This window comes from Photobacterium aquae (assembly GCF_001029445.1).
GTDB lineage: Bacteria > Pseudomonadota > Gammaproteobacteria > Enterobacterales > Vibrionaceae > Photobacterium > Photobacterium aquae.
Genome location: NZ_LDOT01000030.1, coordinates 1 through 57350, shown reverse-complemented (window position 1 = coordinate 57350; position 57350 = coordinate 1). Strand labels below are relative to the sequence as shown.

The 57350-nt window shown below is 46.7% G+C and carries 53 protein-coding genes and 1 pseudogene (1 of these 54 running past the window's edge); 28 read left to right on the top strand and 26 right to left on the bottom strand.

All coding sequences use genetic code 11. From position 1 onward, the window contains the following. Nucleotides 1–357 carry the 3' portion of a hypothetical protein gene (locus tag ABT56_RS18630; RefSeq protein ID WP_240478357.1) on the top strand. Its footprint begins 135 nt before the window's first position, so 357 of the gene's 492 nt are visible here — the last part of the coding sequence; its start codon lies beyond the left edge, outside the window; it ends in the stop codon at nt 355–357. 49 nt (nt 358–406) lie between these two features. Here the strand turns inward: ABT56_RS18630 and ABT56_RS18625 are convergent, their stop codons facing one another. Then, nucleotides 407–715 carry a hypothetical protein gene (locus tag ABT56_RS18625; protein ID WP_047880438.1) on the bottom strand — a complete coding sequence of 103 codons (309 nt, stop codon included), beginning with the start codon at nt 713–715 and terminating at the stop codon, nt 407–409. 513 nt (nt 716–1228) lie between these two features. Here ABT56_RS18625 and ABT56_RS18620 point away from each other — a divergent pair. Continuing rightward, nucleotides 1229–1723, top strand: coding sequence for a GNAT family N-acetyltransferase (locus ABT56_RS18620; protein WP_047880413.1), 495 nt, complete (start codon nt 1229–1231; stop codon nt 1721–1723). 76 nt (nt 1724–1799) lie between these two features. Here ABT56_RS18620 and ABT56_RS18615 read toward each other — a convergent pair whose 3' ends face one another. From ABT56_RS18615 to ABT56_RS24555, 3 genes are all read right to left on the bottom strand, one after another. Further along, a complete protein-coding gene (locus tag ABT56_RS18615; RefSeq protein ID WP_047880412.1) occupies nt 1800–2351 on the bottom strand; it encodes a GNAT family N-acetyltransferase in 552 nt (183 codons plus the stop codon). Between the two features lie 262 nt (nt 2352–2613). Beyond that, the gene (locus ABT56_RS24050; RefSeq protein ID WP_157037908.1) at nt 2614–2859 is read right to left on the bottom strand and encodes a hypothetical protein; all 246 of its coding nucleotides are present in this window, start codon (nt 2857–2859) and stop codon (nt 2614–2616) included. 303 nt (nt 2860–3162) lie between these two features. Then, nucleotides 3163–3780, bottom strand: a complete 618-nt coding sequence (locus ABT56_RS24555) for a hypothetical protein (RefSeq protein WP_053062559.1) — start codon at nt 3778–3780, stop codon at nt 3163–3165. 330 nt (nt 3781–4110) lie between these two features. On the opposite strand from ABT56_RS24555, the gene ABT56_RS18605 reads away from it, so the two are divergent. From ABT56_RS18605 to ABT56_RS18595, 3 genes are all read left to right on the top strand, one after another. Beyond that, entirely contained in the window at nt 4111–4731 is a 621-nt protein-coding gene (locus ABT56_RS18605; RefSeq protein ID WP_047880411.1) for an NAD(P)H-dependent oxidoreductase, read from the top strand. 2 nt (nt 4732–4733) lie between these two features. Continuing rightward, nucleotides 4734–6689 (top strand): monovalent cation:proton antiporter-2 (CPA2) family protein, encoded by a 1956-nt coding sequence (locus tag ABT56_RS18600; RefSeq protein ID WP_047880410.1) that lies wholly within the window; start codon nt 4734–4736, stop codon nt 6687–6689. Nucleotides 6690–7295: 606 nt separating this feature from the next. Further along, nucleotides 7296–8504 carry a NupC/NupG family nucleoside CNT transporter gene (locus ABT56_RS18595; protein WP_047880409.1) on the top strand — a complete coding sequence of 403 codons (1209 nt, stop codon included), beginning with the start codon at nt 7296–7298 and terminating at the stop codon, nt 8502–8504. Nucleotides 8505–9199: 695 nt separating this feature from the next. On the opposite strand, the gene ABT56_RS18590 is transcribed toward ABT56_RS18595, so the two are convergent. Beyond that, nucleotides 9200–10081 carry an NAD(P)-dependent oxidoreductase gene (locus ABT56_RS18590; protein ID WP_047880408.1) on the bottom strand — a complete coding sequence of 294 codons (882 nt, stop codon included), beginning with the start codon at nt 10079–10081 and terminating at the stop codon, nt 9200–9202. A gap of 148 nt (nt 10082–10229) precedes the next feature. Between ABT56_RS18590 and ABT56_RS23355 the strand changes: the two genes are divergently transcribed. The 4 genes from ABT56_RS23355 to ABT56_RS18570 all read left to right on the top strand — a co-directional run bounded on the left by ABT56_RS23355 (nt 10230) and on the right by ABT56_RS18570 (nt 15199). Then, nucleotides 10230–10874, top strand: coding sequence for a hypothetical protein (locus ABT56_RS23355; RefSeq protein WP_157037907.1), 645 nt, complete (start codon nt 10230–10232; stop codon nt 10872–10874). Nucleotides 10875–11033: 159 nt separating this feature from the next. Further along, entirely contained in the window at nt 11034–12854 is a 1821-nt protein-coding gene (gene secD, locus ABT56_RS18580; RefSeq protein ID WP_047880407.1) for a protein translocase subunit SecD, read from the top strand. Nucleotides 12855–12856: 2 nt separating this feature from the next. Then, nucleotides 12857–13753, top strand: coding sequence for a protein translocase subunit SecF (gene secF / locus ABT56_RS18575; RefSeq protein ID WP_084722402.1), 897 nt, complete (start codon nt 12857–12859; stop codon nt 13751–13753). A gap of 255 nt (nt 13754–14008) precedes the next feature. Then, on the top strand, nt 14009–15199 hold the full coding sequence (locus ABT56_RS18570) for a cystathionine beta-lyase (RefSeq protein WP_047880406.1): 1191 nt from the start codon (nt 14009–14011) through the stop codon (nt 15197–15199). 50 nt (nt 15200–15249) lie between these two features. Here the strand turns inward: ABT56_RS18570 and ABT56_RS18565 are convergent, their stop codons facing one another. Further along, nucleotides 15250–15903: an HD domain-containing protein gene (locus tag ABT56_RS18565; protein WP_047880405.1), complete on the bottom strand. Its 654-nt coding sequence runs from the start codon at nt 15901–15903 to the stop codon at nt 15250–15252. 46 nt (nt 15904–15949) lie between these two features. Between ABT56_RS18565 and ABT56_RS18560 the strand changes: the two genes are divergently transcribed. Continuing rightward, nucleotides 15950–16345: a hypothetical protein gene (locus ABT56_RS18560; RefSeq protein WP_205626105.1), complete on the top strand. Its 396-nt coding sequence runs from the start codon at nt 15950–15952 to the stop codon at nt 16343–16345. A gap of 151 nt (nt 16346–16496) precedes the next feature. On the opposite strand, the gene ABT56_RS18555 is transcribed toward ABT56_RS18560, so the two are convergent. Then, nucleotides 16497–16781, bottom strand: coding sequence for a hypothetical protein (locus ABT56_RS18555; protein ID WP_047880404.1), 285 nt, complete (start codon nt 16779–16781; stop codon nt 16497–16499). A 372-nt stretch (nt 16782–17153) separates the two neighbouring features. On the opposite strand from ABT56_RS18555, the gene ABT56_RS18550 reads away from it, so the two are divergent. The 4 genes from ABT56_RS18550 (at nt 17154) to ABT56_RS18535 (ending at nt 20711) form a co-directional block, all read left to right on the top strand. Beyond that, the gene (locus ABT56_RS18550; protein WP_047880403.1) at nt 17154–17714 is read left to right on the top strand and encodes a DNA-3-methyladenine glycosylase I; all 561 of its coding nucleotides are present in this window, start codon (nt 17154–17156) and stop codon (nt 17712–17714) included. A 158-nt stretch (nt 17715–17872) separates the two neighbouring features. After that, nucleotides 17873–18796: a cation diffusion facilitator family transporter gene (locus ABT56_RS18545; RefSeq protein ID WP_047880402.1), complete on the top strand. Its 924-nt coding sequence runs from the start codon at nt 17873–17875 to the stop codon at nt 18794–18796. 186 nt (nt 18797–18982) lie between these two features. Further along, nucleotides 18983–20140 (top strand): hypothetical protein, encoded by a 1158-nt coding sequence (locus tag ABT56_RS18540; RefSeq protein ID WP_047880401.1) that lies wholly within the window; start codon nt 18983–18985, stop codon nt 20138–20140. A 187-nt stretch (nt 20141–20327) separates the two neighbouring features. Then, a complete protein-coding gene (locus tag ABT56_RS18535) occupies nt 20328–20711 on the top strand; it encodes a hypothetical protein (RefSeq protein WP_047880400.1) in 384 nt (127 codons plus the stop codon). Nucleotides 20712–20804: 93 nt separating this feature from the next. Here ABT56_RS18535 and ABT56_RS18530 read toward each other — a convergent pair whose 3' ends face one another. After that, nucleotides 20805–21719: an alpha/beta hydrolase gene (locus tag ABT56_RS18530; RefSeq protein ID WP_047880399.1), complete on the bottom strand. Its 915-nt coding sequence runs from the start codon at nt 21717–21719 to the stop codon at nt 20805–20807. A gap of 878 nt (nt 21720–22597) precedes the next feature. Here ABT56_RS18530 and astB point away from each other — a divergent pair. Further along, nucleotides 22598–23935 carry an N-succinylarginine dihydrolase gene (gene astB / locus ABT56_RS18520; protein WP_047880397.1) on the top strand — a complete coding sequence of 446 codons (1338 nt, stop codon included), beginning with the start codon at nt 22598–22600 and terminating at the stop codon, nt 23933–23935. On the opposite strand, the gene ABT56_RS18515 is transcribed toward astB, so the two are convergent. Both ABT56_RS18515 and ABT56_RS18510 read right to left on the bottom strand, forming a co-directional pair. Next, nucleotides 23936–24886 carry an alpha/beta hydrolase gene (locus ABT56_RS18515; protein ID WP_047880396.1) on the bottom strand — a complete coding sequence of 317 codons (951 nt, stop codon included), beginning with the start codon at nt 24884–24886 and terminating at the stop codon, nt 23936–23938. It lies immediately after the preceding gene. Next, nucleotides 24840–25826 carry a LysR family transcriptional regulator gene (locus tag ABT56_RS18510; protein WP_047880395.1) on the bottom strand — a complete coding sequence of 329 codons (987 nt, stop codon included), beginning with the start codon at nt 25824–25826 and terminating at the stop codon, nt 24840–24842. The genes ABT56_RS18515 and ABT56_RS18510 overlap by 47 nt, the downstream gene beginning before the upstream one ends. 301 nt (nt 25827–26127) lie before the next feature. Here ABT56_RS18510 and ABT56_RS18505 point away from each other — a divergent pair, with 301 nt between their 5' ends. Then, nucleotides 26128–26862 (top strand): beta-ketoacyl-ACP reductase, encoded by a 735-nt coding sequence (locus ABT56_RS18505; RefSeq protein WP_047880433.1) that lies wholly within the window; start codon nt 26128–26130, stop codon nt 26860–26862. A 72-nt stretch (nt 26863–26934) separates the two neighbouring features. On the opposite strand, the gene ABT56_RS18500 is transcribed toward ABT56_RS18505, so the two are convergent. Beyond that, nucleotides 26935–27711 carry an alpha/beta fold hydrolase gene (locus ABT56_RS18500; protein ID WP_047880394.1) on the bottom strand — a complete coding sequence of 259 codons (777 nt, stop codon included), beginning with the start codon at nt 27709–27711 and terminating at the stop codon, nt 26935–26937. Between the two features lie 251 nt (nt 27712–27962). Then, on the bottom strand, nt 27963–29879 hold the full coding sequence (locus ABT56_RS18495) for a BCCT family transporter (RefSeq protein WP_047880393.1): 1917 nt from the start codon (nt 29877–29879) through the stop codon (nt 27963–27965). A 421-nt stretch (nt 29880–30300) separates the two neighbouring features. Between ABT56_RS18495 and ABT56_RS18490 the strand changes: the two genes are divergently transcribed. Continuing rightward, nucleotides 30301–30915: a GNAT family N-acetyltransferase gene (locus tag ABT56_RS18490; RefSeq protein WP_047880392.1), complete on the top strand. Its 615-nt coding sequence runs from the start codon at nt 30301–30303 to the stop codon at nt 30913–30915. 72 nt (nt 30916–30987) lie between these two features. On the opposite strand, the gene ABT56_RS18485 is transcribed toward ABT56_RS18490, so the two are convergent. Beyond that, nucleotides 30988–32076, bottom strand: coding sequence for a linear amide C-N hydrolase (locus ABT56_RS18485; protein ID WP_047880391.1), 1089 nt, complete (start codon nt 32074–32076; stop codon nt 30988–30990). 224 nt (nt 32077–32300) lie between these two features. On the opposite strand from ABT56_RS18485, the gene dmeF reads away from it, so the two are divergent. The 3 genes from dmeF to ABT56_RS23725 all read left to right on the top strand — a co-directional run bounded on the left by dmeF (nt 32301) and on the right by ABT56_RS23725 (nt 33968). Next, a complete protein-coding gene (gene dmeF / locus ABT56_RS18480; RefSeq protein WP_047880390.1) occupies nt 32301–33236 on the top strand; it encodes a CDF family Co(II)/Ni(II) efflux transporter DmeF in 936 nt (311 codons plus the stop codon). Beyond that, nucleotides 33224–33640, top strand: coding sequence for a MarR family winged helix-turn-helix transcriptional regulator (locus ABT56_RS18475; RefSeq protein WP_047880389.1), 417 nt, complete (start codon nt 33224–33226; stop codon nt 33638–33640). Before dmeF ends, ABT56_RS18475 begins: the two co-directional genes overlap by 13 nt. Nucleotides 33641–33818: 178 nt before the next feature. Further along, the gene (locus ABT56_RS23725; protein ID WP_240478356.1) at nt 33819–33968 is read left to right on the top strand and encodes an AAA family ATPase; all 150 of its coding nucleotides are present in this window, start codon (nt 33819–33821) and stop codon (nt 33966–33968) included. A 674-nt stretch (nt 33969–34642) separates the two neighbouring features. On the opposite strand, the gene ABT56_RS18465 is transcribed toward ABT56_RS23725, so the two are convergent. After that, nucleotides 34643–35074 carry a hypothetical protein gene (locus ABT56_RS18465; RefSeq protein WP_047880387.1) on the bottom strand — a complete coding sequence of 144 codons (432 nt, stop codon included), beginning with the start codon at nt 35072–35074 and terminating at the stop codon, nt 34643–34645. A gap of 987 nt (nt 35075–36061) precedes the next feature. Between ABT56_RS18465 and ABT56_RS18455 the strand changes: the two are divergent. Beyond that, nucleotides 36062–36469, top strand: a pseudogene (locus tag ABT56_RS18455) (DapH/DapD/GlmU-related protein); the annotation flags it as partial. 161 nt (nt 36470–36630) lie between these two features. On the opposite strand, the gene ABT56_RS18450 reads toward ABT56_RS18455, so the two are convergent. The 3 genes from ABT56_RS18450 to ABT56_RS18440 form a co-directional block, all read right to left on the bottom strand. Next, nucleotides 36631–37113: a GNAT family N-acetyltransferase gene (locus tag ABT56_RS18450; RefSeq protein WP_084722400.1), complete on the bottom strand. Its 483-nt coding sequence runs from the start codon at nt 37111–37113 to the stop codon at nt 36631–36633. Between the two features lie 140 nt (nt 37114–37253). Beyond that, nucleotides 37254–37484: a hypothetical protein gene (locus ABT56_RS18445; protein ID WP_047880385.1), complete on the bottom strand. Its 231-nt coding sequence runs from the start codon at nt 37482–37484 to the stop codon at nt 37254–37256. Between the two features lie 280 nt (nt 37485–37764). Next, a complete protein-coding gene (locus tag ABT56_RS18440; RefSeq protein WP_047880384.1) occupies nt 37765–38136 on the bottom strand; it encodes a zf-TFIIB domain-containing protein in 372 nt (123 codons plus the stop codon). A 316-nt stretch (nt 38137–38452) separates the two neighbouring features. Between ABT56_RS18440 and ABT56_RS18435 the strand changes: the two genes are divergently transcribed. Beyond that, a complete protein-coding gene (locus ABT56_RS18435) occupies nt 38453–39379 on the top strand; it encodes an aldo/keto reductase (protein ID WP_047880431.1) in 927 nt (308 codons plus the stop codon). A gap of 87 nt (nt 39380–39466) precedes the next feature. Here ABT56_RS18435 and ABT56_RS18430 read toward each other — a convergent pair whose 3' ends face one another. The 5 genes from ABT56_RS18430 to ABT56_RS18410 are packed head-to-tail and all read right to left on the bottom strand — an operon-like array spanning nt 39467 to nt 46794. Then, nucleotides 39467–40918: a tetratricopeptide repeat protein gene (locus ABT56_RS18430; RefSeq protein WP_047880383.1), complete on the bottom strand. Its 1452-nt coding sequence runs from the start codon at nt 40916–40918 to the stop codon at nt 39467–39469. After that, the gene (locus tag ABT56_RS18425; protein WP_047880382.1) at nt 40915–41940 is read right to left on the bottom strand and encodes a family 8 glycosyl hydrolase; all 1026 of its coding nucleotides are present in this window, start codon (nt 41938–41940) and stop codon (nt 40915–40917) included. Before ABT56_RS18425 ends, ABT56_RS18430 begins: the two co-directional genes overlap by 4 nt. After that, nucleotides 41937–44015 carry a hypothetical protein gene (locus ABT56_RS18420; RefSeq protein WP_157037906.1) on the bottom strand — a complete coding sequence of 693 codons (2079 nt, stop codon included), beginning with the start codon at nt 44013–44015 and terminating at the stop codon, nt 41937–41939. Before ABT56_RS18420 ends, ABT56_RS18425 begins: the two co-directional genes overlap by 4 nt. An 8-nt stretch (nt 44016–44023) precedes the next feature. Further along, nucleotides 44024–46270: a UDP-forming cellulose synthase catalytic subunit gene (bcsA, locus tag ABT56_RS18415; protein ID WP_084722398.1), complete on the bottom strand. Its 2247-nt coding sequence runs from the start codon at nt 46268–46270 to the stop codon at nt 44024–44026. A gap of 2 nt (nt 46271–46272) precedes the next feature. Continuing rightward, nucleotides 46273–46794, bottom strand: a complete 522-nt coding sequence (locus ABT56_RS18410) for a hypothetical protein (RefSeq protein ID WP_053062557.1) — start codon at nt 46792–46794, stop codon at nt 46273–46275. Between the two features lie 267 nt (nt 46795–47061). On the opposite strand from ABT56_RS18410, the gene ABT56_RS18405 reads away from it, so the two are divergent. The 4 genes from ABT56_RS18405 (at nt 47062) to ABT56_RS18390 (ending at nt 52731) form a co-directional block, all read left to right on the top strand. After that, on the top strand, nt 47062–47835 hold the full coding sequence (locus tag ABT56_RS18405; RefSeq protein WP_047880379.1) for a TetR/AcrR family transcriptional regulator: 774 nt from the start codon (nt 47062–47064) through the stop codon (nt 47833–47835). Between the two features lie 480 nt (nt 47836–48315). Continuing rightward, nucleotides 48316–50643: an efflux RND transporter permease subunit gene (locus ABT56_RS18400; protein ID WP_084722396.1), complete on the top strand. Its 2328-nt coding sequence runs from the start codon at nt 48316–48318 to the stop codon at nt 50641–50643. Nucleotides 50644–50757: 114 nt separating this feature from the next. Further along, the gene (locus ABT56_RS18395) at nt 50758–51513 is read left to right on the top strand and encodes an outer membrane lipoprotein-sorting protein (RefSeq protein WP_240478358.1); all 756 of its coding nucleotides are present in this window, start codon (nt 50758–50760) and stop codon (nt 51511–51513) included. 9 nt (nt 51514–51522) lie between these two features. Continuing rightward, nucleotides 51523–52731 (top strand): hypothetical protein, encoded by a 1209-nt coding sequence (locus ABT56_RS18390; protein ID WP_240478355.1) that lies wholly within the window; start codon nt 51523–51525, stop codon nt 52729–52731. Between the two features lie 64 nt (nt 52732–52795). Here ABT56_RS18390 and ABT56_RS18385 read toward each other — a convergent pair whose 3' ends face one another. Next, entirely contained in the window at nt 52796–53236 is a 441-nt protein-coding gene (locus ABT56_RS18385) for a VOC family protein (RefSeq protein ID WP_047880376.1), read from the bottom strand. A gap of 34 nt (nt 53237–53270) precedes the next feature. Beyond that, entirely contained in the window at nt 53271–53948 is a 678-nt protein-coding gene (locus ABT56_RS18380) for a type 1 glutamine amidotransferase domain-containing protein (RefSeq protein WP_047880375.1), read from the bottom strand. Between the two features lie 207 nt (nt 53949–54155). Between ABT56_RS18380 and ABT56_RS18375 the strand changes: the two genes are divergently transcribed. Continuing rightward, the gene (locus tag ABT56_RS18375; protein WP_047880374.1) at nt 54156–54614 is read left to right on the top strand and encodes a dCMP deaminase family protein; all 459 of its coding nucleotides are present in this window, start codon (nt 54156–54158) and stop codon (nt 54612–54614) included. A gap of 136 nt (nt 54615–54750) precedes the next feature. On the opposite strand, the gene ABT56_RS18370 is transcribed toward ABT56_RS18375, so the two are convergent. Both ABT56_RS18370 and ABT56_RS24595 read right to left on the bottom strand, forming a co-directional pair. Then, nucleotides 54751–55632 carry a patatin-like phospholipase family protein gene (locus ABT56_RS18370; protein ID WP_047880373.1) on the bottom strand — a complete coding sequence of 294 codons (882 nt, stop codon included), beginning with the start codon at nt 55630–55632 and terminating at the stop codon, nt 54751–54753. A gap of 175 nt (nt 55633–55807) precedes the next feature. Beyond that, nucleotides 55808–56374, bottom strand: coding sequence for a type II secretion system protein (locus tag ABT56_RS24595; RefSeq protein ID WP_047880372.1), 567 nt, complete (start codon nt 56372–56374; stop codon nt 55808–55810). Between the two features lie 367 nt (nt 56375–56741). On the opposite strand from ABT56_RS24595, the gene ABT56_RS18360 reads away from it, so the two are divergent. Continuing rightward, on the top strand, nt 56742–57281 hold the full coding sequence (locus ABT56_RS18360) for a hypothetical protein (RefSeq protein WP_047880371.1): 540 nt from the start codon (nt 56742–56744) through the stop codon (nt 57279–57281). Nucleotides 57282–57350 lie beyond the last annotated feature (69 nt).

The following is a 57350-nucleotide window of genomic DNA, read 5'->3' as shown; positions in this document are numbered from 1 at the left end:
GAGCGAAAGCGTGAGCATACCCTGGCTCTGTTAGCCGTCAGTGATATGGCAGGACAGGCATTGCCAGATCCGGTTCGCGAGGTGTTACAGCAGGATATTGCTAACGTATTGCCGGATTTAACCATCAAGCTAACGATGAGTGAGATCCCATACCTGATGCAGCAGTTTGATAGGCTACAGCAATCTCAACGTGAAAAGATCAATACGTTGTATTTTGATAATCAGGGACTTATTAAGCAGCATGCGGGAAAAATGGAGAGCATCTCAATATTGAGAAATCTGGCATTGTTTCTTCAGATCATGGGGTTGGCACTGATATTGGCGCGTGATTTGAATCGCCGGGATTATGCTCGCTAGATAAGGGAAAGACCCTGCGTAACAGGGTCTTTATGAAAGGGTTAGGTGATTATTTGTTGGTTGAATGGAATGCGAACCGTGACGATTCTTTACCATTCTCAGTACGGGCTTTGTATTTGATAGAGCGAGAGTTTTGCAGAGTTAAAGGAATAAATACGCGGCCGTTTTCATCTGTTTTGTAGCTTTTTCGTTGCTGAGGTACATTCGCGACAGATACCGATGCATTGGCTGCAGGTTGACCGTTTTCAGTAACGGTAACCCATGCCCCATTATGGGTATCGGCAACACGGATATCTGCGAATACAGATGTTGACATTACAATTGCAGCGGTAGCGGTTAGTACTTTCAAGCTAGACATAATCTTCACCTCATTGATCAGTGGCTGATGCCATATGTGTTTGCTTTTGTGATTATTATTGTGATGCGCATCACATTCAGAATAATAGACCTGAAAGGAGTCGTTATCTTTCAAAAAAGTGACTAGTATTCGATACTGCATAAAAATCAAAGTGTTATGTTATAAACTAAATTTTCACTGAGTATAAACTCGTAGGTTGGTGTTGAGAGTTGGCGGTTGAAGCCTAATTCCTCATTATCAAGCCCAATGTAATTATAGTTAATTACGGGTCAATTCATGGTTAAATATTCCATACGATTGACGTTAATGATTGATATTTAAGTTCTAGTATTGATTTTTTTCACTTTAATGAAATTATCCACTGCTAGTACGTTGTCTATACCTCTATGGATCATTGCTCTAATATGATGATTAATTTAACGTTATAAAATAAGAGTCAATTTGGTGTATTTTATAAAACGTACAATGGAAGTTGATTAAGAGCTGAATGTTACGCGCAAGGAGAGCGAGAAGATGGCGACAATAAGGCATGCAGAAAAAAGTGATGCGGTAGCAATTAGGGATATATATGCCTGTCCATCGGTGTATGCAGGGACATTGCAGCTGCCGTTTCCGTCGATTCAGACATGGGAGCAAAGGTTGGATTCTCAGCCGGCCCATCATTACAGTTTGGTTGCGGAGGTGAATGGGGTAATTGCTGGCCAGATTGGAATTTGGGGGAATAGTAACCCACGGCGGCGCCATGTAGTGGGTATCGGAATTGGTGTTCGGGAAAACTATCAAGGGCAGGGGATTGGCAATCAATTACTTGAAGCGGCCATCGATCTTGCTGAAAACTGGTTGGGGGTAACTCGTATAGAGTTGAGTGTTTACACGGATAATACGGCTGCCATTGCATTTTATGAAAAATGGGGGTTTGTTATTGAAGGAACAGCTTGTAATTACGCTTTTAGAGATGGTGAGTATGTGGATGTGTATAACATGGCACGGATAAAGAGTGCCAATTAACATCAAGATCGATGATGCAGAAGAAGGGCAGGGACATCTAAACCCTGCATAATGCTAGTCAGTATAGCTGTTGGTATCAGGCGGTAGCCGCAGCCGAGATAGGACTGCGCATTTCATAGTATTCGATGTTTTCTGAAATCATATTGACCCTAATTGCATCTTGTTTAGTCATTACGTGATTCATGCCTATTTTTTCCAAGACTTTTCCTGGATGAGGTTCTCGGCTGAAGTGCTGGCCATAGATCAAATCCAAATTGAGCTTGTTAAATCCAAATTCGGCGATTCGGGTTGCAGCTTCGGTACAGTAACCGTTGCCCCAAAAAGGCAGGCCGATCCAGTAACCGATTTGGGCACTTTGGGATTCGATGTTGTGGAGGCCAACACACCCGATGAGCTGTTCGTTACTTTTGAGAGTGATGGCATAAATGGCGGATTGGCCGCTGTTCCAGCCAGCCAACAGCCTACCGATCCATTGACCTGCTGCGCCATTAGGATAGGGGTGAGGGATGTTGATGGTGCCATTAGCGATTTCGATCTTGCCAGCAAGCTCTTGGACCTTGGTGGCATCGGCCAGTTGAAATGGTCGGAGGATTAGCCTGGGGGTTGTCAGTAATGGTTGGCGAGTCATTGTTATTCCTCTTTAGTCGTATCTAGTCGTAGTTAAGCCTTGTTGACATTTTTTGACCAGTACCTAGATCAAATTACAGCGTGAATATTGTGCAAAGCGTATGCAATTAATGCGATTGTGTGATGGGGCTGCGAATAAAGATAAGTTAGTTTGCCTATTTTATAAGGCGGATGTGTAAATGTGACTTGCTAGACAAAATGCTTTTTTTTCAATGTCTTGATGAGCAGTTAGTGCCTATTGGTGCTTAATAAGTAAATCTAGATCACAAAAAACTTGCAAAGTAGGGATTGCAAAAGTATCCTGTGCCTCTTATATTGAATTTGTTGGTAACAAAAAGAGGTGAAATCAGTAAAACAATTGACTCCGAAAAAGTCTGCGTTATATTCATTTCTAGCACCAACAGTTCTTTAAACTCCCCAACTTCATTGCAATAACCAAGCTTGAGAAAACAAAGCGCTTGAGATTGTTCTATTGTTGTTTGTAGCGAGTAGTGACGTTTTACTTTCATCTTAATGTCATAGGGATGTAATAGACGAAAGGGTAAAGTAAAACTGTTTAAATGAGTAAGAACGGTATTAAGTATTGAGAAATATCAACCTTACTCGTTTTGGATAAATGAGAGGTGAATGATGAAAAATAGAAGCCGCCGTCAGTGGTTCTATCACAAGTCACAGGTTAGCAGCCTGAAAATGAAATCAAAATAATTGTATCTAGGCTCAAAGCCAATATTTTGATTGACCATTAAATTTGCTAAAGAAGATGCCAGAAGCACCTAGTGATCCAGTGTTTCTGGCCTAATTTTCTATTGTGTTTATTGATATACGTAACCGCTAATTTGCGCCGTTTCTGGAATAGATGAAACTTTCGCACCGCCAAGATAAATATTCCCCCCCACGACAAGATAATTAGGTAACTCCGTAATAGCGGTATTAGCTAAATATAGATTTCCGCCTACGTATAGATAGGGTGGCAAATTTTTAATTTTTGTTCCCATGAGACTGAGATCCCCTTTTACATGTAGGCCATTATTTAAATAAGTGATCGCGGAGTGGGCGAGATTAATGTATCCACCAACAGCCAATTGCGAGGGTAATTGCGTGATATGGCTATAGGCTAAATCCAAATTTCCTTTCACTGTGAGCTTATTAGGTAAAGCCGTGAGGCGGGACATTTCTAAGTTTAGATTGCCTTTTACAATAAGTGGGTCTGGCAGTGAAATACGACCGGCGCCACGTAGTGAGATGTTGCCATAATTATCGGTGTAGTTAAGTAGTTTGATATTGGAAACAAACTCGTTCCCGTAGCTATGGTTAGGATAGCTGGCAATACCTGCTGTGCCGATTAGGCCGACAACACATGCAGCAGTACGAAAGAGGCGACGTAGAGCTTCTGATTTTCCTGATAAAACATGATGTTGTGTGCCGTTCATAGTTATCTCTGGTTATTTTTCGACAATAGTTCTGCGCGGAGTTTTCCATTTATTGGCAAAAATATCAATGATTTGGTTGTTGATGATTGCCGATGGTGAATGTTCCTTACTCCTTACTCCTTGCTTTGGCTATCTAGTTACCTTGTTTGTCTGTGGGATCAGCCTTGAGTATGGGCTTGCGTTACAAATATTCGTGCTCTGCAAGGTGATTTTTTATTCGGAGTGGTTCAGGAGTCATGTTTGATACCCATCGGGATGAATATTGGCCTGACATGGGAATAAAAATTTGTCACTATAGCTAAAAAGAATATCAGGCAGTTAAGGAGCATTATGTCAACTGTAAAGAAGAAGGTTCTTATCTTATTCGCCCATCCTTCGCCGAATCGTTCAGAGATCAATGTGCCTCTGTTTCATTCTTCAGGTGGTCATGATGGCGTGACATTGGTTGATCTTTATGCCGAGTATCCAACTTTTCGAATCAATATCGATCTAGAGCAACAGAGGTTGCGAGAGCATGATGTCATTGTCTTCATGTTCCCTATGTATTGGTACTCAACGCCTGCAATTTTGAAAGAGTGGCAAGATCTGGTATTGGAATACGGTTTTGCCTACGGGACAGACGGAACGGCACTGCATGGCAAGACGTTCCTATGTGCGCTAACTGCGGGCGGGGCAGAATCAGCTTATCGTGCCGATGGCTATAATCATTTTTCGGTTCGGGAGTTATTGCACCCCCTAGAGCAGACCGCAGCTTTGACGGGGATGCGCTATCTTGCTCCTTTTGCATTGTTCGGTGCCCGGACGGCTGCTGAAGAAAGGCGGATTGGGCAGCATTTGGATGATTGGCAAAATGTGTTGCTGGCCTTGCGTGATGATCGCTTGGACTTGATAGCGGCAGGGGCGGCATCGCGCTTGAATGATGATTTGTCCGCCGTGATTAGGGAGGCATAGTAATGACAGGTTATTTTATTCAGGCCTTTATCTATCTTTGCGCTGCGGTGATTGCTGTGCCGTTGGCAAAACGGTTTGGTCTCGGTTCGGTTTTGGGGTATCTCATTGCTGGTGTGGTGATCGGGCCGGTTGTCGGTTTGGTTGGCGACGAGACATTGGACATTCAGCATTTTGCCGAGTTTGGTGTGGTGATGATGCTGTTTTTGGTAGGGCTTGAGCTTGAACCGAGGATGCTGTGGGATATGCGTCACCGCTTGCTCGGGCTTGGCGGGCTGCAGGTGGCCCTCAGCACTGCCATCGTGATGGGCGTGGCGATGTTTTTCGGTACGGCTTGGACGGTGGCACTGGCGATTGGCTTGATTTTTTCCCTGTCGTCAACGGCAATTGTCTTGCAGACGTTTAACGAAAAGGGGTTATCGAGAACCGAAGGGGGCCGTAATGCCTTTTCGGTGTTGTTGTTTCAAGATATCGCAGTGATTCCGATGCTGGCATTGATCCCGTTGCTGGCATTACCGGAGTTGGTTTCTCAGTCTCAACAAGTGGTTGCAGAAGCCGCAGGCCATCATGAGGAGTTGAGCTTGGTGGCTGGTCTACCGGGATGGGCTTATGCGATGGTAATTATTGCCGCAATTGCTGCGGTGGTTGTTGGTGGTCATTTTCTTAGCCGGCCGCTATTTCGTTTTGTCGCCGAGTCAGGTGTGCGCGAGATCTTCACTGCAACGGCATTGATGTTGGTGATTGGTATTGCTGCTTTGATGAGTCTGGTGGGATTGTCACCGGCACTGGGGACATTCTTGGCCGGTGTTGTGCTGGCAAACAGTGAATTTCGTCATGAATTAGAATCCAATATCGAGCCATTCAAGGGTTTGCTGCTGGGGCTGTTCTTTATTACAGTTGGTGCCGGGATCGATTTTTCGGTACTTGTAGACAATATCGGCATGGTGCTTGGTATCACTTTGGCTGTGATGGTTGCCAAGGCATTGGTATTGTTCGTGCTTGCTCTTATTTTTAGAGTAAAGGGAAGCGATCGCTACTTGCTGACATTGAGTCTTGCTCAGGCTGGTGAATTTGGTTTTGTATTATTGAGCTATTCAGTGCAAAACCATGTTCTGCCGCAGGATATCGCACAGGTCCTGGCATTGGTGGTTGCTATTTCGATGTTCCTGACCCCAGGGCTTTTCATTTTATTTGATAAAGTGATCTTGCCGCGCTTTGAAGAGCAGGCCAATGAGCGGGAAGCAGATAAAATTGATGAAACGGGCTCGGTGATTATCGCGGGCATTGGTCGTTTCGGCCAAATTGTCAACCGTCTGTTAGTGGCCAATGGTGTCAAGACAGTCGTTCTTGACCATGAAGCCGGACAGATAGAGAACATGCGTTCTATTCGGATAAAAAGTTATTTTGGCGATGCCACTCGACCGGATTTGTTGCATACCGCGGGTATTGAAGAAGCCAAGCTGCTGGTTGTTGCCATTGATGAGCAAGAGCGTGCGGTGGAGCTGGTGGAATATGTTAAGCATACCTATCCCCATGTTCGTATTTTGGCTCGTGCTTATGACCGTGGTCACCATTATTCCCTTCGCTGCGCGGGGGCAGATTTCATTATCAGTGAGACTTACCATTCCGCATTGACGCTCGGTACTCAGGCCCTTAAGGATTTGGGGGTGCATCCATTTAGAGCCGAGCAATTACGCGAAACATTTATAGAAACGGAAACGCGCAGTAAAGAAGTGCTTTACAAGGCATGGAAAGAGAATACAGAGGACAGTAAGTTCAATGCGACCTATCGGGAATTGTTCATGCAGTTGGAAGACGCATTGAGTGACGTGATGAAGGCTGACAGGCATGACAAGCATGCTTCTTCTGAGCGAGGATGGACACCACCACCGAAAGGCTATCTTGATGCGGTTGCTGAAATGCAGCAAGAACTGGACGAGGCAAAGCCATCAAGTCAGTGATCCATTGAGTCGGTAAGTTCCCCCAAAAGTGCAGAGTGATCTGCACTTTTTTTATGCTCATTATCCGTGAACGGATTAAGTGAACCGATTGCTATTGGAAAGAGAGTTGTTTTCCCCTTCTCTTGGCTTATTTTGCGCAAACGCTTTCGCTTGCAAGATAAACGTTTGCTTTAGTGAAACTAATGTATTTTAAGGGGCGGTAGGCTATTGATTAGCGCGTGGACACAAATATTTACATTTGTTGGATATTTGTACAAGCGAATAGATATCACAAAAAAAATCGCGCAAGGGGGTTGTTAATGTGATCTGTATCTCTATATACTCCGACTCCGGTCAGAACCTTAGAGTTCAGCCACCTTAGTTACAAGCTGTCACCATGGAAAGTGAACGACCCACGGAGTTGGACCGGCATTAGTTTAGCTTGTTAATTTAGGTGACTTATATGTATTGCACTTGGGCGGACAATTTAACCTTGACTGGGCCTTATGGCTTAGCTCCCCTCTTTTCAGCTTTCTCCCCGAAGGCGATGTTCCCCGTTGTAGTACAGAAAGTGACACCTTCATTTTTCGCTTCTTCATCAAGAACCCAAAGCAACAGGACGAAATAATGCAGTTGTTAATTAGTATTGCCGGTATTCTGGTACTGGTATTGTGCGCCTACGCGCTATCTGAAAACCGAAAAGCCATTAATTGGCGTACGGTCGGTGGTGCGTTGTTGCTCCAGGCCGGATTCGCGGCATTGGTATTGTATATACCACTAGGGCAGAAGATGTTGGGTGCAATGAGTAGCGGTGTTGCCAGTCTTCTAAGTTTTGCCGATGAGGGTATCCGTTTCCTATTTGGTGATCTGGCCACTGGTAATTTCATTTTTGCAATTCGCGTTCTTCCTCTTGTTATTTTCATTAGTGCTCTTATTTCCCTTCTATACCATCTAGGTGTGATGCAGTGGGTCATTAAAGTGATCGGCGGCGGCATCCAAAAAGCATTGGGCACGAGCCGCGCTGAATCTCTTGTTGCAACTGGTAATATCTTCCTTTCTCAGGGTGAGTCCCCACTTCTAGTTAAACCATTCCTACCACAAATGACACGTTCTGAGCTATTTGCCGTGATGACAGGTGGTATGGCTTCTGTCGCGGGTAGTGTACTGGGTGGTTACGCTGGCCTTGGTGTGGATCTGAAGTATCTGATTGCTGCAAGCTTTATGGCTGCACCGGGTAGTTTGTTGATGGCCAAGCTTTTGGTGCCAGAGCAAAGTGTAGCGGTTGAGCAAACCGATATCGAAATGGCAAAGAGTGACCACAGCAATGCGATCGACGCGCTAGCTGCTGGTGCAATGAACGGCATGAAGGTTGCTGTTGCAATCGGTACAATGCTGATTGCTTTCGTGAGTGTTATTGCGATGGCGAACGCGGGTCTTGAGACTGTCGGCAGCTGGATTGGTATTCAAAACCTGACTTTCCAGATGCTTCTAGGCTACTTGTTCTCGCCATTGGCTTTCGTTATTGGTGTTCCGGCATCTGAAATGCTGCAGGCTGGTTCGTTCATTGGTCAGAAGATGATTCTGAACGAGTTCGTCGCTTTCCTAGATTTTGTTAGCGTTAAAGAGACCTTGTCTCAGCACAGCCAAGTTATTATCACTTTTGCACTGTGTGGTTTTGCTAACATCGGTTCTATTGCTATCCAGATTGGTTCAATTGGTGTAATGGCTCCTGAGCGCCGTAGTGATGTTGCTAGCCTTGGTTTCAAGGCGGTATTGGCAGCAACACTGGCAAACCTGATGAGTGCTGCTTTGGCTGGTATTTTTGTTAGCCTGTAAGCTGTAACAAACAGGAAAAGCCGCTTCTTATGAGGCGGCTTTTTTATATTTCGGACAATGATAAAATGTGTTCTTAATATTACTGAGTTAACCATCATTTAAAATTGAATAAAAAAAGATAGATGGTAATCATTAAAATTAAAGTAATGATATTAGGTATATTAGCCAAGGTAAACATTTCTTATCCTCTCAGTGGCTTATCTCGTGATCTGTCTTCTTGCTTACAAATCAACTTTTGTTTTTCTCCTTTTGTGACTTGGATGTAAGCGTTTGATTTCAATTGCATTTTTCTTTTGTTTTATTGTTCGGTGTGTGACTCATCTTTGTTTTGTACAGTATAGATTGGCTGTTTTCCTTGATAATTTGTCGGGCTAGTCGCTGATCTTTAGTCATACGTAATCATCTAATATCAGAAACAGGCAGATAATACTGATGATAAAAATAATTATTGGAAGTTGAGGTATTATATTCATATCGTATCCTTACATGGTTGAATAATGTTTATTGAACCCTATGCTTCATCAATGTAGAAATAGGCTCTTTGGTGATGAATCTATTGCAATAAACAGTACCACAGTAAGGATGTGCATATGGTATCATGTGGGTATCAAATGAAATGCGTATATATTTCAGTTAATTAGGCACTGTAGGTTATTGAAATGCCGACTATTGAAGTAGCCGGCATTGTGCAGAAGTTAGCGTTTATCAGTATCAAATTGCTTGATAAGGACAGAGGTATCGGCTCGCTGATAGCCCCGTTGCTGTAATTCTTCGTACTTGGCATCAACTTGCTTGGCGAGGGGAAGCTCGATATTGAGTTTGTCTGCAGCGTCAAAACAGATCCCCAGATCCTTGCGCATCCAGTCAATGGCAAAACCAAAATCAAACTCATCCTTTGCCATGGTTGCCGCGCGATTTTCCAGTTGCCATGAACCTGCTGCGCCATGTTTGAGCACCTCGGTCATTTGCTCAATATCCAGCCCGGCAGCCTTGGCTAGGGTTATTGCTTCAGAAAGTCCCTGTAAAATACCAGCAATACACAGCTGGTTGGCCATTTTGGTAATTTGACCAAAGCCTATTTCTCCCATGAGGGTGGTGGCTTTGGCAAAGCAATCGATTATCGGTTTGGCTTTATTGAAGGTGGTTTGATCGCCGCCAACCATTACGGTTAGGCAGCCATTGACGGCGCCAGCTTCACCGCCGGAAACCGGCGCATCGAGAAAGGCGAGAGATTTTTCGGCAGCATGGGCGGCAATTTCGCGAGAAACATCAGCAGAGGCGGTGGTGTTATCGATGAGGACAGTACCGGGCTTTGCTGTACTGAGGATACCGTGTTCACCACAGTAGACTTCTCGAAGATCATCGTCGTTACCGACACAGGTGAAGACAAAATCTGCGGAAGCTGCCGCTAGGGCAGGGGTCAGTGCATATGCCCCCGGATATGTGTCAGTCCATTGTTTTGCTTTGGCGGTGGTACGGTTATAGACAGTAACGTCGTGGCCAGCATTGGCAAGGTGGCCTGCCATAGGATACCCCATGGTACCAAGGCCAATGAAGGCGATTTTAAATTGTGTCATTGAAAGTATCCTTGTGACATTGTTGTAACCAAGATACACATAGGCACAAGCTTTACAAAAATAATTTTCATCATCGGCGTAATAATTGCTTGTGTCTTGCAATTAGCGCTCCTATTATGCCCACATCTAGTAGGTTTTTGTGTAATGTATGCTAACGATTTTCCTTCGTGTATTGCTGTTGATGATAAGTTTAGGATTGAGTGGAATTAGCCACGCTAATCCTGAACCGGCGGTGTATGCAGGAAATTTAGCAACGGTTGCTGTGCAAATGGCCATTGTCGACAATGGTTCTGGCATGTCGTTGGCTGATAGCACTTCTGCACAAATGTCACCAGCCTATACTCAGCATATTGGTGAATCCTCCCCGTTTGATGTTTTCTTTGCCGCAAGCCATGATTCACCGCAGTCTGAGCCTGATAGCAGCCAGTTTGTTAAGCTGTGGCATAGCGAGTGCAAACTGGAAGACCATTATTCGGGCTATGGTTACCCGCTTAACGAAACAACGGGCAATCAACATTCTTCTGATAGCCGGAGCCTTGACCCCGCTATCAGTGCCTCTTCGCGTATGGCAAATCTGTTGCGCCATGAACAAGAAGAGGGCGATCCGCTTTACCAGTTGGCGATAGAATTGCCAATTGAACCTGCACCGAGTATGACTATCGGTTACCGGGTTGATTTCCACCCTTCCCAAGATTGGGTTCTTCAGGCCAATACCTCTCGCGGGCGTATTGCTGGCTGGAAGGACAGCAATCGCTTGTATACCTTCAAACATCACCGTTCTCTGCACGTTTAATTTATTGCATTAGGGCATAGCCCTTAATTTAAAGCGATGTCTGCTGCGGGTACCCGTAAGCAGAATACGAGATATGTACGTTCTAGTGCCGATGGCAACTAGAATGCAACTGCAGCTTTTTATCTATCGGTGCAGTTGGATTAAACGGCGAATATTTAAATGAGAAAACAGAGCAATCACCGGTTAATGAACCATTATCCGGCATGGAAGTACGTGGTGCTTGTGGTGTCTATTTTGATTATGGCACTGAGCGCAATTCCTACCTGGTACGGCGAAAATGCGGCAGTCCAAATTTCCAACAAAGGTGCCCCCGTTCCGGATATGGTGACCATCAAGCAGGATCTTGAAGGGCACGGCATTGCGGTTAAGCGCATCGATCAAGAAACGAATAAAACGATTGTCGTGCTTGACGATGAGGCCATGCAGAACAAGGCGCGCATTGTTCTTGGTGATTTGATGGGCACTGGCAGTGACAAGCAACTGACTTTGGCGATGACTCCCGCCGCTCCGGCGTGGCTGCAAGACATGGGTTTCGAACCGATTAAGCTTGGCCTCGATCTTCGTGGTGGTGTTCAGTTTCTGCTTGATGTCGATGTGGATCAGGTCTTTCAGGCTCAAACCAATCAGTTAAGTGATGAACTACGCCAGCAGATGCGTAAAGATGGCATCCGCAACGGTCGGGTTGAGGTTGACGGCACAGACAAGCTGGTTATTCGTCTACCAAATGACGAGGCAAATGGCCAGTTGCGCCACTTTGTTCGCCAAAGCTACCCGCAGTGGCAGGCAACAAATGGTTCGGGCAGCAACCTAGAGTTGGTGATGAAAGAAGATGAGAAGCAACAACTTCGTAATCTTACCGTTCAGCAAAACCTGCAAACGATGCGCAGCCGTATCGAAGAGCTGGGTATTACCGAAGCCTTGGTTCAGCGTCAGGGTGAAAACCGTATCCGTATTGAATTGCCTGGTGTACAGGATCCAGCGGCGGCCAAAAACGTTATCGGTGCAACAGCAAGCTTGGCATTCTACCCAGTGCGTGAATTGGGCAGCGGCAGCACTATGGTTCTGCCGGACGAGCAGGGTCGAGATGTCCGTGTTGCGCGCAAGCCAATTTTGGGCGGTGACCACATTGTTGATGCCCGTGCGAGCTTTGGCGAAATGGGCATGCCAGAAGTAAATATTACCCTGGATAGCTCTGGCGGTAAGATCATGTCTGATTTCTCTGGCCATAACATCGGTAAGCCGATGGCGACTGCCTTTAGCGAATACAGCCGAGATTCACGCGGTAAAGCGGTTCAGACCAGCAAGATTATCAGTGTGGCTACCATTCAGAGCCAGCTTGGTAACCGCTTCCGTATTACCGGTGCGGGTTCGATTGAAGATGCTCAGGAGCTTGCATTGTTGCTTCGTGCGGGTTCATTGACTGCACCTGTAACTATTGTTGAAGAACGTACCATCGGCCCTACTTTGGGTGCTGAGAATATCCAAAATGGTTTCGCTGCATTGGCCTTGGGTATGGGTATGACGCTGTTGTTCATGGCGTTCTGGTACCGTCGCTTGGGTTGGGTAGCGAACGTCGCGTTGATTTGTAACATGATCATGCTGTTCGGCCTGTTGGCGATGATCCCTGGTGCGGTACTGACCCTGCCGGGCATCGCGGGCTTGGTACTAACGGTAGGTATGGCCGTTGATACCAACGTGCTTATTTTCGAACGTATCCGCGACAAACTCAGCGAAGGTCGCAGTTTTGCCCAAGCCATTGACCGTGGCTTTAGCAGTGCGATAAGTACTATTTTCGATGCAAACTTCACCACAATGATCACCGCTGTTGTGCTTTACGCCATCGGTAACGGTCCGATTCAGGGCTTCGCTCTGACATTGGGATTAGGTCTTCTGACCAGTATGTTTACCGGTATTTTTGCATCCCGCGCCATTATCAATTTGGTTTGGGGTCGTGATTCACGTCGTGAGGTGAGAATTTAATTATGTTGATTACAATGAAGAACGCGACCAAGTGGCGCTATTTTACCAGCGTGGTGTCTGTGACGCTGATGCTGCTTTCTATTGGTGCCTTGGCGGTAAAGGGACTGAACTGGGGATTGGATTTCACCGGCGGTATTGTTACAGAGGTACAACTGTCTCCTTCGGTAACTAGCCACCAGCTTGATACCCAACTTGATAAAGCGTTAGGCCAAGATGTCTCTGTTATTACTGCGGGTGAACCGGGTCGCTGGGTATTGCGCTACGCTATTCCGAATCAAGGTACAGCACCTGATATCGCTAATGCACTGGCTGATATCGGTAGTAAGGTTAATGTATTGAATACCAGCATTGTTGGTCCGCAGGTTGGTCAGGAATTGGCCGAGCAAGGCGGTTTGGCACTGTTGATTGCCGTTTTGTGTATTTTGGGCTACCTGAGCTACCGCTTTGAGTGGCGTTTGGCATCAGGCTCTGTGTTTGCATTGGCGCACGACGTAATTTTCGTATTGGGCTTCTTTGCGTTGACACAAATGGAGTTCAACCTAACTGTATTGGCGGCCGTATTGGCGATTCTGGGCTACTCGCTCAATGACTCAATCATTATTGCCGACCGTATACGGGAAATTTTGATTGCCAAGCCGAACAAGCCGATTCAGGAAGTGAACAACGAGGCGATTGCGGCTACGTTCTCTCGTACAATGGTGACATCCGGTACAACCCTGATCACTGTCGGTGCGCTATGGTTGCTTGGTGGTGGCCCGCTAGAAGGTTTTTCTATTGCGATGTTCATCGGTATCATGACCGGTACATGGTCATCCATTTCAGTGGGTACGGTATTGCCGGAGCTGTTCCATTTGAACGGCGAGCACTACATGCTGAAGCCGGTGACTGAAGAGCCATAATGGCCAAGTGCTAAAAGATTTGAGCATTTGAAAAGGGTGAGGATTTCCTCGCCCTTTTTATTTGGTTGGAAAAAGCTCTCGTGTGCCGCTGTTGTCCGTGCGGTATGTTGTATTTGTTGACCGCTATAGCAAATAGAGGGATTGTCCACCTGACGAGGTCATGGCTATCCATTGCCTGATTATCTGTGTTACTTTCTTGTTATGGAATGGCTCTGAGTATGGTATCAGGGCGAAGGACAAGGAAATGAGATAAGCATGGCCAAGAAAGCATTAGAAACTCAAATTATCACCGCGGGTCGCTCTGCGAAATGGACCCAGTCTTTGGTTAATCCACCTGTTAGCCGTGCTTCCACGGTTGTTTTCGATTCTGTTGAGTCGATGAAGAAAGCGACGGCTAACCGTGCCAATAAAACCCTCTTCTATGGCCGTCGTGGTACCAATACACATTTTGCATTTCAAGACGCAATGGTTGAGCTCGAAGGCGGGGTCGGCTGCGCGCTGTACCCCTGCGGCACGGCCGCAATCACGAATGCAATTCTGTCGTTTGTTAAAGCGGGTGATCACCTGTTGATGGTGGATGGGGCTTACGAGCCTACCCGTGATTTCTGTGACAAGGTATTGGCAAAAATGGGGGTGGAAACGACCTATTACGATCCCATGCTCGGAGAGGGGATCCGGGATTTGATTAAGCCCAATACGACAGTGATTTTTATGGAATCGCCTTGTTCTATTACGATGGAAGTGCAAGACGTGCCTACGCTATCGCGTATTGCGCACGAGCATGATCTGGTAGTGATGCTGGATAATACCTGGGCATCGCCGATCAACTTCCAGCCTTTTGATCATGGGGTGGATATCTCTATTCAGGCTGCGACCAAATATATTGTCGGTCATTCCGATGTAATGCTGGGGACGGCCGTTGCGAATGAACGCTGCTGGGATCAACTGCGAGAGCACAGTTACCTAATGGGGCAGTGCACCTCTCCTGATGACGTATATCTGGCGATGCGAGGGCTCAGGACATTAGGCGTGCGCCTGAAACAGCATGAGGAGAATACCCTGAAGGTTGCACGGTGGCTTGCTGAGCGTCCGGAAGTGGATCATGTGAGGCATCCGGCATTTCCTGATTGTGACGGACATGAGTTTTTCCTGCGCGACTTTAAGGGAAGTAGTGGGCTGTTTTCTGTTGTGCTTAACCGAGGTAATGCGGAGGCGCTTACGGCATTGCTTGATGGGATGGAGCATTTCAGCATGGGTTATTCGTGGGGGGGATTTGAAAGTCTGATATTAGCCAACGAAAATATTAATCGGCTCAGAACCGCCAAAAAACACGATTTTGCCGGCCCAATGTTGCGCTTGCACATTGGCTTGGAGAACGTGGATGATCTAATTGGTGATCTCGAGGCTGGCTTTGAGCGGCTGAATGTTGTTTTGGCCCAGCAATAATTGCGTATAGCCATCCTCGTTAGATCTGCGACTTCTGCTTGAAGGCCTTCCTATAAGAACGGTGTGCCGATTTCATGACCGAGCTGGCTTAAGAAAGCTTTCATGTAGTCGGTACGTTGGTTGGCCTCTTGCCGAGCGGCGTCGGTATTCATGGTATCGGCGAGAGTAAACAGCTTGGTAAAGAAGTGATCGATGCAATATTGCTTCTCATCTAGCTCACGCACGTTGGCAAAAGGCTCGTCCGCACAATATAGCTCAGCATTAAATTGCGTGCTGACTTGGATACAGCGTGCGATACCAATGGCTCCGAGGGCATCAATACGGTCTGCATCTTGAACGATCGCTGCCTCGAGGCTCTCGACAGGGAGCTCTGCGCTATAACTGTGTGCGCAGATAGCGTGGTGGATGGCTTTTAGATATTGCTCTGGGTAGTTAATGGATGTCAGAAATGTGATGGCATGATCCGCAGCAAGGGTTGAAGCGAGGTGGCGTTGGGGATGATTCTTGGCAACCGTAACGCAGTCATGTAGCCAGGCGGCTGGGATGACAATGCCAAGCTCGGCCTGTTCCTGACGTGCAAATTGCTTAGCGGCGGTTACAACCCTGCGAAGATGTTGGATGTCATGTGCTTTGTCTGCCTGTGGTTGTTGCTTGATAAATGCGGCACACTGAAGTTCTAGTTGTTGCAGGTTGATATTTGTCATTGGTTTATACTCATGATACATGCGTGCCAATCATAATGAGGGTGTAATGAAAAAGACAGCGTATCTCTGCATAGTGATCGGTTTTGGGATGCTTATGGCAGGTTGCAGCAGCAGCGAATGGGAGGATTACCAATTGTTTCCCGATCCCTATGAATACGATGTAAAGTACAACAGCATTTACCATTATGGTTACAATCAGGGTTGCGAAAGTGCGCTGTATGCCAAAGGCGTAGCTAACACGCAGTCACGTACCGATTCTGTTTTGGCCGGAAGTCAAACACGTTTTGATGAAGGTTGGCGAGAAGGCAACCAAGCGTGCAAGAATGGGTTGAGGGTCGTCATGCCTACATCGTTGATCAATGGCTCATCGCCCTATCCGAATAGCATTGCTACAGAGCTCACGGAGGGGGAATCATCCAGTTCCCAGTACTTGCCGCAGTGAGTTGTCTTGGATAAGTTATTGATGGCCTGATTGTTCAACAGTAATAAAAACAGACCCGATGGGGTCTGTTTTTAACTAAGTGCCTAGTTGCGATATTCAATTAACCTAGCCGGGTCATCTTGCTATCGTTCGCTGTTATGGCAAATGTCACTTAGTGGGTCGGTCTTGTCAATTGTTGGACCTGTCCGTTGGCAAACGAGACAGGCACGGCAGCATGTACTTCAGGAAGCAATAGGTAGGCTTCTTGCTCTGCATCGTTAACCACTTCTACAACAATTTGTAGGTGCTTACGTAATGCTTTTTGCAAGCCTGGAGTACGAATTTTTTTCCCTTGGGTGCCAAACTGACTATATTGACCTTTACTGGAATAAACCCAGATATTGAAGGGGTTCTCTCCATTTTCGAGCTGATCGATAAAATCGTCGATGTGTCTCATAAAAGTCCTTTTATTATATCAATACAAATCATATTGATTGTTCTATTATGGAACTAAGGCCATATATTTCAATTTAAGTAATGATGAACATATTCAAGATGTGAACTGTGTAACATTGTGTTGAAAATATAAGCGCCTTATTTCTCTAGCTTAATTAATTACCTATCAATCAATGAGCATTTTGATTGATGGGTGTACGGTAATTCCTTTTTGATATAATCTCAACATCCAAATTGTTAAAGTTTGAGTACGATCATTTGGTTTAATTTACAATGAGATAGGTTGTATATGGGCCTTATTGTGCGTCGCGAAGCGAATAATCGCTTTATCATGTGGAGGAATTTTTAGGTGGGAAATATTTGTGCTTGGGCGATGAAACATGACATAGAAAGAATTTATCATGATAATGAGTGGGGGCGTCCTAATTTTGACGATAAATATTTGTTTGAGTTCATAACATTAGAAGGGGCACAAGCAGGATTAAGCTGGTATACAATATTAAAACGTCGAGAATCTTATAAAAAAGCATTTAATGGCTATGATTTAGATATTTTATCGAGCTTTGGAATAGAAAGGGTAGATGAAATAGTTGATCAGTTTGATGTAATTAAACATCGGGGGAAAATCGAGTCAGTTTTTAGCAATGCCAAGGCTGCGAAAGCATTGGTTGAAGAATATGGCAGTCTGGCTAATGCATTATGGCAGTTTGTTGATCATCAGCCGGTCGTCAATCAACGGCAAGTGATGGCAGAGATCCCAACGTCTACCGAGCAGTCAAAAGCCATGAGCCGTTTTTTGAAAAAGAAAGGGTTCAAATTTGTTGGGGAAACCATCTGTTACGCATTTATGCAAGCTGTGGGGATGGTTAATGATCATCTCGTTGATTGCCCTTATTATCATATGGCAAATAAGGACAAGCGAGTGGATCGCTAATGCCAGTCAAGCAAACGTCATTCAAGATGTCTGTTGAGGGAGCGGTTGCTGGCTTAAACGCGCTATTGATAGCGTTTGGGTATAGTGAATAGTCATAAGCCTATGATATTCTGGAAGGCTGTATCTTCGTTAAATCTAAACGCTACTAAGAAAACGATATGTCTGATAATCCTATCAAAGTTATATACCGAGCGACGTGGGTAGGTTCTATTGCCAACGTGATTCTCGCTGTTTTGAAAATCACGGTTGGTAAGATTACCGGTAGCCAGGCTCTCGTTGCCGATGGTGTCCACAGTTTTTCGGATCTCATCACTGATACTGCTATCTTGATTGGCTCTCGTTATTGGACTGCCCCTGCAGATAAAGAGCATCCGTATGGGCATGGGCGTTTTGAAACGTTGACCAATATTTTTATCGGGGTGCTTTTGGCTTTGGTCGGTATAGGTCTTGGTTGGGATGCAGTGAGTGCCTTGGGGCATGAGGAGTCGACTCCGCCAAGTATGCTGGCATTCTGGGCTGCAATGGCATCCATCATAGTAAAAGAAGTGCTGTATCGTTGGACCATCGTTCAGGCGAAGCTCATCAAAAGCCGTTCTCTTCACGCTAATGCATGGCATCACCGTTCGGATGCCTTGAGCTCATTACCCGTTGCTGTTGCTGTGATTGCCAACATTTTTATTCCAGATCTAAATTATCTTGATCAGGTTGCTGCCCTGATCGTTACGGCGATGATTCTGAAAGCGGCGTTTGAGATTCTGTGGCCAGCGATCAATGAATTGACCGATGCCGAGGCTGATAGTGAACTGAATGATAAAATTCTGCACTATGCAGAGCAGGATCCGGATATCCGTGAAGTGCATGCGATACGCAATCGTCGTACGGGAAGCAGTATTTTGCTTGATTTTCATATGCTTGTTGATCCAACCCTAAACGTAGAGGCTGCGCATACAATTAGTGAGAATTTTAAATCTCATTTGTTGAAAGAGCTGGATGAGGTTGTTGATGTGATTATTCATATCGAGCCTTACACCTGTGCTGAGCGGGTGGTTAATCCTTGCTGCGAGAATAAGGACTGTCAGTAAGTCTCGGTTCAGTTATCTGTCATAGCATTAGGTGGTGCAGGACGTATTATCGTGCAGTAGACACCACAGTTCTTAATATAGCCGCTGCTGAGTGACTCAGTGGCGGTTTTGTGTTCTTTGAACCGCGGTTAATCACGGCGGTCACTTCATCATCTAATTCCTTCAGTTGTATTTTTAGGTTAATTCATGGCTATTTTTCGTTTTCGTTACTGGGTGACAGCTGTTTTGCTGTGCCTTGTCTCCGGCTGCTCTTTGCTTGAAGTTAAAATAGACAGCCAGACAGTGCCCTTGACCAAACAAGAGCTCAATATGCGAATAATGACACGCGAGTATGCGCAACAGTTTTTCGCTCAGGTCGAGCAGGCTGCTGATGTGCTGCATAGCCGTTATCCTGCGCGAGACAGTATCAATCAATCCTATGTGTTGTTGTGGAAAATCAATGCCGAGGAGGGACTGCAGTCGGCAGCGTATCAGGTATCCCCAATGGCCTCGTTAATTGATACTTGGGTTTTCGCAAAACAGATGGCGCAGTTTTACACCGATGGTGCAGGCAAGGCGTTGTTTGTGAGCTCTGAGGCTCAAGCGGTCTCGCAGCATTTAGCGAAAGAGGCGGAAAAATTAGCACAAACATTGTTGAAAAAATCGGTGTTTGAGCAGAGCAAACATTTTGTCGAGACTTTTGTTGCCCAATACCCATTTGCGGATCTCAGTATGATCCGTACACCAGCCTATCGGGCTTGGTTGACGGCCAACCAAATCAGTGCAGAAGAGGCTGTGACGACATTGGGTACCATGCCTGAGGCTATCGGCGATGTGTCGGATCGACTTAGTTTGGTGTCGGAGCAGACCCCAAAGATCATGACCTGGAAAGCCCAACTGTTGGCGCTTAATAGTACCGCTAGCATCGAACAGGTTAATGTCGCATTGAACAGCTTGAAAGCCTCTTCCGATGCGTTTAAAGACTTTATCGATAATAATCCAGAGTACATGCGTCAGCTTGCGGAACAAATGGCGGTGGAGCTACAGCCGTTGGTCAATGATATTGATAGCAAGGCCGAGCAGCGTCTCGTGCAGCTAAGTGTTGAACGCCAAGCACTGGAAGCAATGGTCGCACGGGAGCGTCAAGAAATCGCGTTGATTGTGAGTCAGGAGCGTGCGCAGTTTACGCAAGATATCAATAAGGCGTCACAGGAAGTGGTTGATCTTGCGATGACGAAGCTGATCGAGTTGATCAAAAGTACCATCTTGTACTTCGTGTTGTTTATCGTGGTGATTTTCTTCGCGCCGTTGGGGCTGGGGTATATGTTGGGCAAGCGCTCTGCTGTACGAGCCTCTGCCGGCTAACATTCGTGAGCTAATCCATATGGATTTGTTATAAAGAGCAAAGGGGCGTATGCCCCTTTTTTATGTGCGCATTAGTTGCGATAAAATGCGTTGGCTTGGATAAAAATGAATTGTCTCAGTAGTGAGATAGTCAATAAATGTACCTTATGGCTATGATTTTTATAACACTGCACGTGAGGAACTCGCCATGCCATTGTTGACGATAAAATCATTGCCTTTTGCCCAAGAGGTTAATATCCCGGTCACATTGGGTGAGTTGTCAAAGCAACTTGCCAACAAGTGCGATATTCCGCTCAATCATGTGATGGTGGCTTGGGAATACCTGCCTCCCAATCATTTTGCTCACAATGGTCGGGTGGCAAACTGCCAGCCGCAAAATTCCCATCCCATTGTCGTGCATTTAGTAGCACCGAATTTTAATACCGAAGAGCAAATTTCTGAGATGCTTGAGGTGATAGCATCCAGTTTGGCAGAGCAATTACCCATAGCTAAAAGCAATATTTTTATTACCTTCTCCCCAGCTTATAGCGATGGTGTGTATGACGAAGGGCACGTCGTTGAGTGGGAGTAATCGGTGCTTTTTCCATGTTCGAGTCCCTTCGCCAACAAGCAAAATAAAACCCACCTTAATATTCAGTGAGGTGGGTTTTTATTTCGTGGCGGCCTATTTCATAAGTTGTCGTGCAATTGACGAAATACAACGTTGCGCTGTAAGGCTCACGCCAGATAGTTGATAGAATCCGTGGATCACACCTAAGTACCGTTCACAGTAAGCATCAACGCCATGTGCAAGCAATGAACGGTAAAGTTGCTCACCTTCATCGCGGAGTGGATCAAATTCTGCTGTGATAATGGTGGTGGTTGGTAATTTGCTGAAATCAGCACTTAATATATCTAATTCTGGGTGGCGTTTGATGTCCATGCCATCAGGGATATACATCTCAAAGCCAGACAACAGCATGCCTGCGGTGATGATGTAGTCTGTGCCGTTTTGCTGGTAGCTTTCAGATGCCCCGTGAGGATCCAACATTGGATAAATTAAAACTTGCTGTTGTGGTAACCAGGATTGATGCTGTTTTAAGCGCAGTGTGGTCGCAAGCGCTAGCTGGCCACCCGCACTGTCACCCACAAAGGCTATTTGTTCGGTATTGCCGCCGTATTTTTGTCCTTGCGCTTTGATGCTCAATACCGCTTGATAAACATCATCATGAGCGGCAGGGTACACATGTTCCGGTGCTAGTCGATATTGGATGCACACCACCAGCGTGTTGGACTGGTGCGCGAGGCTGCGAAGCTGGGCATCGTGTGTTTCAAAGCCGCCACTGATAAAGCAGCCACCATGAAAATAGACCGTGATAGGTAAAAGAGTATCCGTGCTAGGCTTGTATACCTTAATGGTGATGCCATCTAGCTCATCGACAAATTCTTCTGCCATGCTTGGACTACTGCCTGCTAATACTGTACTGCCAATATATCCGGCACGTCGGTCAGCAATATTCTGCGTTGATGGACAAGGTTTGCCATTGGCAATGAAACCTTCGACTAAAGGGCGAATACCTGCTTCTAAGTGATTGATCATTTTGTTGCTCTAAGGAATATTTATACGCTGCGTAGGGTATAGCAACAGTAAACCTTGTATATAAACACAGTACAAAAATGTGATGTCTGTAATGATGAACACATCAATCCTCAAGCATTCTAAGGAAAGTGACTTTACAGGGTTATGCCGTGCTTAATCCTACCTAACGTACTATTCAATATTGTTCTGCAGAGTATTCAAAATAACCTGCGCCATCAAATTTGATGCTTTGATTTTCCAATGATGTATTGCATCCAAACGTGGCACTGTATGTGGAAGAGCACCAAGCCATAAACGCTAAGCAGTAAGGCAAGAAAGTGAAAGTCAGTGTAAAGCCGACACAGAACACTCCCTATCATCAGTGTCGTCATGGTACGGGTGAATTTTGGTTGTGGATCAAACCGCATTGTAGGCCAATACATCATAAATTTGGCGGTAAAAAGTATGTATACGATATCATTTACAACGTCCATGTTGCCTCCATAAAATCGAATATCTTTATCCTTTTACTATATATCGCAATGGGGTATTAGAGATGGGTATGCAGTTGAGGTTTGGTTGCTTTTTTGTACAGCTGCGATAGGGGTCATCTTGTGGTAAGCAACCATACTGAAGCGTTTACATTCATTGCTATAATTGGTCTCTACGTTTTCTTTATGGTCTTGCTACCGGCTGCGTTATACAAGTCAGTGCTTCATGCTTCATGCTTCATGCTTCATGGCTGGGTCAGTACCTGCGTTTTGTATGCTAAGGTTGAAATATGACGCTTTGGCGTAACTTATCTGGAACTCTTGCGGTATTTCTATGACAGTTTTATGCCATGCGTCTATTGACGAAGTGATGGGGTGTGGGCAGGTATAGCCGCGGGAGGTGCAATCATGGCAGCACGTGAAGTTAACTTCGATGGCTTGGTTGGCCCTACCCATAACTACAGCGGGTTGTCGCAGGGAAATGTGGCCTCGCTGAATAGTCAATTTACCCCATCAAACCCCAAGCAGGCTGCAAAGCAGGGACTGCATAAAATGATGGCGTTGGCTGAGTTGGGGATGGAGCAGGGTGTGTTGGCACCCCAGGAGCGGCCTGATATGGCTACTTTGCGCCAACTGGGGTTTAGTGGCTCAGATAGTTCTGTTTTAACCGCGGCCGCAAGACAAGCGCCGCATGTTCTGGCGGCATGTTGCTCGGCCTCAAGCATGTGGGCGGCCAATGCCGCTACGGTGTCACCTTCGGCGGACACGGCTGACGGGAAGGTGCATTTTACGCCAGCCAATTTGGTCAGCAAATTTCACCGTTCCCTGGAGCATATAGTGACGGGGCGGATTTTGCAGGCCACCTTTCCTGACCCGCGTTATTTTGTTCATCATCAAGCGTTGCCCCGCAGTGAGCATTTTGCTGATGAAGGCGCTGCCAATCATACGCGATTTTGCCGGGATTATGGTGAGAAAGGCGTCGAATTTTTTGTTTTTGGTCGAGATACGTTTGATTTGCAAGGCCGCCGACCTGATCGTTATCCCGCGAGGCAGACAAAGGCGGCGTGTGAAGCGCTGGTGCGGTTGCATCAGCTTGAGAATCATCATGTTGTGATTGCCCAGCAGAATCCGGCTGTGATTGATCGCGGGGTGTTTCATAACGATGTGATTGCGGTGGGCAATCGGGATCTTCTTTTTTGTCACCAAGAGGCGTTTGAGGAGCAGGGCACTGTGTACAAGGCACTCTCTGACAAGTTCGACGGTAAGCTCAATATTATTGAGGTCCCCAGCCACTTGGTGAGTGTTGATGATGCCGTATCAAGCTACGTGTTTAATTCGCAGTTATTAACCTTGCCTGATGGAGAGGTGATGCTGGTCATCCCGCAGGAATGCCGCGAGCATAAGAAGGTATGGGATTATATTGAGGGTTTGTGTGATAGCGGACAAGGGATTGATCAAGTTCGTGTTTTTGATTTGAAACAGAGTATGGCAAACGGCGGAGGCCCTGCCTGTCTGCGGTTGCGCGTTGTTCTGAACGACTTGGAATTGGCGGCAGTTAATCCAGCAACATTATTGACCCGAACGTTATATACCCAACTCAACAATTGGGTCGATCGCCATTACCGCGATAGACTGGCATGGGATGATTTGGCCGATCCCATGCTGTTGTTTGAGTCGAGAACCGCCTTGGATGAACTTACCCAAATTTTGCAGCTTGGCTCTGTCTATCCGTTTCAAATGGAGTAGCTAGGTATAAATCGGTACTGACACAAAATTTTCGATTGCTTGATACGCCTTGTAGCAGCATAGCGGGTTGAGATCTTCTAAGTTGAGAAAGGCATGGAGGGTATCGGGCAGGTGCAGTGAGCAGCAGGGGATTTGCCGGTCGCGTAGTTTATCGGCATACATCAACCCCTCGTCTTGAAGCGGGTCAAAACCGGCCGTGATAATCAGTGTCGGGGGATGGTTTTCGTCGATTGCCTGCCATAGTGGCGAGGCATTGTGCCGCACGTCGGGCGCATAAGTTTGAAAATATTGGTCGAAATACCAGCTCATCTTGTCTGCTTCCAGCAGGTAATTTTTGCCGAATATGGCGATGGATTGGCTGCGGAAGGTGTAGTCGAGGCTGGGGTAGATCATGATCAGTTTATTGATAGTGGGGAACAGACAGCGCTGAGTCAGTGTGGCTGCTAATGCACCTCCAGCTGAGTCCCCGACAAGGATCAGTTGTTTGAGATAGGGGATCTGGAGGTTATCCAGCAAGCTCCAGATATTGTCGAGGGCGTGTTGGCAGTCATCAAGGCCTGCAGGGTATGGATGCTCCGGGGCAAGGCGGTAATCAATGCTGACAAGGGTATGGCAGGTATGAAAAGCGATGCGCCGAGCAATCGGATCATATACATCGTTGCCGCCGCACATGTGTCCGCCGCCATGCAGAAATAGGATAACCGGACGGGGCTCGTCAGGGGCTGGTTGATAGATGCGGCAAGGAACGGCATTTTGGTTACCGTTGCCAGCAATGGCTGACGAGGTGACATGTGAGATCAGGTAGTGATTAGTGGTGAATTTGGCCGTGATCAGAGCTAAGCCTTCCCTTGCCTGTTCAGGGGTTGGATGAATGCCTTGGGCTCGGGAGAGGGCCAACGTAGAATTAAATTGGGCTAGCCATAGGTTTAGTGCGTTGGGAAGAGAGATCATGTGTGCTTCCTAATCTTTTTTGTTGTTTTTGTCTTTTTTGCTCTTCTAGTTCCGGCACGCGAAGGATCAGGTACTCTTTAAAATTGGCACAGCGAGCAGGCATATATTTGCGTGGCTTGAAATAGAGGTTCAGTTCAAATTCGCTGCTGATATAGTCTTCTAATACAGGGACTAATCGTTGGTGCTGAATATCAGTGGCAATGAGACTAAAAGGCAGATAAGCGATCCCACCCCCTGCTAGCGCGATTTTCTTGAGGATCTCACTGTCATCGGCCTCAACGGTCTGTGCGATTTCAATGGAGCTGTATTCGCCGTTAAATTCGAAAATCCACCGGTTGCCGCCTACTAAAGTTGTGGCATACAAACATTGATGTTGCAAAAGATCATCGGGCACATTGGGTATGCCGTGGTGTTCGATGTACTCGGGTGAACAACATGCCATCAGTGGCTCTTTGAGTAATGTCCGCTTGACCAGTAGGCTGTCTTTTTCCTGAAAACCCCGGTAGGTGGCGTTGGCACGAATGGCGAAGTCAACATCATGGACATGATCCACTTCGAAGGCGGTTTCTAAAACCACAAAGTTGATAGACGGGTGGATTTGGACATATTCACCGATAATCTGGCTGAGGTAATGTTTGGCAAACAAAGGGGTACAGGCGATTTTTATAGTGCCGCGATCTTCATTGCTCATATTTTGTATTTCATTGAATACATCATTGATTTGAGCATGAATAAGAGAAAAGCGCTCGTAGAGACGCAGCCCAGCTTGGGTTGGGGTTACTTTTCGGGTGGTACGTTTAAGAAGGTTAACCCCCATTTTTTCTTCAAGCTCGTTAAGCCAGCGGCTAGCAGCAGAGGCTGAGATATTATTGAGTTTAGCGGCTTCACTGATTGAACCTGTTTTTACAACATGTAAAAACAGAACGACTTTATCGAGCATTCCCTGTCCCTGATAGTGTCCTTATCATTTATCCTGTTATAGCAAAACCGCCGAGTTATGACTAAGGTAAACTCATCATTTTGCGGGATTTTATGCAAAAATAAAGTGAAGTTGATCGACGAATTGCATTGGAAATTGCGCTGAATCTGCAAAGGTGATTTTCGTAAATGGGGGTAATCGATTTAGTACGAATATTCTAAACTGGTATGGAAAATAAGGTTATTCATGCGCTTGAGTGGAGCTCAATCGCCATAGCTGATTATTGGAATGTTTTGGTTTAATTTAAGGGAATACTGCAATGATGTTGAATAATAAGGTTTGTATCGTGACTGGTGGGGCGCAAGGTATTGGTCGCTGTATTGTAGAAACCTTTGCAAATAATGATGCATTACAAGTTTATGCATGTGATATGAATGCCTCCGCAATGAATGAACTTTCTGCGAAATATCCGAATGTTGTTGCTGTGGAACTTAATGTGTGTGATCGCGCTGCTATCGCTCAGTTTGTTGAAACGGTAAAAGAAGCACACGGTCATATCGATGTGCTTGTAAATAATGCCGGTATTACCCGAGATAATTTGCTTGAAAGAATGAGCGAAGAAGACTGGGACTTCGTTAACGACGTCAACCTCAAGGGCGTGTTTAATATGACTCAGGCTATCGCGCCTTTCATGGTAGAAAAGGGTGCGGGCTCTATTATTACAATGTCTTCTGTTGTGGGCACCGACGGTAATATCGGTCAGTCGAACTATGCGGCGACAAAAGGTGGCGTAATTGCCATGACGAAGAGCTGGGCTAAAGAGCTTTCTCGCAAAGGCGCACAGGTACGTGCTAACTGCATCGCCCCAGGCTTCATTGAAACCCCAATGACCGTTGATTTACCTGAAAAAGTATTGGATGCAATGAAATCAAAAACTCCACTGGGTCGTATGGGTAAACCGGAAGATATTGCCAATGGTGCATTGTTCCTTGCCAGCGACCACTCATCGTTCATTACTGGCCAGACACTGAAAATTGACGGCGGTTTGGTCATTTAAACATATTGTTCGCTGCTGATTAGCGACCAAGCCCTGGCAGGTAGTTCTGCCGGGGCTTTTTGTTTGCATGCTCTAGGTTGTGAGGAACTGCTTGATGGCCATGCCACATAGCTTCGGTTGCTCTTTGTGGGCTTCGTGCTCCGCAAATGGAATATTCATAAAAGAAGCCTTGTCATTAAGTCGAGCTTGTAACGCGGTGGCCTCTTCTAGTGAAAATAGGAAATCTTTGTCTCCGCGTATGACCAGTGTCGGGCATTGTATTTTGCTAACGTAGTGATGTGGGTACCCATCGTTGCTTTGGTCTAACCAGAGTGTCTTAATTTTGGTAACGAGTTTCTCGAAATCAGGCATAGGATTGAGGTAAAAGTAGCGTTCTATACTGTCCGGAAACATGGCAATCCAGTCTTCGGTTGTGAGTCCAGCTAGAATTTCTGTTGAAGGGTCATTATTTTCAAGGCGCCACTGCGAGCCAATAGTGATGAGTTTTTTCACTCGGCTTGGGTTGGCTGCGGCTAGACGATAACCGACGATTCCTCCATCGCTAAAGCCTAGGATCGAGAAGGTATCGAGGTTCAAGGTTGCGATCACTTGTTCGATATCGCGCTGGTACTGTGCGTAGCTTAGGGGGACATCGCCTAACGTTGATTGGCCATGTCCACGAAGATCAATGCTGAAGACGGCATAGTGAGCCGGAATATAGGGGTGCAGGGGTAGTAGGTCATGCTGGCAGCCCAATCCCCCGTGAAGCAATATAAGCGGTTCTCCCTTTTCGTTACCGTGCTGGGTAACGGCTAGGCGGGCATCGTCGATGTCGATAAAAGTTGCTTGCCCGGAAGAAAGGCTAACCATGTTGATTCCTCTTTAAGTTGAAATATCCTGCATTGGATGTTCCTAACGGAAAGAGTATCGGTAAGGTTATGTCAGATACGTTGTTTCCGTAACGGTGTGGGGGAAAAGCAGGCGATAAGTGCAAAATAGGCGCACAAGTATACCGTGCTAACCCAATAGCCAGACTAGAACTAATGGCTAACTTTGTGGTATTGCTCAAGAAAAAAGGCCATCTAATTGATGGCCTTTGATTTACGTAATAATGAATGGCGTTAGCTAGCTGTTTGTTCTTCCTGCTCTTCTGCTTTTTCACGAATACATTCGTTAAACACCTTACGTGCTTCTTGGGCTTCTTCTGACGCAGCAATCTTGTTTTCTTTGGCTGTCATGGCCTCGTCGGTCAGTTGGCGTAGCTCCTCGATAAAGGCTTCAGGGGCATCGTTGGTATCGAAACTGGATTCGCCATTGGCAATGGCATGCTCGCGAATTTTCTTCTTCAGTTTCCATACCTTGTACAGTGCTTCTCGTTCAGCTTCAGCGGCTGCTTGGGCGATTTCTTTCAGTTCTTCAAATTTAGCGAACGCTTGGCCTTCTTGCGACCAAGGGTCTATTTCAGGCAGTTCCTCGATATTGATGACGGGATCGACATAGCCCTCTTGGAGGGTTAGATCGAGAGTCGCAGCCTTGACGGCAGACATCATCAGCATCACCGCGATTACCAGTAGCGGAAGGCCACCGACGATAGCGGCAGTTTGCAACGTGGCCAAGCCGCCCATAAATAGCAGGACAGATGGCATGAAAGAGAGCGCGAAAGCCCAGAACAGACGGTTCCAGCGCATTGGATCTTCGGTGACGTTGTTTTGTACAACCGAGGCAAGGATGAATGAGATAGAGTCGAAAGTCGTGGCTGTGAAGATAAGGCACAGCAGGGTAAAGACGGCGATCACTATGGTGCTGAATGGCAACTGCTCAAGAATCGAGAAGATTGCCTTGTTTGCTCCGTGCTCGTTAAGGATACCTACGACATCCAGCTGGCCTGATAGTTGCAGCGACAGCCCGAAATTGCCAAGGATGATGAAGAACAGGAAGCAGCCCATAGAACCAAAGAAGATAGAGCCGGTCACCATTTGCTTGATAGTACGGCCGCGAGAGATGCGGGCGACGAAAAGACCCATGCTAGGCGCAAAGACAAGCCACCATGCCCAGTAGAAAATGGTCCAGTCCTGAGGGAAGTGGGTATCCTTGAAGTTGCCGTAGCCACCGAAAGGTTCAGCCCAGGTCGCCATGACAAAGAAATTGGATAGCATACGGCCAAGTGCATCCAGACCTGTTTCCAGCATGAAAATAGTCGGGCCGCAGATCAGAACGAACGCCAATAGCCCCATCGCGCCCCAGAAGTTAATGTTACTGAGGAACTTGATGCCTTTTTCCATTCCGGCATAGGCGGAATAGGCAAAAATAGCGGTACAAAGCATCAAGACGACAATTTGGGTCGGGGTATTTTGAGGAACGCCGAATAGGTAGTTGGCACCTTCGGTGATCATGGGGGCTGCAAGACCAAGAGTGGTTGCGCCACCGCCAAGCAGACCGAAAATGAACAGTACGTCTATTAGTTTGCCTTGCCAGCCGAAGCTGCGTTTTTCACCGATAACTGGCATCAAGGCTGCCGATACTTTCAGTACGGGCTGTTTCCGCACATAGAAGAAGTAGGCAATGGGTAGAGCTGGAACCAAGTAGATAGACCATGCTATAGGCCCCCAGTGGAACAGGCCGTAGGTAGCCGCCCATTGGATAGCCTCATCGCTTCCCGGAGCAAGCTGGAATGGCGGTGATTGGTAATAGTAAGCCCATTCGATCGTCCCCCAGAACAAGATACTGGCACCGATACCACCGCAGAAGAGCATGGCTGCCCATGAGGCGGTTGCGAATTCAGGCTTCTCGTCGGGGTCGCCAAGTTTGATCTGACCAATATCAGAGAAGATTATGTAGATCATAAAGAAGAAAGCCGCCACGCCTAATGCTAGGTAAAGAAAACCCAGCTTATCGGTCATAAAGGTTTTCGCGATAGCAATCCATTTCGCACCTTGTTCGGGAAAGAGAAGAAGCGGTACGACGACGGATATGAGTAGACCAACCGCGCCAAAAAACGTTGGCTTGTCGATTAGCTCAAAATGTTTTTTCGCAAACATATTAGCTCCTGCAAATATAAATCCTTGTTTGTGAATTAAATGATCTTGCTAATACGAGCTGATAACAAGTTGCATGATTCATGGTCACAATTAAAATCTGGAATGAAACATTTGTTTATTCTTTCTTTGCCGATATTTTCTGGTTGTAAATTACTTCTGGTACTAAGTAGAGTAGGGAATGGCTTGTGTTGAGTGATAATTGAACTAAATATGATTGATATATGCTCAGTGGTGTTTGGTTTGGATGGCGATAATTTTGTCAAAGTGTGAACTACGGACTGTGGACTACGGCTAGGTATAGTTCGTCTATATCATTGAACTTGATTGTGGGCGTATGTTTGGACCTTGTTGTCGCATTTGTTCAATACATTCATGGTATAAGGTTTTATGATAGCCTGAGGTTTGTTTTTAGAGTTATACCATGAATTATGTTGCGTTAAAGCGTGGCGAAGCCGTGCCACTTCAAAGCATTTGTGATACCGAAAAGGGGGCGAAATCTAGCCTGAGTGTCACACTGATTTCCGATCGCGATATGGTCGATCTTGTGAAGATGCTCGATGATCCCAAGGTTATCGAGTATCTGTTCTTTGCACCGGCTCCGGTTGAAGTCTATGAGGCCTTTTTTATGCCGATTATTACCGAGACCCAAGATGCCATTCGCTCGGGGGAATGGCCGCGTCATCCTACTGTGGTTGTTCGAGATGACAATGACCGGTTTATGGGGATGGCCGGATTGTCGCAGATGATGTTCTTGCCGGGTAACTACGATATGGGCTATCAGCTTCCTGCGCATGCTTGGCAGCAGGGCATTGCCACTGCATTGTGTCAGTTGATGACGGATATCGCGTTTAATGAGATGGCCGCTTATAAAGTGACAGGCAGCTGCTATGGTCAGAATATTGCCTCAGCGAAGGTTTTGGAGAAATGTGGTTATGTCCATGAAGGGCGTTCAGTGGGTTATTATCCGCTCCGGGATGGGTTTGACGACCGCCTGTATCTAGGGATGACGGCGGAACAATATGCCAGCGCTAGTTAGAGATATTCAAGCTAGTACAGACAAATGGCCCGCTATAGCGAGATAGCGGGCTTTTTGATGGCAGAGCCAAAATTAGAGCGTTGGTGTCACATCCTGAACATGAAAGCTGCCTTTGTCGAGAGGGCGGGTAACTTCCTTGCTGGTATTGAAATTGATCTTGCCAAGATCAACCTGCTTGATGGTACTGTCTCGCATTGTTTTGTAGTACAGCTTGCCGTTGGTTTGGTCGATAACCGATGTCCATTGGGTCGCACTTGGCAGATCCGGAATGTATTTCTTCTCGTTGAATTCAATACCAATTGGCAGATCGAAATTGTTCAGGATATGGAATGCCTGTGATACGGCTTCATCACTGGAATGAAGGTCTGGTGCTGTGTTGACAAAAAATGCCGCGCGGACAAAGCGTGACGGTGGGGTGATATCGCCAGGTAGGCCAAGTGCGCCCGAACCGACCCCAAACGAGAAAGCGTTAACCCCATTGATTTGTTGGCCTTTGCTGACACCCGGATGCATATTGATATAGTTGTTCAGGTTAGTGAGGTGCCACTGGTAATCCGGCGCATTGGTCAGAACTTGAGCGATGTTTTTGTGGATGTGGATCTGGCCGTGATCCATGATTTCAATCACGATATTGTTACCTTGTTTATCGGCAACCCGCCAGTGGGCAGTCGGGGACGGATTGCCTTTGTCGTCCATGTAAACCGGTACAATCTTGATTTGGGCAAGGGCCTTTTCGACCTCATCGATGCTGCTGAATTGGGAGAGCATCCAGCGTACAAAGTCCATGTCGGTAATGTTATTGGCCACGTTACTTGGATCATATTTGGCCAGCGAGCCGTAGTTTTTGAAGTAGAACAGCCCCGCTGATAGCCCCGCCTCGTTTACCCCTTCTGCAATGAAGCGATCATCACTGACTGAAATACCGGTAAAGCCATATTTTGACTCCCAAGTAAGACCTTTTTTCTGATCCGGCAGAACCGATGTATAGCTATGCTTGCGTGGCGAGATCACCAGTTTGCTGTTGAGATCGTTCTCGCCCCATTCGATTGTCCGGGCTTGAATATAATCATCGTTGGTCGTGGTCAGAGATATACCGGTGCAGGCACTGGCGGTATAGGCAAGGCAAGATGCGACAAGCGCCGCGGCTAACTTCAGTTTCATTGTTTCATCCTTTTTGCGAATACTGCATATATACGCTTTATTGAACATTTAAGGTAGCTGTTTGTTGTATTGTTTATTGTCACTCTCTGGCAATAAAAACAGACAGTATCTATCTGTAACCCTTGCTTAGGCATGACTCGGTTATAAAGTGCATCGTTGACATTGTTTGATTATCAAACTAACCTTCTATCAAATAATTTGATAATCAAACAAATGGAGTCGCCGTGTATTTCCCAACTGAACATCAACATTACTTCTCTGAGCACAACAAGAAAGGGGAAAGGCGAACACTTTACGTTTTGTTGCTAACCGTTACGGCAATGGTTGCTGAAATAGTGGCCGGAACCGTCTTTGGTTCGATGGCGCTTTTGGCTGACGGTTGGCACATGGGGACTCATGCGGCGGCATTCTGTATTACGTTATTTGCGTATCGTTATGCGAAGAAACACGCTGGTACTGATAGATATTCGTTTGGTACTGGAAAAGTGAGTGTGTTAGGCGGCTATACCAGTGCTATTGCCTTGGGGATTGTGGCTCTACTTATGCTGGTTGAGTCGGCTCATCGATTGGTGAATCCGCAGCCCATTCAATTTAACGAAGCAATCGGTGTCGCGTTTATCGGTTTGTTGGTCAATGTGCTGAGTATGTACCTTCTTCATGGTAATGATCATCATCATGATGGGCATTCGCATGGGCATTCGCATGGGCATTCGCATGGGCATTCACACCATCATGATCATAATTTGAGAGCGGCGTATCTGCATGTTCTGGCAGATACGCTGACATCGGTATTGGCTATTGTTGCCTTGGTGATGGGGAAGATTTACGGCTGGAACTGGCTTGATGCCGTAATGGGGATGGTTGGAGCGGTGGTCATTGGCAAATGGACACTAGCTCTGATTTGGCAGACATCACCCATTCTTTTGGATGAAAGCATTGCTCAGGATTACAAGGCATCAATAGTGGCGGCATTATCACCTGATGCTAACGTAAAAGATATTCATGTGTGGCGTATTAGTGCTCATCACTATTCAGCGGCGATTATCATTGAGTCCAATAGCAATAAAACAATTGATGACTATAAACAATTGTTGGCGGAGTTTGATAAGATTCATCATCTTACTCTTGAAATGCACTCATCGACCCTATGTACAAGTTAGAACCGCTGAATCAATTGTTAACGGAGTTTTATGACAAGATGTCTTCTTGGGAGATGTCGGTTGTAAAAGAAACCGGTTATTCGCTAGCACAAATCCACACTATTGAGGTGCTGGGTATACATGGTGCGATGCGGATGAAAGAGCTGGCGCAAAAATTAGGTATCACGACGGGGACCTTGACGGTACAAATTGAGAAGCTGGTGAATGCCAACTTGATTGAGCGTGATGCCCATCCTGATGACCGCCGTTCGATTGTCGTGCGTTTAACTGGCGACGGGGAGAAAATTCACCGACTCCATAATCAATTACACTTGGATTTGGTGAAAGATCTTACTCGAAATATTGAGCCTGAACATGCCGCTATTTTGGTTGAGTGTCTTGAAAAAATGAATCAAGAATTCTAATTCTGCTTTTATTACCCAGCGATATGCCTCGTCGTGATGAAGTGCAACCTTGTCTACGTTTTTGGCTTTCGCTGGTGGTGCTTATTGCCAAAGGTTTTGCATCAATGTTGAACTGATGCGTTTTGGTGTAACCACTGTGTATGCTACGATCTCTCTGTATAAATAAACAGGGAATATTATGCTCACGGCCTTGGCGATTAATAACTACCGCTCCATTCCTAATTTGGTGATCCCACTGGGACCGCTAAATGTGATCACAGGTGCCAACGGTAGCGGCAAGTCCAATCTCTATAAGGCGTTCGCGCCACTAAAAATGGGATTATTATAGTAACATAGCGGCCTCCGAACGTTTCTTACTCAGGCTTACCAAGTGTGGCAGAGTCTAATGGAAGGGAGTCCATGTTATTCGTTATGGCTTCAAGAAATTTGTCGAAATAACAACACTAATATTTTTGGGCGTTGTTGACTAAAAGCATAACTATACATTTTTATTTTTGTTATTTAGAACTTGTGACTATCTATAATTTTATAATCGATGAAATTAGTGCCCTCATGCAGCAAATTATTATCTTAATTTCGATAGTACTAGTGGATAGTTCTTTTTGTCAACAACGCCGTCTTTTTGATGTTTGAGTAATTGTGTTATGTATGTCAGCTACGACACAGTTATTGATTTCTATTATGGTGATATAGGATACAATGCATTAATTAATAAACCTAAAAATACAGCCGATATTGTGAAAGTAATTGTGTTTATAATTATCTGCTTACTCATTGTTAGTCCTTGTTTATATACTATAACTATAACTGATAACAATGTGAATGGAATCAAAAGACCATAGTAATTAATAACGTTATCAACTAATAATGAATCCATCAGTAAATTTGAATGAGGAAATAGATATTGACTTATTTCTTCAACTTCATCTCTTGAAAGGATTATGAAAGACATTCCCAATAGTAAAAAAATATGAATGAGAATGATTGATTTGTTAATTATTCTTAGCATAATCCAGAACTCTTTTGTGCAACAACTTGATGACGTATTTTTCCTCGTATTTTTGTTGTAGCCAGTTGGAAAGCATTAATATTAATGTCATATTTATCAATTACCGTAATTGAATCACCATTTTCATCAATAATCTTAAAACTTACATCTCCTTTACTATTACCAAAAGACGATCCTTTTATTTCAATATCAGCCGTTTTACCAATCAGAAACTCATGTTTTAGTCTATCAATAGATGTTTGTTTGGTAACTTTAATCCAGTCTGTAACAGCATGACCTACAACAACTGTACCTGACTCATTTCCAAGCGATAGAGTATCTATAATGCCATAAATATGAGTGGGAGCATTTCCATGATTAGGTCGTGTCTCTATATAACAACCTGAAAATAGATTAACTCCAAATGATGTTTTAGGGATATTCATGCCGAGACCACTAACTCTAATTCTTATTTCCATATATTACCAACTAATCTAAATTAAATGGAGAGCAATATTAAACAACAAAATTTGTTGGTTGATATGGGTAATGTTTATTTTATGGATTCATATCAAAGAAATGTTGATATATGTAATGAATGCTATAGAAAATATGGAGATGTATCACGCAGTTGGCACTTTTCTGATGGATATTTGTGTGTCACTTTGTTTGAGAATAACATTTATTAAATATGGTTGGTGTATCTCATTGGTTAGGTGTTTAAATGGGATATTTTAATTTAATTATTAAGGGAAATGAAAAATAATTAATGCTCTTCATTTGAGAGTTCATGAAACTTTTAAGAGTCGAGAGAAAAACATTCACAAATATAGGGAGTGGCAGTCTGCATGTGAATAATTCCATTCCAACTACGATACTCTAGCTTTTCCTGGGGGATTAATTGGAGCGTATGAGCGTATACTACACGGTGATCCTCAGGCTATCGAGGCAGCACTTTGCTTTGTCGAGATTAGACCTTGTTTTTTTTCGGTCTGGTTATATGTATAAAGACTTATTGCGAAAGCTTGGTAAGGCTCCATTGAAAGATAATGATATTGCTAGGTTCCAGTTTATAAAAAATCGTATGAAGAATATCGCCGTAATAGAAATACTCCCGGATAATTTCATCGCTGATACACAACCATAGCGCTACATAAAAGATAGCCAGCAAGGTCGATATTGCAGCGAGAGTGACAAGGCTGAGTCTTGAATCTAGTCAGAATCACCCATGCCAAAATCTGGATAAGTGGCATTTATATGATTTATTATGTGCTATCATTTACCGCTCAAATTTATAGAGTGTTATTATGCAACTAATTCCTTTGTTAAAACAGCCGAGAATTCACTGACGATTATAATGTTTTTATAGATTAAATATATATAACATTAGTTTGAGGTTAGGAATGCAAAAGAAACATTGGTCAAAATTTTAATTGTTGCATGAGGTGGTAACGAACGCCAATATCATCATAAAGGGAACACATAGTTATTACAGTGATTGCTGGGATAAGGGATTTGAAGAGTCGGTCGTCCGATATCTGCATGGTGATGAAATTAGTTGTAATTGGGAGCCACGGTGGGATATCGACAAACTCTATATTGGCGATTATTTTTGTATTGCTGCTGAAGTCGTTATATTGATGGGCGGAAATCACACTCATAGAGCGGATTGGTTTTGTTTATATCTATTTATGGATGTTATCGATGAAGCATATATAGGTAAAGGTGACACTCATATTGGTGATGGTGCATGGCTTGGAATGAGATCAATGGTAATGCCAGGTGTAACTATCGGTGAGGGCGCGATAGTGGCCGCTAATAGCGTCGTGACAAAGGATATTCAACAACTGAAATGTGCAGCTTTCGCTTATGATGAGGAAAATAGGCTGCGATGACCATACAATGCTTTTCTGATTGTTAGTGGAACGTAATGTGCAGCGATTAATTTGCTTGCCTCTTCAAAACGCCCGATTAATTCGGGCGTTTTGCTAGGTGGTAGTAGCTAGTTTTGCCACCGCATAGTGATGGGTTGCCAGCGGTTTGGCGTACGTGGTTTTGTTTTGTTGGGGCTCTCTGCCTGATATTCGACAAAGCCAAGTTTGCGGTAGCAGCGAAGGGCGGGTGTATTGTGGGCAAACACGTTCAAGGTAATATCGGTTGCACTGAGTTTACTCTGCGCATAGTGGATAGCAGTAGTGATCATCTGCTTGCTGTGCTGCTGGCCGCGGTAGTCTTCGGCAATAAAGACTCGGCATAGCCGGTAGCTGGTGTCGGAGACTTTGAACAGTTCGATAAATCCGGCATGTTGCCCATCAACTGTAAACAGAAAGGGAATGACTTCCTTTTTGGAATAATGCAAATCGAGCTGGCGGAAGGTTAGTGGATACTGGAATGTGCTTCCGCTCCAAAGAACGTTAAGCTCATCGGAGTCAATCCATTCGGTGAGTTGCCAGTAGTCGTTTTCAGTAAAGGCTTTTAGACCCATTGCGGTAACGTTTTTGTTCTCCTAATAATAATGGGCGGGAAAATACCCCAGAATGCGCCAATTAGAAAGAGATTGCGCTTCTTTTTGTTGATGTTTCGGGGGGGATTCTCATCCGAATCGTTTTCCCATTGTATTTTCCGTTATTGAACGATTGGATTTATGGGTGGATGATTGGTTTGTTTTTCAAATAGCCGGATAAACGGTTTGATTGTCGGCAGGGCGATGATGATGGCGAGCACATGTAAGGCCGTCAGTTCTACTGTATTGCCATAGAGCCACTGCCCGGCAATGTTGCCGAGCGCAAAAGCAGCGATGCCGAGTATAGTTAGGCAGAGTAGTGTTTTGAAAACAAAGATGTAGGCTTGAATCATTGTGCAAATCCTTTTGCTGATGTTCAAAATAAGAAAACAGCATCATCATGGCACTGTTATCGGATCATTGCTGAAGTCATCAGCGAGTTTTGCAAGCAGAGGGAATTTTTTCTTTTGAGATGCAGATTGGTGGCAGGCAAGATGGGAGATGTCTCTGATAATTTTTTTGAAAGCCCTTATCGCTAGTGTGGCCTCTCTTTGGGAATATGCTCAATAGAATAGTAAACGAGAGCGATCTACCGAGAGGCCTGCTTTTTGGTGGTTAAGTTATACGGTAATGTTACGTGCGTGCTTTTACCAAGAAGCGTTTGAAGAAGTCCGTAAGATCAACGGAAGCGAGATCAGTAAATTCACCAGCATCATAGAAGCGTCCTTTGCAAGTCGGGCAGCTCTCGTACCAGATATGTGGTTGTTTGGCATCGACCATGCGCAATAGGGGATTGTTGGGGCATACCGGGCATTCAACTTTGTCGATTTCGTTGAAGCGTTTCCCCAGTGATTTATGGCCGATATCGATATCTTTGGCCAGAGGTTTCATATCTTCAATTTCATAGCTATCTAGCCATAGTCCTTTACAGGCGCTACAGCGTTCAATGTCTCCCATTGCGGTAGTAATGTGCTCGAAAGGGTTGTGACATTTAGGGCATTTCATGGAAGCTCCTTGCGAAATATATTTCGCCCAACTTACTCTGAAATGCATAGGTTTGAAAATTCAAGGTGCTAATTTGCGACATATATGCTCAAGTTTGCCTATTTTGGCTGATTTTCCTGTCTTTTCTGTCCGCTAGGAGTAAACAGGGGCCGGATGTTATTTTGGAATGCGCTATAGGTATGTAGTGTGGGTTTCGCCCGCTTTTTTGATATATCTGGCATTGCAGTTGATAGGAAATGTGCCTAGGATGGGGCTGTTTATACATTCAGGATTGGTCGTTATGGCTGATCTCGGCAAGACATGGAGTTGTACCAAGATGGTGGCTAAAGTAGATATTGCGCCGCAGATCCGAGATGGGCAAATGGGCCCGCAGTTTTCCGAGTTGATTCAAGGCTATTGGCGCCTTGGTGCATGGAATATGACCCCGCAGCAGCGGTTAACTTTCCTTAAGCAGCATATTGAGCTAGGGATTTCCACTGTTGATCATGCAGATATTTACGGTGATTATCATTGCGAGCAGCTGTTTGGTGAGGCAATGGCGATAGAGCCGAGCATCCGTGACCAGATTGAGATAGTAACTAAGTGTGATATCAAGCTGTGCTCAGGCCTGTTCCCAGATCGTAAAATCAACCATTATGATACCGGCAAGGCTCATATTATTGAGTCGGTCAATAATTCTCTGGCACGCCTTAATGTCGAGAATATCGATGTGCTGCTGATCCACCGTCCGGATGTGCTTATGAATGCCGACGAGGTGGCAGAGGCATTTGGCGAGCTTAAGCAGCAGGGTAAGGTTAACCATTTTGGTGTCTCTAACTTTACCCCATCGCAGTTTGAATTGTTGCAGTCTCGTCTTGATGCGCCTCTTGTTACCAATCAGGTTGAGATTAACCCGCTGAATTTTGATGTATGCCATGATGGCACGCTGGATATGCTGCAGATGAAGCGGATCAAGCCGATGGCGTGGTCATGTCTGGCTGGCGGGGATATTTTTTCCGGTAACAGTGAACAGGCTGTGCGTGTTCGTACCGAGCTTGAGGTAATTCGCGACGAAGTAGGGGCCGCAAGTATCGATCAGGTGATTTATGCCTGGGTTCGTCGACTGCCTTCACAGCCATTGCCGATCATCGGCTCGGGTAAGATAGAGCGCGTGCAGGCGGCGGTTGATGCCCTTTCTATTACCTTGACGCGTGAGCAATGGTATCGCGTGTGGGTAGCCTCGAAAGGTCACGGTGTGCCATAGTCGTTATGTAATTGACGATAGTTGCATGGCAATAGTCAATAAAGCATAGAGAGAAGAGAAAGGGCCGTGAAGGCCCTTTTTGTTTTTCTACCAGCAGTGCTTGTAGCTTTTTTTCTGGGCGCACTCAGCGGTCTTAAGCGCATCGCTGAAAGTTTCGTCGTGGGGGTAGGCATCGGCCAGTTCACGGAAGGTTTCTACCGCCTTGGTCGTTTGCTTCTGGTTGTAATACGCCCATCCTTTGATTTCGGCCATACCCACATCCTTGCCATAGTTCATTTCAAATTGGTTCGTTTTATCAATAACGTAGGCATAGTCCTGAAGCTCATAGGCATTGAGAATCGCCTTGGCTTCTCTTTGTTTGGTGTAGAGCATCCGCTGGCTAGGATCGGGCAGGTTATAGGCAAGGTATTCGGCTCGTTGCTCGAATCCGGCTTTGTTGAGTGCCAATGTGTAGCCATATTGGGTGTTGGTGTAGTCCTTATCATTTTTCGGTAGGGTCTTTAGGGCTTTCACAAAGGCGCGGGTTGCGGTCATTGGACGGTCGAGTTTGTACCACTGCCAGCCCGCAAGGGCCTGTTGTTGTGGGGTTAGCGATGGGAGTTTGTCCAGCAGCTTCAGGCAGGATTGAGGATCATTTTTGCAGGCTTTGGCAAGTGCTGGTGAGCCTTGGCTTTGGTTGAGTTTGGTCAGAGCCGGATAGCGTTTTGACCATTTCGACTTGAGCTGCTCGGCATCGTCTGTTTGTCCCATACGTTGCAAGCTGAGGATTTTCCCTTCAATTTGTTTGCGGCTGGGTTGCGATGACCAATTAATGGATTGGTTGAACCAGGATAGCGCCTTGGCGGGTTGCTTCTGGCGTAGGTATTGCCAGCCAAGCAGTTCGGCTCCCTTGGCGTCTTTGATGGTGCTGATTTGCTGGCTAGCCTGTTGAGTCTGCTGGGACGAAAGACGGCGTTTGCCTAGTTGGTTCAAATTCACTTGGTAGGTCAGCTTGCTATAGGCATTGCTGTCAAAGCCGCTACTGTTGCGGTATCGCGCGAGGATATCTGTCCCGTGGCGAGATTGGGTCCATGCCAGCGTTTTTTGGGTAGTTGCTAAAGCATGCTGGGGGCAATTTTGCAAAAGGGCTGTGAGTTTTTGTTTGGCTTTGGGGCCATATCCTGATTGGGTTTCGAACTGTAAATCCAGCCATGCCCATTGGATACGTTCGCAGTTAGACCATTGCGGGTTTGACGCCAATAGTGCACGGGCCTGCGGGGTATTTCGGCTTTCGACTGCCTGGTTGAGCTGGCTCAGTGCGGCCTGATAGCTGATTTCTCCGTTGAGGTTGTCTGATATATTCTGGCTGGAAGCGGCTTGCTGGGCGGCTTGCCAGCCTTCTTTTTCTAAGATCTCCCAGATTGGACTTTCGTCATAGCCGCTGTAGGTTTGGGGGGGATTGATCTTAACGGACACTTGGCTTTCGAGGAGTTGGACATGGCCCTGCTCGTTGGCAAGTACCGGGGCTGCGAGAAGCAGGGGGAGTAATGACAGTTTCATTGGCAATACCTCTCGTAAAAAGCAATATGGGAGAAAATGATCAGGCTGGCAGAGTAGTAATCATCCGACAGAGTGGGTTCGGGAAGGACACTGCGATGTTTGTAATCCTCGTTGCTGAGCTGAACCAGAGCAGCAATGGCATTTGCGCCGCTTGGGGCTCGGTAGTTCGCCATGGTGTTGGTTTCCACATCGACCCACGCGCGGTTGTATTTTTTGAGCCAGCTACGATAGTGGTCATTGATGGCGTTGTCGTATCCCCCCCAGATCAAGTACAACGGTATGCGGTAGCTGGCATAACTAAAGCGGGGTGGGAACTGCTGGGCTGGCTCCCATTGGTTATTGCGGTATTCGATCCAGTCTGAAGGGAGGGCATGTTGTCCGAACTGACTTTTCTCGAGAATTTTCATTCCGCCATCGTTGAGACTTTGCCAGCGGGCATTGAATTTTGCGAAGTCGTTAAAGGCCGGGTAAACCCAATAGGAAGGGTTTACCACAGTCGATGATGGATGCTCGAAGCCATAGCCTGCGGGCAGCAGTGCGGTGTGTTTATCCAAAGTCACAAGGTGGGTATCGGCCAATGCGTTGATGATGGCTGCTGCCTGTTCGCGATAGCGGTTTCCCGGCCATACTTCTTCGGCTTTTAGCAGAGCCCAGGCGATAAAGATATCGCCGTCGCTGGCATTGTTACGATCCGGGATATGGGGTGTGGCAGATTGCCACTTCCAAGAGAACAGTTGATCGCTATCGCGTTGGAGGGTTTGTTGCGTCCAGCGCCATATGGCACGGAAACTGGCATGGTCATGAAAGAAGGTTGCCATGACCATGCCGTAGCCTTGGCTTTCGCTGTGGCTGATGCTGTTATTGCTGTTATCAACTACCCTGCCGTCCGATGTGACGAACTGCTGCTTGTAAAGCGCCCACATGTCCGAGTCTTCCCGGATATTGCAGCCATGAACGCTGTTGAAAACCGAGGAATGGCTGAGCAGTGGCACCGTCGCGAGTACAAGAGGGAGCCATTTCATGATTTTTTCTCCAGCCCTCGGAACATGAACCATGCCAATGCGAGCAGTAGGGTAAAGAGCAGGAACGGCATGCTGAGTGGATGGGCGATAAATCCGGCGCGAAGTAACTGACGATCCGTCGCTCGGCTTGGCACCGTTAGCTCGATGGTTCCGGTTACTGCGCTGCTAGGCTGGCTGAGATAGATGGCCATTTCTTGTGTCAGAGCCTGTTCGTTTGCGGTAGTGAAGCTGATGTTGCGCCATCCGTTGCTCAGTGTCGTTAGGGTGGCGAAGCTATTTCCTGCTTGCTCCCATTGTGTTGATTGGCCGGGATACTGGAAAAATTGGCTCTGGCTATTGATGGGCTCACCCGTTGTGCTTTCTGCCATGTCGGAGAGCAAGTTGTTGCGCAAGCGGTTAAGTAGACTATTCGTATCGCTGGGGGCTGGGGAGAGCGTGTCACCGCTGGTGCCAACATTGAAGTTGAGGTTGAACGGGCGTAATTGGGTGGTACTGTCGGTAACCAGCAATTCGGTCATCGGCTGGCGGGCCTGAAAGGCAAGGTGACTTAGCAGTTGCCAGACATCGCCAAAATCACTGTTTTGGGCATAATTGAGTGTCACTTGAGCATCACTGCCATTGTTTTCGGTGATGAATAACAACTGATCGGCGGGTAACTGTTGCTCATATCTGGTGAGGTAATTGACCCATGCACCGAACTGAACCGCAGAGCTATCGCTGATATGGGCAATGAAGGGAGTGATATTGCCAGTCTGGCTAGATACAGTTTGTTGTTCAGGGCCGTAAAGCTCAATACTAATGTTGTTTAACCCTGGGCGAAGCATGCTCATCGGGAAACTGAGGCGGTAATGCTGCATGTTGCGCCAGTAGCTGGCCCGTAGAGGCATGCTGTTGGCATAGTCGCCGTTGACACGAATGACCATCGCCGCTTCACCGGGTGCAACTTTTGGATGGGTTAGGACAAGATTGATGTGAGATTGCTCTTCTTTGTTAACCAGAAAATTCGCTGGCATCATTAACGGAATGGTTAATGGCTCATCCCCAAATCTTTGCTGCTGGGTAAAAAGGTTGACAGGGTATTCGGTGTCGCTGGCAACCTGAGGCTGGTCATTGGTACTTTGTGCGGCGATCATGCCGTAGGTTTGATTCGGTAAATGAAAAGCCGGGTTAGCAAAGAGTTTGCTGGACTCAAGCAGCTCTTGTTCATTTCGGCCGGATACGATGATCCGCCATTGCTTCTGATGATAGTGCAAGGCCATATAGGGCCCGTTGATCGCATCCAGATAGTTTTGTGGCAGGCTGGCATGTTTTGCCAGCGCATCTGGTAGGCCATAAATCAGCTGGATTTTGCTCTTGTGGCTAAAATCGCTGTGTTCATTGTTCCGGGTATAAAAGTGGTACTGATAGTCGCTGCTTCCACTTCGCAATGTCCACCCTTGTACCAACAAGCCTGCAATTGTTAAATCCCCTTGGGCATTATCGGGTAATAGGCTGATCAGCTGTACCGGCTGGTCATGCATTTGGCCGCTGCTGATCAGTGCTGCTGCACTTTCTAGAGTCGGCGATGTTTGCGTTGGATAGTAACTGAACTCAAAGAATGATTGGTTGGCTAACAGTTCGGTGACTGCTTCGGCAGCATTGACTCGTTGTTCGGTTAAGCTGAGTGATCCCGGTAGCTGATGACGGACGGCAACGGTCAGGGTATTGCCGTAGCGGTTGAGCAAGTCGGGGGTAAGGGAGATGACAACCTGCTGCGGATTACCATCCGGTTGAAGTTGGATATTTGCGAGTGCTTTTTGACCAAGGCTCACCCAGAGGTTAGCGATGTCGATTTTTCCTGAATGGGTCATGGTTAGCGATAGCTTGATTTCTTGCGCTTTTTGGGTATCCAAAATAGTTAGCGGAAAGCTGATTTTGTCCCATTGTCCCCGCAGGGTGGTATCGCGGCCTGGCGGCAATAGAATGTTGAGCGGGACAGTGACCGTTTCAAGCGGTGTATAGGACGAAGACGTTGTTTCTGCCTGTAGTGGCAGGCTGCTAAACGTCATTAACAGCAGGCCCAGAAGGGACGTCATTAGCGATTTCATTGGCGTACATCCTGTGTTGAGTCTGTGGCTTTCGGGCTTCCTGCCGGTTTGGCTGGATCCGGTCGTTGATTGTGCAGCGAGGCTTTAAGTACCGTGGTAAGGCTTCGTACAGATAACTGAATGAAGTTGCCGAGAGCATGAAGAATGCTTTTCTTTTGCTGCTCTTCGAACTGTCGACGGACTTCCCAGCGGCGACTGAACCCGTAGGCGATATCGGTGAAAACGGCTAATGATTGAGTATTTTTATCCATAAGTTCGCAATGGACAGATTGACCGTTGGCGAGATATGTCGCTTGATGGATTCGCATGGCAAATCGGTAGGGTTTCAAATGTGCTTTTTCAGATTGGGATTGCTTGGGTTTGGCGACGTAGCAGGTTAGTTCGACAATATCCCCATGCTGCAGGTTGTCATCCAAATTATGGATTGTCAGATTGGCACCGCTGAGTGAAGCATTGTTAATAGTGGCTGTTGATTGCTTGTTGTTGATCGCGACATGTGCCTGAACGTTGCTTTGTATGCGAGGTTCGATGCGGCGCTGGCGTTTTTCAAGGGTGGATCCCAGACAGAGCAGGCTGATAAGAAGGTTCAGGGTATTGAAAACCAGAACGATGGCGAGCTGTCCTTGTTCGATAGGGAAATGGTAATAACGGTAAAGTCCCCAGCACTCGGCTACTGTGAGCACGATGGTTAGGACTAGCAAGGCAGGTGTTAGGCCGGAGAAATGAGTATTCTCCGTCGTTTCGCCCTTGGGAGTCACAGCAAAGCTGGGTTTGCGAGGGCTGATAATGACCGACAGGACCGGCAGGAACAGAAATAGGGATAGAATAGTTTCGTAAAACTCTGAAAACAGGGTATTACGGGTTTTGCCAAACAGGTGTTGGTTAATCAGAATACTGATGATGAGATGCGGGATGGCATAGGCGACGAAGGCCCCGGCATTACCGACGAAAATTTGGAGATCAAACAGTAGGTATGCCAGCGGAGCTAGCAGGTAAACCACGCGAAATAGCGGGAAGAACCAAAAGCTTGTCGAGTTGAGGTAACAGAGTTTTTGCGGCCATGATAGCCCACGCTTGAACAGGGGATTATTTAGCATGAAAATCTGGATCATTCCCTGAGCCCAGCGCGAGCGTTGGGTGACATAGGCCCCGAATGTATCCGGTGATAGCCCGGCAATCATCGCTTTGTTGATATAGGCGCTATCCCAGCCTTTGGCATGGATATTGATTGCAGTATCGGCGTCTTCGGTAATGGTTCGGGTGGAAATACCACCCACATCTTCTAGAGCCTTGCGGCGAATGACAGCCGCTGAGCCACAGAAAAAGCTCGCATTCCAAAAATCCATCCCTTTGAGGATCCGGTTGTAGAACATTTCGTTTTCAGCAGGCACTTTGTCTTCGATCCCGAGATTACGCTCAATAGGATTGGGGGTGACAAAAAAATGTGGGGTCTGGACAAAACCGAGGTTGGAATTGTGTTGGAACTGGCCGACGGTGTTGACCAGAAAGTCTCGGCTTGGGACATGGTCTGCATCAAGGATCAGTACCAACTCGCCTTGGTTGTGGGCAAGAGCATGGTTGATATTGCCGGCTTTGGCATGGCTGTTGTCTGGGCGGGTGAGGTATTCCACGCCGAGTTGCTGGCAAAGTGCCTTGAGCTTGCTGGTTCGCTCACGGGCTTGTTTGGCCTGGTGGTGATCCTGTGCATTAAGTTTTTGCGCAGTTCCGCCGTCATCCAATACCCATACATTGACTGTTCCTGGGTAATGAAGTTGGCTGGCGGCGGCAATCGTTGGGCCGACAACATGGAGAGGTTCGTTGAAAGTTGGGATAAAAACATCCACTGACGGAATGTCTTGTTTTTCGTCGATGGGAATAATCTTGCGATTACGCTGCTTTACATTCACGAACATTCCAATCAAGTAGATGCTGATCCCGTAAATTTCGGTAATAAACAGGGCGAGGGCAAAGGGAATATCGAGACTGCTTTCCCACGGTAATGTTTCATCGTAGCGCCACCATATATAGCGAAGGGAAATGAATGCCCCTGTCAGCAGCATAACAAGGTTGAGGTATTTTTTTTCGCTCGATGTCATACATAGCAGAACAACCAGCAGGGCGGAAACGGACAGCCATAAGTGGGTTTCCACTGCGACCTCGATGGTTGCCAGATACAACACGGCAACGGTGAGAAGGCAACTGGCCAGCCATTTCATACCGGAGAGTGCATTTAGGTGCTTCATTATTAACGTTCCTCTAGGAAAAAGCTGGGTTTGAGATTGTCGAGCCAACTCAGGTTATGCTGATCTTCCGGCGCGCAGTGGTGGATAAAGATAGAGAGGTATTTGTTCATCCGTTTGGTGTGTTGTTGTGAGTAGGTACAACGATCGCCATTGGGCATGACACTAACCCAGTGCTGGTAGGCACCGATGCTGTTGTATTTGCGTTCTCCGGGGTTTGCTGGAAGGGAAAAGGAAAATTGTGCCGGAGGCTGGCTGAGCGGCTTGTTGGCAATCACTTGGACGATGAGATTTTCGCCGCGCTGGAAGGTATGGTTTTCCAGCTCGGTCCAATACCAAATATCTTGGTTGCGTTGCTGGCGATAGTTGCCAAGCGAGGTCATCCCCTGCGGGAAAACGGGTAATTGGTAGTCGTGGATAGGTACAGGATCGTTAAAAGTATGGCTGACAGGTTGGCTGGTCGTGAGCTGACATCCACTCAGCCCGATAATCCCGACAGCGATGCAAAATGATTGCGTCACGTTCATTATATGCTCCTTGTGCTGTTCTAGATGGAGCTATGCAAGAATATGACCATGCTTTTTCGTTTTTTTTAATTTTGATAAAACAATGAATTAGATTTTCCATGAAGATCTGGTTTTAATTATGAGAATTAAAATGCAAAATTTTTTGATACTTCAAAATAGTGATGTGATGCAGTTACTGATTGCTTGCTTTTAGGTTGGCGTGAAATAGGTGATATAGTCATTTCATGCTATAAAACAACAGGTAAGTATTGGGTTGCAGGTAGAACAATGGATGCAAATAACGGCATGGTTGTGGCGAAAGCGTTGAGCAAAAAGCAGCAGGCGATTATCGACAGGGAATTTGAGCTGTTAGAAATTGCAAAGAAAGTTGTCGAAAGAGAGGGGTATGCCCACCTGACAATGGATAAGGTGGCGGCGGATAGTCCCTATTCGAAAGGTACTATTTACAATCACTTCAACAGCAAAGAAGATCTGGTGACGGCGCTGGGCATTATGGCGTTCAAAAAAGAGATTTTGTTGTTTCGTCGAGCTCTGGATTTTGACGGCAATAGCCGGGAAAAAGTGCTGGCGATGCATGTCGGTTATTCGTTATTTACCCGTCTTGAACCTGTTCTGGCGATGTGTGTGCTTACCTGCCGTACGCCGTTTGTTATCGAGAAAACAGCGCCTGCCCGGCTTGAGCATTTCAATGTACTTGAAGAGCAGATGGTGGCGATTGGCGATGCATTTTTGCAGCAAGGGTTGGATAACGGGGACTTGGTTCTTCCTGCTGGCTACCGTAAAGAGAATGTGGTGTTTGCGAACTGGTCGATGGCGTTTGGCTCAAACGCTCTGATGAATAATGCCACCGAAGCGTGCTGCGTATCGCGTATCGCTGATTTGGACTCGATACTGTGCAACGTCAACTTGCTGCTTGATGGTGTCAACTGGCGCCCGTTGGCATCCGAGTTTGACTATAAATCCTCATGGCTGCGTATTGAGCAGCAAGTGTTCGCCGACGAGGTGGCACAACTTGGGCCGCGAATATCTCCGTCTCTATAGCTTATGTTGAAGCGGTGACTGGGGGAATTCGGGTATAAACACAACCCGTCTACTCTTAGTCGTAGATATCTACCTTGTTATTGACTGGCGTTACTCTCCCTCTGCTTTTGTTAGCGAGAGAAGGAAGGGTAGGTTGACCTTTCTATTAGTTACTGAATTCCCACCATATTTATTCATTAATCACTCTGAATGACGCTGCGTTGAGAGTAACTACCGAGCTTTCTCCCGAATTTGAATATATGGCCAAAATGCACTTGTTGTGATTATTTTTTGCGCTAATATGACGAAAGGTCAATTTTGACGGTTCGTCATAAATATGAATCACCATTCGTTGAATGGTTTTTTTATCTTCATTTGTGACAAATCGTCAATATTCGGCGGTGGCAAGAGGGAGCAGGACCTGTTGCCAAACCGCTTATGCTTTCACGGGTGGGTTGTGATAGCTGGGCATAACACGGTACGTCACAAATGGAGAAAGTGATGAAACGTAAACTTTTGCACATGCCAGTTTGGTATCCCAAGTTGGTGCTGTTGATGTCGCTGGTATTGGTGGTACTTGCGGCATTTGGCAGTAAAAATTTATTTTTCCGGGGCGATTATCAGATCTTTTTTGATGCCGACAATCCGCAGTTGGCGGCATTCAAAGAAATAGAAGCCACATTCACCAAAACAGACTCATTAGCTGTTGTGGTGGCGGTGCAGGATTCAATATTCACACCTGAACATCTGAATTTGGTCAGGGATCTCACTGAATCAGCATGGCAGACTCCTTATTCCAGTCGAGTTGATTCAATCGCTAACTACCAGCATACCTCTGCCGATGGCGATGATTTGCTGGTGGAAGATCTGTTGCTGGATCTGTATCCGTTCACTGAGGCTCGAATTGCCTATGTAAAAGACATTGCATTGGCTGAACCTCGCCTGCGTGATGCCTTGATTTCCCGTTCGGGCAAGGTGGCAGTGGTCAATATTACCTTGAACATGCCAACTGGCAACCAGACACAGCAAGTGCAGGAAATCAAACATTTCATTGATGCGTTGATCGTGCAGTATCAGGCTGATTATCCCGCGGTGACTTTTCATCTCGGTGGGGTGATTGCCCTGAATGCGGCGTTTGCCGAAGCCGCCCAGATCGACAGTACGACGCTTATTCCTTTGATGCTTTTGATTATTTTGCTGTTTCTCGGGCTGATGCTGCGCACTGTGTCGGGTGTGTTTGCCACCTTGCTGGTGATTATAGCGACGGTTGCCGCGACACTGGGGATCTTGGGATGGAGTGGGCATTATTTGGATACTGGGAGTGTGAATGTGCCGACGTTGATCATGACACTGGCGGTTGCGGATTGCGTTCATATTCTCTCGGCGGTGTATCAGTCGATGCGACAGGGTATGGCAAAGCGCGAGGCGATAGCCCATAGCCTGAGCGCCAATTTTACGGCATTGCTGATCACCTCGGTGACAACCGCTGTTGGTTTCATGATGATGAATGCTTCTGATTCGCCAGTTCTGCGTGATATGGGAACGTTGTCAGCGTTGGGGGTCATGCTGGCATTGTTGTTGGCGCTCACGGTGCTGCCGTCACTGATGATGCTTTTGCCGTTGCGAATCAGCCCGCGCCCCCAATCATCCACCCCGCGTGCTCTTGATCGCTTTGCCAATGTGGTGATCCGCTTTCACCGCCTGATTATGCCGGTTTCATTGGTAGTGGTTGTGGCGAGTGCCTTTCTGATGGTGCAAAACAAAATCGAGGATGATTCGGTCGAATATTTTGATACGAGCAATAGCTTCCGTCAGGCTGCTGATTTTATGGCGGCCAATATCAGCGGGATGAACAATATCAGTATCGCTGTGAAAACAGGTCAGCCTCAGGGGATGAATAGCCCCGCCTTTATCAAGACACTGGATGGATTTACGCGGTGGTTACGGGATCAACCCGAAACGGATCATGTTGCCAGCTTGGCCGATACATACCGGCGCTTGAATATGAACATGCATGGCGATGATAGTAAGCAATATCGCCTGCCGGATGAGCAGGGCTTGGCGGCGCAATATATGTTGCTTTACGAGATGTCCCTGCCATATGGGCTTGATTTGAATAATGAAATCAATATCGACAAGTCCTCGGTCAAGCTGGTGCTGACCACGGAAAACCTCAATAGCAAGGAAATGGTGGCGCTGGAGGCGCGGATCTACCAATGGTTTGCCGACAATGCGCCTCAATATGACGTGGTAGCGTCGAGTCCGACATTGATGTTCTCTCATATTGGTGAGGTGAATATGGCGAGTATGTTGAAGACCTTGCCGATTGCCTTGGTGCTGATTTCTATCTTGCTGATTGTGGCGTTGCGTTCGCTGCGGCTGGGGTTGATCAGTTTGGTGCCGAATCTGGTTCCGGCGGTGGTTGGTTTTGGGATCTGGGCGTTGATATCCGGCGAGATCAACCTAGGTCTGTCGGTGGTGGTGACATTGACTCTGGGGATTGTGGTCGATGATTGCGTCCATTTTCTTACTAAATACCAGCATGCACGGCGACAAGGGCACGATGCGGAAGGCGGGATTCGCTATGCCTTCGGCACTGTTGGACGAGCACTGTGGATCACGACCGTGGTGCTCGTGGCTGGCTTTAGCGTGCTTGGGATGTCGAGCTTTAGGCTGAATTCAGATTTGGGGCAGCTCAGTGCGCTGGTCATTATGGTGGCATTGATCGTTGATTTTCTCTTGTTGCCAGCGTTGCTGTTGATGTTTGACCGCAAGGCCTATCAAGGCGAAACCGAAAAGGACAAGCCGGCGTTAGTCGCGTCGCTATAGATACTGTATCAGCCCTGCGGGTGGCGATGTTACCCGCAGGTGATGGAATGAAGATATAAGACAGGAAGGAGAGCTCAAATGTGGAACCCAATAGTGTGGTTGAGTGTGATTGGTATGTTGTTTGCCATGCCGGTTATCGCCCAGCAAGTGACGGGTATCGATCAGGGACTGGCTATAGCCAAGGAGCGCAAAGCGAGAGACATTGGATGGGGAGACTCGATTTCAGAGTTGAGCATGTTGCTGAAAAATGCCCAGGGGGAGACCAGTGATCGAAAGCTGAGAATAAAGAGTCTTGAGGTTGATGGGGATGGCGATAAAGGGTTGACGGTATTTGATGAGCCCCGTGACGTTAAGGGCACGGCGTTTCTCAACTACTCCCATACCCATAAGGCTGATGATCAGTGGCTATATATGCCAGCCTTGAAGCGGGTGAAGCGGATTTCTTCTCGCAATAAGTCGGGCCCGTTTATGGGCAGTGAATTTGCCTATGAGGATCTCAGCTCATTCGAGTTGGAGAAATATACCTTCAATTATCTTGGTGACGAAACGGTAGCAGGGGAGTCGAGCTATTTAATCGAGCAGATCCCAACCGATCAATATTCCGGCTATACCCGCCAGTTAGTATGGCTGGATAAGGCTCACTACCGTCCGCTGAAAATGGAGTTTTATGATCGCCGCAAAGCATTGTTGAAAACATTGATCTTCTCGCAGTACCAGCAGTATCTCGGCAAGTACTGGCGTGCTCACAAGATGACGATGGTCAACCACCAGACAGGGAAAGAAACGGTACTTAGCACCCACCAGCTAATGTTCAAAACCGGGCTTACCGATAGAGATTTTAGCCAGCAAAGTCTGAAGCGGTCGAGGTAGGTGATGGGTATGTCACGACAGGGGTATTGGCTATCGGCATTGATAGCGTTTACCCAACCGCTAGTAGCACAGGCCGCAGGGGAAGCAACGTGGCTACCGCAGGAGATGAGAGGTCGGCTTGCGGTTGAACACCGCCAGTTCTTTGCAACCGGTACTCACGGGCAAGATACCGTGCAGCCTTCAGTGGTTATTGAACCCGAATGGTATTGGGAGTGGGAGCAGGGTACGCAGAGTGTTAACCTTGTACCGTTTGCCCGTTGGGATGCGATGGATAATGAAAGAAGCCATATTGATCTGCGAGAAGCGATCTATGCCTATTATGGCGATCGGTTGGAATTGCGGGCAGGGATCGGCAAGGTTTTCTGGGGGGTAACGGAATCTCAGCATTTGGTTGATGTGATTAACCAAACCGATGCGGTTGAGTCGGTTGATGGCGAAGCAAAATTGGGGCAGCCAATGGTGCATTTTGCTTATTTGGCTGATCTGGGGGTGTGGGAGTTGTTTGTGCTGCCGTACTTTCGCGAGAGGACGTTTGCAGGATCTGATGGGCGGCTGACGGTTGCAGGGGTGAACACTGATGAGGCGCGCTATGAATCGTCACGGGGGAAAAAGCATGTTGATTTGGCTGCCCGTTATAGCGTGAGCTGGGATGTATGGGATATTGGGCTGAGTTATTTTCACGGTACGAGCCGAGATCCTTATTTCTTGGTTGAGGGTAGTGATTGGCTGCGGTCCCTAGTGCCTTTTTATGCTCAGATGGATCAGCTGAGTGTGGATTTGCAAGGATTGTGGGGGGATTGGCTGTGGAAGCTAGAGGCGCTTCGACGGTTTAGTCTGGACAATCATAGTGCCGTGACGGCGGGGTTTGAGTATACCTATGTGGGTGTGGCCGATACGGCTTGGGATGTCGGGGTACTGGCCGAATATCTTTATGATAGCAGGGAGAAGCAAGCCCCGGTTGTTGGTCAAAATGATATTTTTGCTGGCGTGCGCTGGGCTCTCAATGATATAGCAGGCACGGAAGTGTTGTTTGGGGTGAGTCAAGATTTGGATGATGCACGTTCACAGACAGCACGGTTAGAGGCATCAAGCCGTTTGGGGAGTGCTTGGCGTTGGAATATCAACGCGTGGTATTTTGATGCTGATGACGAGCGTGATCCTGTTTATGGTTTGCGCAGGGATAATTATGTAGAGGTGGGACTTTCATATTATTTCTAACCCATCGTGTCTTCTTTGCTGAGAATCGGCCATCCTCAGCCGCTGAGGATGGCCTGGCGCATTGTTACCATTCGCCGGTATTTTCCATAGATAGCCAAGGTTCGGCAGGCGCTAGCGGCTCGCCTTTTTGTAGCAATTCGATAGAGATACCGTCAGGAGAGCGGACAAAAGCCATGTGGCCATCGCGAGGTGGACGGTTGATGGTAACGCCATTGGCGCGAAGGTGGCTGCACAATGCGTAGATATCGTCAACGCGAAACGCCAGATGGCCAAAGTTTCGGCCGCCAGTATAGCTTTCCGGCTCCCAGTTGTAGGTCAGTTCGATAAGCGGAGACATCGCCGTCTTTGCGGTATCGACATTGAGTGGCGCGGCGAGAAATACCAAGGTGAATCGCCCTTTTTCACTGTCTTTGCGGTGGGTTTCAATCAGGCCGAGTTTGTTGCAGTAGAAATCCAGCGACGCCTCGAGATCACTAACGCGAACCATGGTATGTAGATATTCCATTGTGCTTCCTATGGTTAAGTAGCAGAGCAAAAAGCTATTCTAACAGTAATTCTGCAACGGCTTCACCTACGGCATAAGCGGATTGTGGGTTCTGCCCAGTGATCAGTTTGCCATCGACCACGACGTTTTCGCACCAAGGGGCGGCTTTGACAAAATGGGCATTGGCCATCTTTAGCTGATCTTCAAGTAAGAAGGGGACAACTCCTGTCAGGCCGATGGTGTCTTCTTCTTCATTGGTGAAACCGGTGACACGCTTGTTGGCGATGAGATGGTCACCGTTGGCGTATTTTAGATTGACCAATGCCGCAGGGCCGTGGCAGATCGCGGCAATAATCCCGTTTTGTTGGTAAATGGTGATGGCTGCTCGCTGAAGTGGTTCATTGTCGGGGAAATCCCACATTGTGCCATGCCCACCAGCAAAGATAATCGCCTGATATTCAGATGGCGAGAGAGAAGACAGGGCCGTGCTGTTTTTTAGGCTGTCGACAAGTTCGGGAGTGGCCAGGAAACGTGCATTGTTATTGTCCTCTTCGTCCCAGCTCTTGGGATCAACAGGGACTTCGCCACCACGAATAGAGACGATATCGACAGGAATGCCTTGATCTCGCAAAGCGAAGTAGGGATGGGTGAGTTCGGATAACCAGAAACCGGTCTGGGTACCGGTTTCTCCCATTGCACCGTGGCTGGTTAGAACGAGTAATGCTTTGACCATGGGCTCCTCTCGATACGTGATAGTTGGCGGCTCCGCGCTCTTATTGGCGGTGTGCCGTCAAGGTGTTCAGGCTATACGAAAGGATAGACCATCGTCGGGGTTAGGTCGTGATTCCTCGATTTTACAAGCGGTGATTGAGTATAGGGGGTTGAGGGAAGGCAGGAAGTTATGCAAAATGGCATAAATAAATAACAATAGGTAAAAAAGATGATATCTAAGTGGGCTGTGCGCTTTTTTCAAATGGCCGAGTTGGTGGGCTCTTGGAGTAAAGACCCATCCACTCAGGTAGGGGCGGTCATTACTCAGGGGAACCGTATTGTGTCGGTGGGTTTCAATGGTTACCCACATGGTATATCCGATAGCGCCGCGACAGATGATCGCGATATGAAATATCTCAAAACATTGCATGCCGAAGAGAATGCGATTTTGTTTGCCAAGCGTGATTTAGCTGGGTGTGATATTTGGGTAACGCATTTCCCTTGCCCGAACTGTGCTGCGAAAATTATCCAGACAGGTATTGCGACCGTGCATTGCCCTGAACAAACGGAAGATTTTTTGTCTCGCTGGGGTGAAAAAATTCAAATCAGTGAGGAAATGTTCCAGCAGGCTGGCGTAACGGTGAATTGGTTGCCGCTTGATGCGCTTAGTACGATCCCTAAAGACTAGATGATCCTTGGTGAAGTGAGGAGAGCGTAAGCATTTTCTTTGCTTGTGACGGTTCCTAGTACATAGATACTGACAAAGGCCACTACCATAGTGGCCTTTGTTTTATCTGTGAGAATCATTGGCTAGCGGGCGTGGCTTATAGGCAGAAGTGGCAATTTTCGTCTGACAGCCCATGTTTGCCAGACAGGGCGGCGATGTGCTGCCTGCCAGCTTCCATTCCCATGATATAACCCTCGTTGAGTTGTTTGGTATCCATCGTTAGCCGTTTGACTGAAAACATGTCTGGCGGGGCAATAACCCTGACAATCGTCCCTTCTGGTGGATTGCGGATAAACGCCAGTGATGCATTGTAGTTATCGGCCCGGTGGGCCATCGCATCAGCGATTTTGGGATAAGGTGTCAGCAGCTTGTTGATGAGCCACGGATGCCGAGCCTTCGGCATTTGGTAATTGAGGGGGTGCGACAAAATGACGGTAATATCACGTGCACCTCGGCGATACGCTTCTTTTACCGGTATAGAGTCGGCGACACCACCATCTGTATAGCAGCCGCCAGAAAAGCATGGTGGGTGCTTAAAGGCAATGGGTAATGCGGCGGTTGCGATCATTGCATCTTGGATATTCGCCGGGCTGATCCTGTGGTAATTGGCTTTGCCGGTTCGAACATCTGTGACGGTTGCCCAAAACGGGATCGAGTGGAAGACATCGGTTTGGTCGATGGGAAATTGTTTATTTGCCTCGGTCCATAACCATTGAATGTCAACAAGATCGCCGCCTTTGATAAAACGGGCAGGGCTGAAAAATTTCTTTTGGGTAGCCAGCTCGGTAATGACGTGGTAGCTGCGTCCTGGCTGGTTGGCGATGTAGCCTAATAAGTTAGATGCGCCAGCCGATACACCGATGGCAAAATCGTAGGGTTGGAAATTGGCATCCATGAAGGCATCGAGTACACCGCTGGCAAAGATGCCGCGCATGGCTCCGCCTTCTACAATCAATGCCCGGCTGTTTTCAATCTTCATATTATCCCCATGTCATTATCATCAGGTAAGAATACGCTGCTGGTTTTCTTTTTTGTATTCGATTTTTCTTATTGTAGCGATAAGCAAAACCAAACAACCAAGCCACCCGAAGGCAGCTTGGGGTATTCGCAATTTAAAATACGATGTACGTTGAATCCTGTGGAAGATGAGGGAATCAGCTACACGGTACCACTTCAATAGTTGGAAGATCCCCGTCTTCTTGTGCTGACGCATATTTGATATAGCACTGGTTGGTTTTCAGTTCTTCCATCTGATCGCCCAGGTCTTTGATGTTGTCTTTGAACGTGATGTATGACATGTGCTGCTCACCCGGTAGGTGACCATATATGGAGGCGAAATCGCCGCCGTCGCCACGTCGGAATTCAACGCCTTTGACAAGGTTGCTGATGGTCATTGGATCGGCATCGGCATACCCGTAGCGGAAGACGCAATATCCGGATGCGCCAATCTCACAGCCAGCAATGGGAATGTCGGCTTGAATGCCGTTGCCGTCAGTGATTGGGCGGTTGGATACATATGAGTAGTGCTCTAAACCGTCTATTGCCAATTTACCGTAGGCCGAGCCCGTAGCAGACATGATTGAGCCTGCCAAATTTTTCAAAACTTCAGTGCGTGTATCATTTTGAATATTCAAGAAGCGCGGTGCTGCAACGACGGCAAGAATACCGATGAGGACGATGACAACGACTAATTCGATTAAAGTAAAACCTTTGCTTTTCATGACGTTTCCCGGATTCTGTTTTGTTGATGCATTATACGTCCAAGGTATCTACCTGATGCAATAGGGGTAATGTGAAATATTATATTCTTTGTGATGTTTTTTTGACGTCGCGGGCTATTCAGGTGTGTATTTTTGGGTTTGTGGTGACTCATTGAGGTTTATTTGGGGAGGTGCGCTGTGATGAAATGTGATGGTGTCATAATTCCAACGTCAAGGTGGCAGGGTGATACGGATGGCGGTTATGTTGCTTGGGTATTTCGCGGGATTTACTGCTGGTAAAGAGTGGCTAGGGAGATGAATTGTTGCTTGTACCAGAGCGCTTTCACCATTACTATCTGGCACATCTTTTTTCCGACAGGTTTACGTAATGGAACTTATTACAGAAGCATTGGGTTGGAGCAGTGTTGCTTTCTATATTTCCTTGACTATTTTCAATAGCATGAAGGCGACTCGCTTTGCCGCATTTGGCTCATCAGCGAATGATATCGTTTGGGCGGTATTGATGGGATGGCACGCAAAGGTGATTCTGAATCTTTCTGTCGCGAGTATTAATGCTTACCGATATGCCAAGGATTTCATGAATGTATCGCGTGAGTTACTGTTTGTGCTTGCGGCGATGATGACTGTCGGGATCGGTTATATCTTTTATACAGCGGTGTCATCTTTTATTGCCGAACCGAGTTTGACGGTCGGTTTCCAGTTTGCTGATTTAGCCGTGATTCTGGTAGCCATGTATATGACATGTTTGCGTAAGTATCGCGTATTGATGCTTATCTCTGGTTTTGTTGGCATGGTCGGTTACTACGGTAACCCGCAGATGATGATCATCAAAGCGTTAGTTATCGGCATTATGTCTTATAAGTTACTGACAAATAAGAAAGAAGAAACTGAAACGGCTGCAGCCTAGTAGTTTCTCGCCAAATTAAATAAAAAAGCCCCGCCTGAAGCAGATTCAGGCGGGGCTTAATTATATGGT

Excerpts from the sequence above, each read along its gene's own strand:
- ABT56_RS18390 (WP_240478355.1), top strand. The coding sequence starts at position 51,523 with ATGTCACGACAGGGGTATTGGCTATCGGCATTGATAGCGTTTACCCAA.
- ABT56_RS24595 (WP_047880372.1), bottom strand. The coding sequence starts at position 56,374 with ATGAAAAGCAAAGGTTTTACTTTAATCGAATTAGTCGTTGTCATCGTC.
- ABT56_RS18560 (WP_205626105.1), top strand. The coding sequence starts at position 15,950 with ATGAAAAAGACAGCGTATCTCTGCATAGTGATCGGTTTTGGGATGCTT.
- ABT56_RS18485 (WP_047880391.1), bottom strand. The coding sequence starts at position 32,076 with ATGAAACTGAAGTTAGCCGCGGCGCTTGTCGCATCTTGCCTTGCCTAT.
- ABT56_RS18545 (WP_047880402.1), top strand. The coding sequence starts at position 17,873 with ATGTCTGATAATCCTATCAAAGTTATATACCGAGCGACGTGGGTAGGT.
- ABT56_RS18530 (WP_047880399.1), bottom strand. The coding sequence starts at position 21,719 with ATGATCAATCACTTAGAAGCAGGTATTCGCCCTTTAGTCGAAGGTTTC.
- ABT56_RS18595 (WP_047880409.1), top strand. The coding sequence starts at position 7,296 with ATGCAGTTGTTAATTAGTATTGCCGGTATTCTGGTACTGGTATTGTGC.
- ABT56_RS18540 (WP_047880401.1), top strand. The coding sequence starts at position 18,983 with ATGGCTATTTTTCGTTTTCGTTACTGGGTGACAGCTGTTTTGCTGTGC.
- ABT56_RS18475 (WP_047880389.1), top strand. The coding sequence starts at position 33,224 with ATGTACAAGTTAGAACCGCTGAATCAATTGTTAACGGAGTTTTATGAC.
- secF (WP_084722402.1), top strand. The coding sequence starts at position 12,857 with ATGTTGATTACAATGAAGAACGCGACCAAGTGGCGCTATTTTACCAGC.
- ABT56_RS18535 (WP_047880400.1), top strand. The coding sequence starts at position 20,328 with ATGCCATTGTTGACGATAAAATCATTGCCTTTTGCCCAAGAGGTTAAT.
- ABT56_RS18555 (WP_047880404.1), bottom strand. The coding sequence starts at position 16,781 with ATGAGACACATCGACGATTTTATCGATCAGCTCGAAAATGGAGAGAAC.
- ABT56_RS18570 (WP_047880406.1), top strand. The coding sequence starts at position 14,009 with ATGGCCAAGAAAGCATTAGAAACTCAAATTATCACCGCGGGTCGCTCT.
- ABT56_RS18605 (WP_047880411.1), top strand. The coding sequence starts at position 4,111 with ATGTCAACTGTAAAGAAGAAGGTTCTTATCTTATTCGCCCATCCTTCG.
- ABT56_RS18405 (WP_047880379.1), top strand. The coding sequence starts at position 47,062 with ATGGATGCAAATAACGGCATGGTTGTGGCGAAAGCGTTGAGCAAAAAG.
- ABT56_RS18550 (WP_047880403.1), top strand. The coding sequence starts at position 17,154 with ATGAAACATGACATAGAAAGAATTTATCATGATAATGAGTGGGGGCGT.
- ABT56_RS18435 (WP_047880431.1), top strand. The coding sequence starts at position 38,453 with ATGGTGGCTAAAGTAGATATTGCGCCGCAGATCCGAGATGGGCAAATG.
- ABT56_RS18625 (WP_047880438.1), bottom strand. The coding sequence starts at position 715 with ATGTCTAGCTTGAAAGTACTAACCGCTACCGCTGCAATTGTAATGTCA.
- ABT56_RS18395 (WP_240478358.1), top strand. The coding sequence starts at position 50,758 with ATGTTGTTTGCCATGCCGGTTATCGCCCAGCAAGTGACGGGTATCGAT.
- ABT56_RS18600 (WP_047880410.1), top strand. The coding sequence starts at position 4,734 with ATGACAGGTTATTTTATTCAGGCCTTTATCTATCTTTGCGCTGCGGTG.
- ABT56_RS18360 (WP_047880371.1), top strand. The coding sequence starts at position 56,742 with ATGGAACTTATTACAGAAGCATTGGGTTGGAGCAGTGTTGCTTTCTAT.
- ABT56_RS18465 (WP_047880387.1), bottom strand. The coding sequence starts at position 35,074 with ATGAATATCCCTAAAACATCATTTGGAGTTAATCTATTTTCAGGTTGT.
- ABT56_RS18620 (WP_047880413.1), top strand. The coding sequence starts at position 1,229 with ATGGCGACAATAAGGCATGCAGAAAAAAGTGATGCGGTAGCAATTAGG.
- ABT56_RS18500 (WP_047880394.1), bottom strand. The coding sequence starts at position 27,711 with ATGGTTAGCCTTTCTTCCGGGCAAGCAACTTTTATCGACATCGACGAT.
- ABT56_RS23725 (WP_240478356.1), top strand. The coding sequence starts at position 33,819 with ATGCTCACGGCCTTGGCGATTAATAACTACCGCTCCATTCCTAATTTG.
- bcsA (WP_084722398.1), bottom strand. The coding sequence starts at position 46,270 with ATGAAGCACCTAAATGCACTCTCCGGTATGAAATGGCTGGCCAGTTGC.
- ABT56_RS18410 (WP_053062557.1), bottom strand. The coding sequence starts at position 46,794 with ATGAACGTGACGCAATCATTTTGCATCGCTGTCGGGATTATCGGGCTG.
- ABT56_RS18495 (WP_047880393.1), bottom strand. The coding sequence starts at position 29,879 with ATGTTTGCGAAAAAACATTTTGAGCTAATCGACAAGCCAACGTTTTTT.
- ABT56_RS18450 (WP_084722400.1), bottom strand. The coding sequence starts at position 37,113 with ATGGGTCTAAAAGCCTTTACTGAAAACGACTACTGGCAACTCACCGAA.
- ABT56_RS18420 (WP_157037906.1), bottom strand. The coding sequence starts at position 44,015 with ATGACGTCCCTTCTGGGCCTGCTGTTAATGACGTTTAGCAGCCTGCCA.
- ABT56_RS18615 (WP_047880412.1), bottom strand. The coding sequence starts at position 2,351 with ATGACTCGCCAACCATTACTGACAACCCCCAGGCTAATCCTCCGACCA.
- ABT56_RS24555 (WP_053062559.1), bottom strand. The coding sequence starts at position 3,780 with ATGAACGGCACACAACATCATGTTTTATCAGGAAAATCAGAAGCTCTA.
- ABT56_RS18380 (WP_047880375.1), bottom strand. The coding sequence starts at position 53,948 with ATGGTCAAAGCATTACTCGTTCTAACCAGCCACGGTGCAATGGGAGAA.
- ABT56_RS18375 (WP_047880374.1), top strand. The coding sequence starts at position 54,156 with ATGATATCTAAGTGGGCTGTGCGCTTTTTTCAAATGGCCGAGTTGGTG.
- secD (WP_047880407.1), top strand. The coding sequence starts at position 11,034 with ATGAGAAAACAGAGCAATCACCGGTTAATGAACCATTATCCGGCATGG.
- ABT56_RS18385 (WP_047880376.1), bottom strand. The coding sequence starts at position 53,236 with ATGGAATATCTACATACCATGGTTCGCGTTAGTGATCTCGAGGCGTCG.
- ABT56_RS18590 (WP_047880408.1), bottom strand. The coding sequence starts at position 10,081 with ATGACACAATTTAAAATCGCCTTCATTGGCCTTGGTACCATGGGGTAT.
- ABT56_RS18490 (WP_047880392.1), top strand. The coding sequence starts at position 30,301 with ATGAATTATGTTGCGTTAAAGCGTGGCGAAGCCGTGCCACTTCAAAGC.
- ABT56_RS23355 (WP_157037907.1), top strand. The coding sequence starts at position 10,230 with ATGCTAACGATTTTCCTTCGTGTATTGCTGTTGATGATAAGTTTAGGA.
- astB (WP_047880397.1), top strand. The coding sequence starts at position 22,598 with ATGGCAGCACGTGAAGTTAACTTCGATGGCTTGGTTGGCCCTACCCAT.
- ABT56_RS18515 (WP_047880396.1), bottom strand. The coding sequence starts at position 24,886 with ATGATCTCTCTTCCCAACGCACTAAACCTATGGCTAGCCCAATTTAAT.
- ABT56_RS24050 (WP_157037908.1), bottom strand. The coding sequence starts at position 2,859 with ATGAAAGTAAAACGTCACTACTCGCTACAAACAACAATAGAACAATCT.
- ABT56_RS18445 (WP_047880385.1), bottom strand. The coding sequence starts at position 37,484 with ATGATTCAAGCCTACATCTTTGTTTTCAAAACACTACTCTGCCTAACT.
- ABT56_RS18400 (WP_084722396.1), top strand. The coding sequence starts at position 48,316 with ATGAAACGTAAACTTTTGCACATGCCAGTTTGGTATCCCAAGTTGGTG.
- ABT56_RS18425 (WP_047880382.1), bottom strand. The coding sequence starts at position 41,940 with ATGAAATGGCTCCCTCTTGTACTCGCGACGGTGCCACTGCTCAGCCAT.
- ABT56_RS18565 (WP_047880405.1), bottom strand. The coding sequence starts at position 15,903 with ATGACAAATATCAACCTGCAACAACTAGAACTTCAGTGTGCCGCATTT.
- ABT56_RS18505 (WP_047880433.1), top strand. The coding sequence starts at position 26,128 with ATGTTGAATAATAAGGTTTGTATCGTGACTGGTGGGGCGCAAGGTATT.
- ABT56_RS18440 (WP_047880384.1), bottom strand. The coding sequence starts at position 38,136 with ATGAAATGCCCTAAATGTCACAACCCTTTCGAGCACATTACTACCGCA.
- ABT56_RS18510 (WP_047880395.1), bottom strand. The coding sequence starts at position 25,826 with ATGCTCGATAAAGTCGTTCTGTTTTTACATGTTGTAAAAACAGGTTCA.
- ABT56_RS18430 (WP_047880383.1), bottom strand. The coding sequence starts at position 40,918 with ATGAAACTGTCATTACTCCCCCTGCTTCTCGCAGCCCCGGTACTTGCC.
- ABT56_RS18370 (WP_047880373.1), bottom strand. The coding sequence starts at position 55,632 with ATGAAGATTGAAAACAGCCGGGCATTGATTGTAGAAGGCGGAGCCATG.